This window comes from Amycolatopsis alkalitolerans (assembly GCF_006152065.1).
GTDB lineage: Bacteria > Actinomycetota > Actinomycetes > Mycobacteriales > Pseudonocardiaceae > Amycolatopsis_E > Amycolatopsis_E alkalitolerans.
Window position 1 is genome coordinate 168,698 of record NZ_VDFW01000002.1, and the last position, 54,779, is coordinate 223,476.

The 54,779-nt window shown below is 70.6% G+C and carries 58 protein-coding genes (2 of these 58 running past the window's edge); 33 read left to right on the forward strand and 25 right to left on the reverse strand.

Features of this window, described 5'->3' with window-relative positions; translation table 11 throughout:
• The 5 genes in view from FG385_RS02820 to FG385_RS02840 are tightly spaced (each overlapping or abutting the next) and all read right to left on the reverse strand, a layout consistent with a single transcriptional unit that may run on beyond the window.
• On the reverse strand, nt 1-683 hold the 5' portion of the coding sequence (locus FG385_RS02820) for a xanthine dehydrogenase family protein molybdopterin-binding subunit (protein ID WP_139095001.1). 1,624 nt of this gene lie to the left of the window's left edge; only the first 683 of its 2,307 coding nucleotides appear in the window; the start codon lies at nt 681-683; its stop codon lies off the left edge, out of view.
• The gene (locus tag FG385_RS02825) at nt 680-1,141 is read right to left on the reverse strand and encodes a (2Fe-2S)-binding protein (protein ID WP_139095002.1); all 462 of its coding nucleotides are present in this window, start codon (nt 1,139-1,141) and stop codon (nt 680-682) included. Before FG385_RS02825 ends, FG385_RS02820 begins: the two co-directional genes overlap by 4 nt.
• Nucleotides 1,134-2,009: an FAD binding domain-containing protein gene (locus FG385_RS02830; RefSeq protein WP_139095003.1), complete on the reverse strand. Its 876-nt coding sequence runs from the start codon at nt 2,007-2,009 to the stop codon at nt 1,134-1,136. The genes FG385_RS02825 and FG385_RS02830 overlap by 8 nt, the downstream gene beginning before the upstream one ends.
• Entirely contained in the window at nt 2,006-2,779 is a 774-nt protein-coding gene (locus FG385_RS02835) for an alpha/beta fold hydrolase (RefSeq protein WP_139095004.1), read from the reverse strand. Before FG385_RS02835 ends, FG385_RS02830 begins: the two co-directional genes overlap by 4 nt.
• The gene (locus FG385_RS02840) at nt 2,776-3,732 is read right to left on the reverse strand and encodes an amidohydrolase family protein (RefSeq protein ID WP_139095005.1); all 957 of its coding nucleotides are present in this window, start codon (nt 3,730-3,732) and stop codon (nt 2,776-2,778) included. The genes FG385_RS02835 and FG385_RS02840 overlap by 4 nt, the downstream gene beginning before the upstream one ends.
• A gap of 100 nt (nt 3,733-3,832) precedes the next feature.
• Between FG385_RS02840 and FG385_RS02845 the strand changes: the two genes are divergently transcribed.
• From FG385_RS02845 to FG385_RS02885, 9 genes are all read left to right on the forward strand, one after another.
• Nucleotides 3,833-4,729 (forward strand): LysR family transcriptional regulator, encoded by an 897-nt coding sequence (locus FG385_RS02845; protein ID WP_139095006.1) that lies wholly within the window; start codon nt 3,833-3,835, stop codon nt 4,727-4,729.
• 37 nt (nt 4,730-4,766) lie between these two features.
• Complete coding sequence (locus tag FG385_RS02850) at nt 4,767-5,054, forward strand: DUF6191 domain-containing protein (protein WP_139095007.1); 288 nt, start codon at nt 4,767-4,769, stop codon at nt 5,052-5,054.
• A 110-nt stretch (nt 5,055-5,164) separates the two neighbouring features.
• The gene (locus FG385_RS02855; protein WP_139095008.1) at nt 5,165-6,046 is read left to right on the forward strand and encodes an ABC transporter ATP-binding protein; all 882 of its coding nucleotides are present in this window, start codon (nt 5,165-5,167) and stop codon (nt 6,044-6,046) included.
• A 22-nt stretch (nt 6,047-6,068) separates the two neighbouring features.
• The gene (locus FG385_RS02860; RefSeq protein WP_160148708.1) at nt 6,069-6,788 is read left to right on the forward strand and encodes an ABC transporter permease; all 720 of its coding nucleotides are present in this window, start codon (nt 6,069-6,071) and stop codon (nt 6,786-6,788) included.
• A complete protein-coding gene (locus FG385_RS02865; RefSeq protein ID WP_139095010.1) occupies nt 6,785-7,762 on the forward strand; it encodes an ABC transporter substrate-binding protein in 978 nt (325 codons plus the stop codon). The genes FG385_RS02860 and FG385_RS02865 overlap by 4 nt, the downstream gene beginning before the upstream one ends.
• On the forward strand, nt 7,759-9,189 hold the full coding sequence (locus FG385_RS02870; protein WP_139095011.1) for a UbiD family decarboxylase: 1,431 nt from the start codon (nt 7,759-7,761) through the stop codon (nt 9,187-9,189). The genes FG385_RS02865 and FG385_RS02870 overlap by 4 nt, the downstream gene beginning before the upstream one ends.
• A 45-nt stretch (nt 9,190-9,234) precedes the next feature.
• Complete coding sequence (locus FG385_RS02875) at nt 9,235-9,483, forward strand: type II toxin-antitoxin system Phd/YefM family antitoxin (RefSeq protein ID WP_139095012.1); 249 nt, start codon at nt 9,235-9,237, stop codon at nt 9,481-9,483.
• The gene (locus tag FG385_RS02880; protein ID WP_139095013.1) at nt 9,467-9,853 is read left to right on the forward strand and encodes a type II toxin-antitoxin system VapC family toxin; all 387 of its coding nucleotides are present in this window, start codon (nt 9,467-9,469) and stop codon (nt 9,851-9,853) included. The genes FG385_RS02875 and FG385_RS02880 overlap by 17 nt, the downstream gene beginning before the upstream one ends.
• 85 nt (nt 9,854-9,938) lie before the next feature.
• Nucleotides 9,939-11,645 carry an MFS transporter gene (locus tag FG385_RS02885; protein WP_200834268.1) on the forward strand — a complete coding sequence of 569 codons (1,707 nt, stop codon included), beginning with the start codon at nt 9,939-9,941 and terminating at the stop codon, nt 11,643-11,645.
• Between the two features lie 10 nt (nt 11,646-11,655).
• Here FG385_RS02885 and FG385_RS02890 read toward each other — a convergent pair whose 3' ends face one another.
• From FG385_RS02890 to FG385_RS02905, 4 genes are all read right to left on the reverse strand, one after another.
• Nucleotides 11,656-13,149 (reverse strand): proline-rich domain-containing protein, encoded by a 1,494-nt coding sequence (locus tag FG385_RS02890; RefSeq protein WP_235022373.1) that lies wholly within the window; start codon nt 13,147-13,149, stop codon nt 11,656-11,658.
• Nucleotides 13,150-13,154: 5 nt separating this feature from the next.
• Entirely contained in the window at nt 13,155-13,487 is a 333-nt protein-coding gene (locus tag FG385_RS02895; protein WP_139095014.1) for a hypothetical protein, read from the reverse strand.
• Nucleotides 13,488-13,498: 11 nt separating this feature from the next.
• Nucleotides 13,499-13,981 (reverse strand): YbaB/EbfC family nucleoid-associated protein, encoded by a 483-nt coding sequence (locus FG385_RS02900; RefSeq protein ID WP_139095015.1) that lies wholly within the window; start codon nt 13,979-13,981, stop codon nt 13,499-13,501.
• A gap of 90 nt (nt 13,982-14,071) precedes the next feature.
• Entirely contained in the window at nt 14,072-14,545 is a 474-nt protein-coding gene (locus tag FG385_RS02905) for an Lrp/AsnC family transcriptional regulator (RefSeq protein ID WP_139095016.1), read from the reverse strand.
• Nucleotides 14,546-14,677: 132 nt separating this feature from the next.
• On the opposite strand from FG385_RS02905, the gene FG385_RS02910 reads away from it, so the two are divergent.
• Entirely contained in the window at nt 14,678-17,002 is a 2,325-nt protein-coding gene (locus tag FG385_RS02910; RefSeq protein WP_139095017.1) for a transketolase-like TK C-terminal-containing protein, read from the forward strand.
• A 135-nt stretch (nt 17,003-17,137) separates the two neighbouring features.
• Here FG385_RS02910 and FG385_RS02915 read toward each other — a convergent pair whose 3' ends face one another.
• On the reverse strand, nt 17,138-17,353 hold the full coding sequence (locus FG385_RS02915) for a hypothetical protein (RefSeq protein WP_139095018.1): 216 nt from the start codon (nt 17,351-17,353) through the stop codon (nt 17,138-17,140).
• A 182-nt stretch (nt 17,354-17,535) separates the two neighbouring features.
• Here FG385_RS02915 and FG385_RS02920 point away from each other — a divergent pair, with 182 nt between their 5' ends.
• The 9 genes from FG385_RS02920 (at nt 17,536) to FG385_RS02960 (ending at nt 25,756) form a co-directional block, all read left to right on the forward strand.
• Nucleotides 17,536-18,414: a universal stress protein gene (locus FG385_RS02920; RefSeq protein ID WP_139095019.1), complete on the forward strand. Its 879-nt coding sequence runs from the start codon at nt 17,536-17,538 to the stop codon at nt 18,412-18,414.
• Between the two features lie 106 nt (nt 18,415-18,520).
• The gene (locus FG385_RS02925) at nt 18,521-19,030 is read left to right on the forward strand and encodes a DUF6596 domain-containing protein (RefSeq protein ID WP_200834270.1); all 510 of its coding nucleotides are present in this window, start codon (nt 18,521-18,523) and stop codon (nt 19,028-19,030) included.
• 86 nt (nt 19,031-19,116) lie between these two features.
• Nucleotides 19,117-20,442, forward strand: coding sequence for an MFS transporter (locus tag FG385_RS02930; protein ID WP_139095020.1), 1,326 nt, complete (start codon nt 19,117-19,119; stop codon nt 20,440-20,442).
• Nucleotides 20,443-20,449: 7 nt separating this feature from the next.
• Nucleotides 20,450-21,613, forward strand: a complete 1,164-nt coding sequence (locus FG385_RS02935; protein WP_139095021.1) for a PucR family transcriptional regulator — start codon at nt 20,450-20,452, stop codon at nt 21,611-21,613.
• Between the two features lie 56 nt (nt 21,614-21,669).
• Nucleotides 21,670-22,458 (forward strand): HpcH/HpaI aldolase/citrate lyase family protein, encoded by a 789-nt coding sequence (locus FG385_RS02940; RefSeq protein ID WP_139095022.1) that lies wholly within the window; start codon nt 21,670-21,672, stop codon nt 22,456-22,458.
• An 8-nt stretch (nt 22,459-22,466) separates the two neighbouring features.
• A complete protein-coding gene (locus FG385_RS02945; RefSeq protein WP_139095023.1) occupies nt 22,467-23,612 on the forward strand; it encodes an acyl-CoA dehydrogenase family protein in 1,146 nt (381 codons plus the stop codon).
• Nucleotides 23,609-24,799, forward strand: a complete 1,191-nt coding sequence (locus FG385_RS02950; protein ID WP_139095024.1) for a CaiB/BaiF CoA transferase family protein — start codon at nt 23,609-23,611, stop codon at nt 24,797-24,799. The genes FG385_RS02945 and FG385_RS02950 overlap by 4 nt, the downstream gene beginning before the upstream one ends.
• Nucleotides 24,800-24,851: 52 nt before the next feature.
• Nucleotides 24,852-25,073 (forward strand): helix-turn-helix domain-containing protein, encoded by a 222-nt coding sequence (locus FG385_RS02955; protein ID WP_139095025.1) that lies wholly within the window; start codon nt 24,852-24,854, stop codon nt 25,071-25,073.
• Nucleotides 25,070-25,756, forward strand: coding sequence for a Clp protease N-terminal domain-containing protein (locus tag FG385_RS02960; RefSeq protein WP_139095026.1), 687 nt, complete (start codon nt 25,070-25,072; stop codon nt 25,754-25,756). The genes FG385_RS02955 and FG385_RS02960 overlap by 4 nt, the downstream gene beginning before the upstream one ends.
• Here the strand turns inward: FG385_RS02960 and FG385_RS02965 are convergent, their stop codons facing one another.
• A complete protein-coding gene (locus FG385_RS02965; protein WP_139095027.1) occupies nt 25,757-26,248 on the reverse strand; it encodes a DUF6069 family protein in 492 nt (163 codons plus the stop codon).
• 38 nt (nt 26,249-26,286) lie between these two features.
• On the reverse strand, nt 26,287-27,825 hold the full coding sequence (locus FG385_RS02970; protein ID WP_235022345.1) for a PucR family transcriptional regulator: 1,539 nt from the start codon (nt 27,823-27,825) through the stop codon (nt 26,287-26,289).
• A 96-nt stretch (nt 27,826-27,921) separates the two neighbouring features.
• Here FG385_RS02970 and pruA point away from each other — a divergent pair, with 96 nt between their 5' ends.
• From pruA to FG385_RS02985, 3 genes are all read left to right on the forward strand, one after another.
• Nucleotides 27,922-29,547, forward strand: a complete 1,626-nt coding sequence (gene pruA, locus FG385_RS02975) for an L-glutamate gamma-semialdehyde dehydrogenase (protein WP_139095029.1) — start codon at nt 27,922-27,924, stop codon at nt 29,545-29,547.
• Between the two features lie 14 nt (nt 29,548-29,561).
• Complete coding sequence (locus tag FG385_RS02980) at nt 29,562-30,488, forward strand: proline dehydrogenase family protein (protein ID WP_139095030.1); 927 nt, start codon at nt 29,562-29,564, stop codon at nt 30,486-30,488.
• A 368-nt stretch (nt 30,489-30,856) separates the two neighbouring features.
• A complete protein-coding gene (locus FG385_RS02985) occupies nt 30,857-32,182 on the forward strand; it encodes an OFA family MFS transporter (protein WP_235022346.1) in 1,326 nt (441 codons plus the stop codon).
• A 35-nt stretch (nt 32,183-32,217) separates the two neighbouring features.
• On the opposite strand, the gene FG385_RS02990 is transcribed toward FG385_RS02985, so the two are convergent.
• From FG385_RS02990 to FG385_RS03000, 3 genes are read right to left on the reverse strand one after another with little or no spacing between them, the layout of a single operon-like run.
• Complete coding sequence (locus FG385_RS02990) at nt 32,218-33,354, reverse strand: ABC transporter permease (protein ID WP_139095032.1); 1,137 nt, start codon at nt 33,352-33,354, stop codon at nt 32,218-32,220.
• Entirely contained in the window at nt 33,351-34,508 is a 1,158-nt protein-coding gene (locus FG385_RS02995; RefSeq protein WP_139095033.1) for an ABC transporter permease, read from the reverse strand. Before FG385_RS02995 ends, FG385_RS02990 begins: the two co-directional genes overlap by 4 nt.
• Nucleotides 34,509-34,510: 2 nt before the next feature.
• The gene (locus FG385_RS03000) at nt 34,511-35,452 is read right to left on the reverse strand and encodes an ABC transporter ATP-binding protein (RefSeq protein ID WP_139095034.1); all 942 of its coding nucleotides are present in this window, start codon (nt 35,450-35,452) and stop codon (nt 34,511-34,513) included.
• Between the two features lie 89 nt (nt 35,453-35,541).
• Between FG385_RS03000 and FG385_RS03005 the strand changes: the two genes are divergently transcribed.
• Together FG385_RS03005 and FG385_RS03010 are read left to right on the forward strand one after the other, a co-directional pair.
• Nucleotides 35,542-36,195: a glycoside hydrolase family 16 protein gene (locus tag FG385_RS03005; RefSeq protein WP_139095035.1), complete on the forward strand. Its 654-nt coding sequence runs from the start codon at nt 35,542-35,544 to the stop codon at nt 36,193-36,195.
• 14 nt (nt 36,196-36,209) lie between these two features.
• The gene (locus FG385_RS03010) at nt 36,210-36,446 is read left to right on the forward strand and encodes a KTSC domain-containing protein (RefSeq protein ID WP_235022347.1); all 237 of its coding nucleotides are present in this window, start codon (nt 36,210-36,212) and stop codon (nt 36,444-36,446) included.
• Here the strand turns inward: FG385_RS03010 and FG385_RS03015 are convergent.
• From FG385_RS03015 to FG385_RS03030, 4 genes are all read right to left on the reverse strand, one after another.
• Complete coding sequence (locus FG385_RS03015) at nt 36,422-37,756, reverse strand: acetyl-CoA carboxylase biotin carboxylase subunit (protein ID WP_139095036.1); 1,335 nt, start codon at nt 37,754-37,756, stop codon at nt 36,422-36,424. The two genes, FG385_RS03010 and FG385_RS03015, sit on opposite strands and share 25 nt — an antisense overlap.
• Nucleotides 37,753-37,989 (reverse strand): acetyl-CoA carboxylase, encoded by a 237-nt coding sequence (locus FG385_RS03020; protein WP_139095037.1) that lies wholly within the window; start codon nt 37,987-37,989, stop codon nt 37,753-37,755. The genes FG385_RS03015 and FG385_RS03020 overlap by 4 nt, the downstream gene beginning before the upstream one ends.
• 97 nt (nt 37,990-38,086) lie before the next feature.
• Nucleotides 38,087-39,046 (reverse strand): 5-oxoprolinase subunit C family protein, encoded by a 960-nt coding sequence (locus tag FG385_RS03025; protein ID WP_139095038.1) that lies wholly within the window; start codon nt 39,044-39,046, stop codon nt 38,087-38,089.
• Nucleotides 39,043-39,945, reverse strand: a complete 903-nt coding sequence (locus FG385_RS03030; RefSeq protein ID WP_139095039.1) for a 5-oxoprolinase subunit B family protein — start codon at nt 39,943-39,945, stop codon at nt 39,043-39,045. The genes FG385_RS03025 and FG385_RS03030 overlap by 4 nt, the downstream gene beginning before the upstream one ends.
• A gap of 138 nt (nt 39,946-40,083) precedes the next feature.
• Between FG385_RS03030 and FG385_RS03035 the strand changes: the two genes are divergently transcribed.
• Genes FG385_RS03035 through FG385_RS03050 form a run of 4 tightly spaced genes read left to right on the forward strand, consistent with a single transcriptional unit; the run spans nt 40,084 to nt 42,579 of the window.
• Nucleotides 40,084-40,854 (forward strand): LamB/YcsF family protein, encoded by a 771-nt coding sequence (locus FG385_RS03035; RefSeq protein WP_139095040.1) that lies wholly within the window; start codon nt 40,084-40,086, stop codon nt 40,852-40,854.
• Between the two features lie 46 nt (nt 40,855-40,900).
• The gene (locus tag FG385_RS03040) at nt 40,901-41,269 is read left to right on the forward strand and encodes a hypothetical protein (RefSeq protein WP_235022348.1); all 369 of its coding nucleotides are present in this window, start codon (nt 40,901-40,903) and stop codon (nt 41,267-41,269) included.
• Nucleotides 41,270-41,282: 13 nt separating this feature from the next.
• Nucleotides 41,283-41,627 carry a hypothetical protein gene (locus tag FG385_RS03045; protein ID WP_139095041.1) on the forward strand — a complete coding sequence of 115 codons (345 nt, stop codon included), beginning with the start codon at nt 41,283-41,285 and terminating at the stop codon, nt 41,625-41,627.
• A gap of 10 nt (nt 41,628-41,637) precedes the next feature.
• Nucleotides 41,638-42,579: a hypothetical protein gene (locus tag FG385_RS03050; RefSeq protein ID WP_139095042.1), complete on the forward strand. Its 942-nt coding sequence runs from the start codon at nt 41,638-41,640 to the stop codon at nt 42,577-42,579.
• Here FG385_RS03050 and FG385_RS03055 read toward each other — a convergent pair.
• The 3 genes from FG385_RS03055 to FG385_RS03065 are packed head-to-tail and all read right to left on the reverse strand — an operon-like array spanning nt 42,576 to nt 45,822.
• Complete coding sequence (locus tag FG385_RS03055) at nt 42,576-43,538, reverse strand: 5-oxoprolinase subunit C family protein (protein ID WP_139095043.1); 963 nt, start codon at nt 43,536-43,538, stop codon at nt 42,576-42,578. The two genes, FG385_RS03050 and FG385_RS03055, sit on opposite strands and share 4 nt — an antisense overlap.
• On the reverse strand, nt 43,538-44,374 hold the full coding sequence (locus tag FG385_RS03060; protein ID WP_160148709.1) for a 5-oxoprolinase subunit B family protein: 837 nt from the start codon (nt 44,372-44,374) through the stop codon (nt 43,538-43,540). Before FG385_RS03060 ends, FG385_RS03055 begins: the two co-directional genes overlap by 1 nt.
• Nucleotides 44,371-45,822: a PucR family transcriptional regulator gene (locus tag FG385_RS03065; RefSeq protein WP_139095045.1), complete on the reverse strand. Its 1,452-nt coding sequence runs from the start codon at nt 45,820-45,822 to the stop codon at nt 44,371-44,373. The genes FG385_RS03060 and FG385_RS03065 overlap by 4 nt, the downstream gene beginning before the upstream one ends.
• 74 nt (nt 45,823-45,896) lie before the next feature.
• Here FG385_RS03065 and FG385_RS03070 point away from each other — a divergent pair, with 74 nt between their 5' ends.
• Entirely contained in the window at nt 45,897-47,090 is a 1,194-nt protein-coding gene (locus tag FG385_RS03070) for a CoA transferase (RefSeq protein ID WP_235022349.1), read from the forward strand.
• Here FG385_RS03070 and FG385_RS03075 read toward each other — a convergent pair.
• The gene (locus FG385_RS03075) at nt 47,074-48,582 is read right to left on the reverse strand and encodes an MDR family MFS transporter (protein WP_139095046.1); all 1,509 of its coding nucleotides are present in this window, start codon (nt 48,580-48,582) and stop codon (nt 47,074-47,076) included. The genes FG385_RS03070 and FG385_RS03075 overlap by 17 nt on opposite strands.
• A 57-nt stretch (nt 48,583-48,639) precedes the next feature.
• Entirely contained in the window at nt 48,640-49,533 is an 894-nt protein-coding gene (locus FG385_RS03080) for a LysR family transcriptional regulator (protein ID WP_139095047.1), read from the reverse strand.
• A 104-nt stretch (nt 49,534-49,637) separates the two neighbouring features.
• Here FG385_RS03080 and FG385_RS03085 point away from each other — a divergent pair, with 104 nt between their 5' ends.
• Nucleotides 49,638-50,498, forward strand: coding sequence for an aldo/keto reductase (locus FG385_RS03085; protein WP_139095048.1), 861 nt, complete (start codon nt 49,638-49,640; stop codon nt 50,496-50,498).
• Between the two features lie 51 nt (nt 50,499-50,549).
• Here FG385_RS03085 and FG385_RS03090 read toward each other — a convergent pair whose 3' ends face one another.
• The gene (locus FG385_RS03090; protein WP_235022350.1) at nt 50,550-51,440 is read right to left on the reverse strand and encodes a hypothetical protein; all 891 of its coding nucleotides are present in this window, start codon (nt 51,438-51,440) and stop codon (nt 50,550-50,552) included.
• A 127-nt stretch (nt 51,441-51,567) separates the two neighbouring features.
• Between FG385_RS03090 and FG385_RS03095 the strand changes: the two genes are divergently transcribed.
• The 3 genes in view from FG385_RS03095 to FG385_RS03105 are tightly spaced (at most 14 nt apart) and all read left to right on the forward strand, a layout consistent with a single transcriptional unit that may run on beyond the window.
• Entirely contained in the window at nt 51,568-52,179 is a 612-nt protein-coding gene (locus FG385_RS03095) for a chemotaxis protein CheB (RefSeq protein WP_139095049.1), read from the forward strand.
• On the forward strand, nt 52,179-53,984 hold the full coding sequence (locus FG385_RS03100; protein WP_139095050.1) for a CheR family methyltransferase: 1,806 nt from the start codon (nt 52,179-52,181) through the stop codon (nt 53,982-53,984). Before FG385_RS03095 ends, FG385_RS03100 begins: the two co-directional genes overlap by 1 nt.
• A gap of 14 nt (nt 53,985-53,998) precedes the next feature.
• On the forward strand, nt 53,999-54,779 hold the 5' portion of the coding sequence (locus FG385_RS03105) for a GAF domain-containing protein (RefSeq protein WP_160148710.1). Its footprint extends 83 nt past the window's final position; only the first 781 of its 864 coding nucleotides appear in the window; its start codon is at nt 53,999-54,001; its stop codon lies off the right edge, out of view.

A 54,779-nucleotide genomic window follows, 5' to 3' on the forward strand; every position in this document is an offset into this window, starting at 1 on the left:
GCCATCTCGTAGATCAGCGAAAGCTGTTGCCGCGCATAGTGCGGTGACTGGGTCGTGTCCCAGATCGTGACCTGCCCGGTCGCCGGTTCGAACCGGGCGGCGACCGCGCGTGGCTCCATCGAATGCCCGCCGCCGCGTGTCACGAAGAACTCGCCGGAAAGCGTATGGGGCGCCGACTTCAGCGCTTCGTCGGTGTTGCCCGAACGCTGGACGAGGGTGACGGCGAGGTTGTCCTCGGCCCCGGAATGCGCGAGCGCGTCCTTGGCCAGCGCCGCCGCGGTGGACGCGACCGCGGGCAGGATCTCGTAGTCGACCTCGATCAGTTCCAGCGCGTCCTCGGCGAGGTAGCGGGACTCGGCGACGACGACCGCGACCGGTTCGCCGACGTAGTGCACCTCCTCGGGAGGCATCGGCAGCCGGGGGAGGTCCTTCAGCTTGGGATGCATCACCTTGGGCGCCAAGGGTTTCTGGATCTCGGGGAGATCGGCGCCGCTGAACACGGCCACCACGCCGGGCGCCTGGCGGGCGGCCGAGGCGTCCACGCCGAGGATCCGGGCGTGGGCGTGCGGTGAACGCAGGAACGCCGCGTGCAGGGCACCGGTCAGTTCGAGGTCGTCGAGATAACGGCCCTTGCCGGTGAGCAGCCGATCGTCCTCGCGCCGCGTGACGCCTTCGCCGATCATTTGGCCGCCCCCGCATCAAGCACCGCCTGCACGAGACCCGCGTAACCCGTGCAGCGGCAGATGTTGCCGCTCAACACATCCCGGGCCTGTGCGGCGTCGGTGATCGGGCCCTCGCGCAGCGCGGCGGTGACGCTCATCAGGAAACCGGGCGTGCAGAATCCACATTGGAGCGCGTAGTTCTTCTTGAACGCCTCCTGCAGCGGGTTGAGCGCACCCTCGCTCGCGAGGCTTTCCACGGTTTCGACCTCGGCCCCGTCGGCCTGTGCGGCCAGCATCAGGCACGCCCGCACGGCCGCGCCGTCGACGATCACCGTGCACGCCCCGCACACGCCGTGCTCGCAGCCGAGATGCGTGCCGGTCAGCCGCAGGCGCTCACGCAGGAAGTCGGCCAGCGTCAAGCGGTCGTCGACCTCTTCGGTGTAAGCGGTTCCGTTGACGGTCAGGGAAATCTCAGGCATGCGCGGCCTCCTGCTGGGCTCGGGCGTCGGCGAGGGCGCGGTGCACCAGCACCCCGGTCAGCCGCTTGCGGTAGGCGGAGCCGGCGTGGATGTCGCCGGTGGGTTCGACCGATTCGCGGGCGGCGGTGCGGGCTTCGGCGAGGACGGCGGTGTCGAGGCTTGAACCCGTGACGAGCGCCTCGACGTCGGTAAGCCGCCGCGGCGTCGGCGCGACCCCGGCGGCGGCGATGCGGCATCCGGCCACCCGGTCGCCCTCGAACCGGACGGCGGCGGCGATCGCCGCGAGGGCGAAATCGCCGCGGCGGGTGGCGAACTCGTGGAACACCGTGACGGTGCCCGGCGCCGGGCGGCGGATCCTCACGTCGAGGAGCAGTTCGTCCGGTTCCAGCGCGGTGGTGAGGTGGAACTGGAAGAAGTCCGCGACCTCGACCGTGCGTATCCCGCGTGCCGAGGCGATGGTGAACGTGGTGTCCAAAACGGACATCACGGTGGGCAGTTCGGCCGCCGGATCCGCATGGGCCAGGCTCCCGCACAGCGTGCCGCGGTTGCGGACCTGCGGGTGGGCGACCTGCCGCAGCGCCTGCCCGAGCAGCGGCAGTGCTTCGGCCAGCGCCGCCGAGCGTTCGGCCTGCCGCTGCCGGACGAGCGCGGGCAGCCGGATCGTGTCCCCTTCGCCGATGGTGCCGAACTCCTCGCCGATCCGGTTGATGTCGACGAGGTGCCCGATCTGGGCGAGCCGGAAGTTCAGCAGTGGCATGAGGCTTTGCCCGCCGGCGAGGATCTTCGACTCGTCCCCGTGCTCGGCCAGCAGCGCGAGCGCCTCGTCGAGGCTCCGCGGGGCGTGGTAGGTGAACCGGCCGGGTTTCATACGTTCTCCAGGAAACGACGGATCATGGTGACCAGTCCGGGCCGTTCGACGAGCGACAGGTGCCTCAGGCCGGGCAGGATCTCCAGCGTGGCCCCGGGAATCGCGTTCGCCAGGTCCCCAGCCATCGACGGCGGGGTGGCGTAGTCGTGCTCACCGGCGAGGACGAGGGTGTTCGCGCTGATCGAAGGCAGCAGCGGCCGGGCGTCGAGAGCGCCCATCGCGACCGACGCGGCGGCGTGCACACGGGAGTCGGTGTGGAGGAAGATCTCGCAAACGCGATCCACCTCGTCCGGACCGGATTCGCGGAACCCGGGGGAGAACCACCGGTCGAGCTGGAAGGGCAACTGGTCGGGGCGTGCGGTTTCGGCGGCCTTCCCGGCCCGCTCGGCCCAGGCCGTGGCCGCGTTTTCGCCGTACCAGGCGGTGGTGTCGGCGAGCACGAGCGAACGCACGCGGTCCGGGTACTTTCCCGCGAAGGTCATCGCGACGCTCCCGCCCATGGACATGCCCAGCAGCGAGATCTCGTCCAGGCCCAGCACGTCGAGGGTGCCGGCGAGATCGGCCGCCATGTCCTCGATGGAGAACGGCTCGCCGTCCCACTCGCTTTCGCCGTGGCCGCGCAGGTCCACGGTGAGCACGTCGAACCGGTCGAGCCGCGCGGCCAGCGGCCGCCACAGTTCCCCGGCGAGCGCGAGCGGGTGCAGCAGCACGAACGGCGCGCCGGAGCCGCCGCGCAGCAGGGAAAGGGTTCCGGCGTGGGTGCGGTTCACGAGTTCCTCCAGAACATCGCCGCTGCGTTGTCGTGCAGGATCGGGGCCGGGTCGAGCCCGGTGGTCTCGACCGTGAGGACGGGCTCCGGGTCGCCGAGGGCGAACGGGTAGTCGCTGCCGAGCAGCACGCGCTCGGAACCGGCGAGCCCGGCGAGGAAGGAGATGGCGGGCGCCGACATCGCCACGGTGTCGTAGTAGAAGTCCGGCAGGTAGGCGGACGGGCGGCCGCGTTCGAGTTCGACCGCGAAGCTTTCCCTGGTGCGGTACCCGCCGTCGAGCCGCGAGGCCTGGTACGGCAGGAATCCGCCGCCGTGCACGAGCAGCAGCCGCAGGCGAGGGTGGCGATCGAGGAGGCCGTGCAGGATCAGTTCGGTGACGGCGAGGGTGTTGTCGACGAGGCGGCCGTGCACGTTGCCCATCGAGCCCAGCGTCGGCAGCGCGTTCGACGGCCCGCAGGTCGGCGGGTGCAGCACGACCGGGATCCGCTCGCGTTCCGCGACAGTCCACAGTGGATCGAACGACGGATCGTGCAGCGGGGTGCCGCCGGGGTTGGTGTTCAGGATCAGCCCGGCGAGTTCGGGCTGCGCCCAGGCCTTCTCCAGATCGGCCGCGGCCTGCTCGCCGTCCGCGGTGTCCACGCTGGCCAGCGCGACCGTGTCCAGTTCCGCCGCGGCCGAGCACATGGCGTCATTGAGCCTGCGCACCCAGTCGCGGGTCCCGTCCGTCTGGATGTCCATCCACGGGGACAGCACCTGCCGCGCGATCCCGTGCTCGGCGAGCCACGCGCGGCGCGGCCCCGGTTCGGTCATGCGCGGCCGGATCGGGCGGGTGTCGCCGGTGCCGGGCATCGTGACCACCCAGCCCTGCTCGGTCCGGCGCGCCCCGGGCAGTTCGCGCAGCAACGGCAGGGGCACGATATGGGCGTGCGCGTCGATCACTTCACCGTGGATCACGCCTCGACGCTAGGCAGCGGCTGGCGAGGCGACCAGCGCGCTTTACTGGCGGGCGCGGTTAGCAGGGCTAACAGCGCCCGCCTTGCTCTATTCTCGGCGGATGCTCGAGATACGGCGGCTGCAGATCTTCGCCGCGGTGGCGGAGCGGGGCTCGTTCACCGCCGCGGCCGAGGCGCTGTACATGACGCATTCGGCGGTGTCGCAGCAGATGGCCTTGCTGGAACGGCAGCTCGGGGTGCCGCTGGTGATCCGCGGCCCACGCGGGGTCGAGCTGACCGAGTCCGGAAAGCTGCTCGCCGAGCGCAGCACGGGGCTGCTGGGCACGATCGCGAGCATCGAGCAGGAGCTCATCGACCTCAAGGCCCGGCACGCGAGCGTCCGCCTCGGCGCGTTCCCCACGGCCGCCGCGGATCTGATCCCGCGCGTGCTGCGCGAGTACCAGAGCCGTTACCCCGAGACGAAGGTGACGCTGCACTCGGCGCATGCCGCCGACATACCGTCCGTGCTGCGCGAAGGCGCGATCCATCTCGGGCTGGTGTGGGACTACGACTTCCTGCCGCGCACGGTGCCGCCGGACATCGAATGGCTCCGGCTGGCCGACGACCCGCTGTTCGTGCTCCTGCCGGCGGACCATCCGCTCGCCCGGGAGTCCGAAGTGGACCTGCTGGAGTTCGCGGGGGAGAACTGGGTGATCCGCGGGCACAACCCGCCCTACGACGAGGCCTTCACGACGATGTGCCGGCTGGCCGGGTTCGAACCGCAGATCGGGTTCGTCACCGAGGACTACCTGTCGGCCCAGGGACTCGTCGCGGCCGGGATCGGGGTGAGCGCCGCGCCGCGGCTGGCGCTGGTCGCGCAGCGAGCGGACGTGGTCGCGGTGCCGATCGCGGGCAACGCGCCGTGCCGCCGGATCGCGGCCGTCCGGCTCCGCGCCGCCACCCGGCACGAAGGGGCCGAGCAGATGCTCGAAGTGCTGCGGAAGGTCGCGACGGGGTGACCGGAACCGTGCCGCGCGGCTGACCGTTGGGACAGGCATGGCGACGGTGTTCGAGTGGAGCCTCCCTGGCGGGGTCCTCCTACTGGTGGCTACCGCGGTCTACGAGACGCTGCGCCACCGGCACCGCAGGAAGCGGAAGACCCCGCTGGCCACGACGTACGTCAACGAGTTCACCGCGATGTTCTACGGCACCAAGCGGATGGAACTCGACCACCGCGAGTCGATGTCGATGATGCGCGACGAGGACGCCCAGGGCGCGCCGCCGGACCACGGCGTCGATCTGAACCGCGGCGTCGCCCGGCTGAACCGGCCGGACGGGCCGTAGCGCGCGGCCGGCGCTGTTAGCCCTCCTAACCGGCGCCGACAGTAATGCCCGCTTCCCGGCCCGCCGGGCAGTGCCTAGCGTCGAGGCGCGAGTCACGACGGGAGGCACCGATGCCTGCACCTGACATCTGCCTGGAGGCGCGCCGGCTGCGGCTGGGTCACCAGGCCCGCCGCGGAGGATTCACCCTGGCGTGCGAAAACCTCGACCTCACCGTGGCCGAACACGAGTTCGTCGTCATCGTCGGACCCAGTGGCTGCGGCAAGACCACGTTCCTCGAAGCCGTCGCCGGGCTGGTGCCCGTCGCGGGCGGGGCGCTGGAGCTGCACGGGCGCCCCATCGACGGTCCGGGACCCGAGCGGTCCCTGGTCTTCCAGCACGCGTCGCTGTTCCCCTGGCGCACGGTGCTGGCGAACGTCCAATTCGGTCCGCAGGTCCAGGGCCGGCTCGACGACGCCGCCCGGGCACGCGCGGAGCGGTTGCTCGAGACGGCCGGGCTCGCCCACGCCGCCGGCAAGTACCCGCACGAGCTGTCCGGCGGCATGCGCCAGCGCGTCAACCTGGCCCGCGCGCTCGCCACCGACCCGGCCCTGCTCCTGCTCGACGAGCCGTTCGGCGCGCTGGACGCCCAGACCCGCGAGAACCTGCAGGACGAGCTGCTGCGGATCTGGCAGGCCGACGGCGTGGGCAACGGCAAGACCGCGCTGTTCGTGACACACGACGTCAACGAAGCGGTCCTGCTCGCGGATCGCGTGCTCGTGTTCTCCCCGTCCCCGGCCCATATCGCACTCGAGGTGAGCATCGACGCCCCGCGCCCGCGTGACGCCGCCTGGCGCCGCAGCGCCGAGTTCCTGGCCTACGGCGACAAGATCCTCGACGCCCTCCACCCCACCCGAAACCAAGCGAGGAACGATGACGACGACGTCAGCCCCGCCCCTCACGACGGCTCCGCGAACTCGCTCGGCGCTGCCGGGTTGGGCGCGCCGGCGCAGTAGCCTCCTGCTCGGCATCGCCGGCGTGGTGATCGTGCTCGTCTGCTGGCAGATCGCCGCGAACATCGGCCTCGTCGATGCCAGCTTCTCCAGCGACCCGCTGCGCATCGCCACCGCCGAGGCGAAACTGTTCGGCAGCGGCGAGATCTTCCCGGCGCTCGGCGCCACGGCCTACGAACTGCTGTGGGGCCTGGTGATCACGTTCGCCGCCGGTATCCCGATCGGTCTCGTGCTCGGCCGCAGCCGGATCCTGCACGACATGACCGAGCCGATCATCAACGTGCTCTACTCGGTGCCGTACGTGATGTTCCTGCCGGTCATCATCTTCTGGTTCGGGATCAACAACACCTCGCGCGTGCTGATCATCATCTGGGCCGGCATCCTGCCGCTGGTCATCAACATCACCGCGGGCGTGCGGAACCTCGACCGTGACTACCTGCGTGTGGCGACGGTGTTCTGCACGCCGAGGCTCAAGTTCTTCTACACCGTCGCGCTCCCCGCGACCCTGCCCTACATCCTCGCCGGCATCCGCCTCGCCGTCGGGCGCGCGCTCGTCGGCGCCATCGTCGCCGAACTCTTCCTCGCCAGCCAGGGGCTCGGCTATTTCGTGCAGACCAAGACCTCGAACTTCGACATGGACTCGGCGATGGCCGGGATCGTCCTTCTCGCCGCGTTCGCGCTGCTGCTCAACTGGGTCGTGCGGCTGATCGAGCGGCGCTTCACCCACTGGGCAGGTGCGCGATGAACTGGAAGAAAGCAGCGGCCATGGTGCTGGCGGCGGGAGTTTCCCTGTCGCTCGCGGCTTGTTCGGGCGCCGGCGGCAAGGTGTCCGCCGACTCGAACGGGCTGCTCCCGGTCAAGATCGGCTACACCGCGCCCGGCGCGGGGTACTCGGACCTGTATGTCGCGGCCGACGACGGCATCTTCGCCAAGCACGGGCTCAAAGTCGAGCTGGTGCAGCTTCACGACAGCTCGCAGCTCGTCGCGGGCCTGTCCAGCAACAGCGTGCAGATCGGGGTCGGGGTCGCGGGGGACAGCGCGTCCGCGATCCTGAAGGGCGCGGACCTGAAGTACGTCGCGATGTCCGAGCCGCACTACAACCTGGAAATGTGGGCGAGCCCGGAGAACAAGTCGGTCAAGGATCTCAAGGGCAAGAAGGTCGCGATCACCTCGCCCGGTTCGGAGAGCGACTACGGGCTCACCGACCTGCTGCGGGCCAACGGGCTCCAGCGAAGCGACGTCACCGCGGTGTTCGTCAAGAGCGTGCCCGCTGAGGTCTCGGCGCTGGAAAGCGGTGCGGTGTCGGCGATCCTCACCCAGCCGCCGAACGGGACGCAGAGCCGGGAGAAGGGCGCCGTCCGGCTCGCCGAACTGTCCAATCTCGACTTCCCGCTGGGCGCCTACACGGTGCAGTCGCGTTACCTGCAGAACAACCGCGAGGTGCTCAAACGCTTCTACGCCGCGGAGGCGGATTCCCTGCAGTATCTCCGCTCGCACGAGCGGGAAACCGAGACCGCGATCAAGAAGCACACCGGGGTGGACTCCGACAGCCTGGCCAAGTACGCCTACGACTTCTTCGTCCGGGTGTGGGCGCAGACCCCGGTCGTGGACGCGAACCTGATCAAGCAGGCGTTCACCGAAGCCGCGCAGAAGGCGGGCAGCACACCACCCGCGGACGTCTCGAAGTACATCGACAACACCCTGGCGGCGACTCCGTGACGGATCTGCGGCAGTGGCTGCGGCAGGCGTCGGAAGCCGGTGAGCTGCAGCGGATCGACGGCGCCTCGTGGCATCTCGAGATCGGCGCGCTGTCCCAGGTCAACTACCGGCGCCCGGCCCCGAAGGCGCTGCTGTTCGACGCGATCAAGGACTACGGGCAGGGGCCGCGAGTGCTGTCGGGCAGCGTCAGCAACCCGCGGCTGCTCGGCTCGGTGCTCGGGCTCGGCTGGGACTGCACCGACGATTCGCTGATGGAAGCGCTGGCGGTGAAGCCGGGCGAATGGGCCACGCGAGCCGGCGAGTTCGCCGCGCGGGAGGTGCCCGACGGGCCGCTACTGTCCACTGTGGTCAGCAAGCCGGAGGTGAACCTGCTCGCGTTTCCCGTGCCGCGCTGGCACGAAGGCGACGGCGGGCGTTACATCGGCACCGGTTGCGCGGTCGTCACGCGAGACTACGACACCGGGCGGATCAACCTTGGCGCGTACCGCATGCAGGTCCAGGACGAGGGCGCGTCGGCGAGCGTGAACATCGAAGCGGGCAAGCACGGTGCCCAGCATCTGCGCCGGTGGTTCGAGGCCGAGGGCCGCGCGCCGATCGCGGCCTCGCTCGGGCACCATCCGGCCTTCCTGGTCGCGGCCGGGGTCGAGGTGCCCGCGGATGTGCCCGAGTACGACTACATCGGCGCCATGTTCGGCGAACCGGTCCGGACCGTCGCGGGGCGGGTAACCGGCCTGCCGCTGCCCCATGACGCCGAACTCGCCATCGAAGGCTGGGTACGGCCGGAGGACACGCGGCCTGAAGGCCCGTTCGGGGAGTGGACCGGCTACTACTCGGGTTCACGGGAGCCGATCCTGACGATCGACATCGAACGCGTGTACCACCGCGAGAATCCGATTCTGCTCGGCGCGCCGCCCGGAAAGCCGCCGCACGACTACTCGTATATGCGCACGGTGATGAAGTCCGCGATCATCACCGACGGGCTGCGCAAGGCGGGCCTGCCCGGGCTGCGCGGGGTGTGGGCGCACGAGGCCGGCGGTGGGCGTTCCCTGCTGATCGTCTCGATCGACCAGCGCTATCCGGGGCACGCCCGCCAGGCGGCGTACCTGGCCGCGCAGTTCCCGAACTCCGCGTACATGAACAGGTTCACGGTGGTGGTCGACTCCGACGTCAACCCCCGCGACCTCGACGAGGTCGTCTGGGCGATGTGCGGGCGGTGCGATCCGGGGCAGGACATCGAGATCATGAAACGGACCTGGGGCAGCCGCGTCGACCCGCTGACCCAGCCGGGCGCGCTCGCGTTCAACAGCCGCGCGGTCATCGACGCCTGCCGCCCGTTCGAACTGCTCGGCGACTTCCCGGAGGTGGCCGAGTCCAGCGACGACCTCGTCGCCGCGGTGACCCGGCGCTGGCCCGAGATCCTCGGGTAACCGGCCGGACTGGACTTAGCTTAGTCTAGTTGATAGACTTGCGCGGTGACCGTCAACGTCAACATTCACGAGGCGAAGACCCACTTGTCGCGTCTGCTGGAGCAGGTAGCGGCAGGCGAGCACGTCGTGATTTCGAAGGCGGGCAAACCCGTCGCCGACCTTGTCCCGCACCAGGCGGCCCCGGTGCGGTTCGGCGGTCTCAAAGGTGAACTCGCCTACGACGACGATGCGTTCGCCGGCGTGGACCCGGACATTCAGGAGATGTTCTACGGGCGGGATGATGCTGCTTCTTGACAGTCAGGTCGCGCTCTGGGTCCTTGACGACAACCCCCGGCTCAGTACGCGCGCGAGGGCGCTGATCGCCGATGCCACCCAGGTCCACGTCTCGGCGGCAACCGTCTGGGAGCTCACCGTCAAAGCGATGCTGGGCAAGCTGACCGTGCCGGACAACCTGGCCGACCGGATCACGCGGCAGGGCCTGACCCTGCTGAACATCACCGCCGAACACGCCGAAGCGCTGCGCTCGTTCCGGGAACTGACTCGGCACGACCCGTTCAACCGGTTGATCGTGGCGCAAGCCGAACGGGCCGGCCTGCGCTTACTCACCGCCGACAAGGTCCTGATCGCGCTGGATCGCGGCTTCATCATCGATGCCACGGCATAGCCCTTTGCCCTGCCCACGCGCCTGACGGGCTTGCCCGGCACCTTCCCTGGTCATATTGTTGCTTAGGCTAAGGAACGGAGGCCGTGTGGGCGGGGCGGGCGTGCGTGGTGAGCGGTACAAATGGGTGGCGTTGACCAACACGACGATCGGCGTCCTGCTCGCGACGATCGACTCGTCGATCATGCTGATCGCGATGCCCGATATCTTCCGCGGGATCCAGCTCGATCCACTGCTGCCGGAGAACAGCTTCTACCTGCTCTGGATGATCGTCGGCTACCTCGTGACCAGCAGCGTGCTGGTGGTCAGCGTCGGCAGGCTGGGGGATCTGTACGGCCGCGTGCGCATGTACAACCTCGGGTTCGTCATCTACACGTTCGCCTCGCTCGTGCTGACCATCGACTGGATGACCGGGCATCCCGGTGCGATCTGGCTGGTCGTGTGGCGGATCGTGCAGGGGGTCGGTGGCGCCTTCCTGGTCGGCAACTCGGGCGCCATCCTCACCGACGCGTTCCCCGCGCACCAGCGCGGGCTCGCGCTCGGCATCAACAACGTCGCCGGGATCAGCGGCACGTTCATCGGGCTCGTGCTGGGCGGGCTGCTCGCGCCGATCAGCTGGCGGCTGGTGTTCCTCATCTCCGTGCCCTGCGGGGTTTTCGGCGCGGTGTGGGCGTACCTGCGGCTGCACGATCTGTCCCGCCGCTCGGGCGAACCGATCGACTGGCTCGGCAACGTCACGTTCGCACTCGGGCTGATCCTGGTGATGATCGGGATCACCCACGTCATCCAGCCCTACGGCGCGCACACGATGGGCTGGACCAGCCCGGTCGTCCTCGGCTGCCTGGTGGGCGGGGTCGCGCTGCTGGCCGCGTTCGGCGTCATCGAAACCCGGGTGAAGTTCCCGATGTTCCGGTTGCCGTTGTTCAAGATCCGCGCCTTCACGTTCGGCACGCTGTCGACGTTCCTGTCCGCGCTCGGCCGCGGCGGGCTGATGTTCATCATGATCATCTGGCTGCAGGGGATCTGGTTGCCGCTGCACGGGTACAGCTTCGAGTCGACACCCCTGTGGGCGGGTATCTACATGCTGCCGCTGACGATCGGTTTCCTCGTGGCGGGGCCGGTTTCGGGGTATCTGTCCGACCGCTTCGGGGCGCGGCCGTTCGCGACCGCGGGCATGCTCGCCGCGGCGCTGACGTTCGTGCTGCTGGAACTGCTGCCGATCGACTTCCCGTACCCGGCATTCGCGGCGATCCTGCTGCTGAACGGGCTCGCGATGGGCTGTTTCGCGTCGCCGAACCGGGCGGCGGTGATGAACAGCCTGCCGGCGAACCACCGCGGCGCCGGTGGCGGGATGAACTCGACCTTCCAGAACTCGGCACAGGTGTTCTCGATCGGGATCTTCTTCTCGCTGATGATCGCCGGTCTCGCCGCGACCCTGCCCACGGCGCTCACCCAGGCGCTGACCGCCCACCATGTGCCGCCCGCGGCGACCGCGGCGCTGGCCACCAGCCCGCCGGTCTCGGTGCTGTTCGCGGCGTTCCTCGGCTACAACCCGATGCAGCACCTGCTGGGGAACACCGTGATCGCCCAGCTCCCGCCCGCGGACGCGGCCGCGCTGACCGGGCATTCGTTCTTCCCGCAGCTGATCTCCGGTCCGTTCCAGGCGGGGCTGCACATCGCGTTCGGCTTCGCCATCGCCGCCTGCCTGATCGCCGCGGGAGCGAGCGCCTTCCGCGGCAGCCGGTACGTGGCGGAGCTCGAGACCCCGGTGCTGTCCTCGGGCAAAGCGTCCTGAGCCCCGCCCGTCAGGCCTGCTGCTCGGCGGGCGGTTGCCGGCTCCCGGCGGCGGGATCCGGGTGCCCGGCGCGCCACTGCTCGTCCGACTGCTGCCAGGCGGCTTCGGCCTGCGTCTGGATGTCGGTGAGCTGCCGGTCCACCTGCACGATGTCCTTGCCTGCCCAGCCGGCCCAGTTCTTGCTGCTCTTGAGGTCCGACATGGCCTTCACGAGCGGGTAGCTGTCCGGCGCGTTCTTCTTGACCCAGTCGTCGAAGAACTTGACCTTCTCCAGGTACGGCTTGCCGTTCCTGTCCGTGAACTTCTTCAGCCAGTCCTCGTGCTTCTTCAGCAGCTTGATGTCCTGCGGCCGCAACAGGGACTGCGGGGCCGGGGGCCGCTGCTGCGTGCCGCCGGCGGGCGGGTTCTGCTCGTGCGGGGACGGCGGCGTCTGGTCGTGCGGGGTGTTGCCGCTGGGCGTCGTCTCGTCGTGCGGGGACGGCGGGGGCGTCTCGTCGTGTGGCGTAGGCGGCCTGCTGTCGTGCGGGCCGTTGAAGTGCTGATCGGCCGCCAACCAGGTGTCGAACGGCTCGTTGTCCTCGTGCGGGGTGCTGGGCGTGTCCTCGTGCGACGTGCCTGGCGGTGTCTCGTCGTGCGGCGTGCCAGGCGTGCTGTCGTGCGGTGTGTTGAGCGTGGGCCCGTCGTGCACCGGCGTGCCCGAGCCGGTGTGCGGTGGCACCAGGGTCATCTCGTGCGAGCTGCCCGGCCGCGGCGCGGTGCCCTTGCCCAGTTTCGACAGATCCCCCAGCCGCTTGGCGGTCCGGCTCGCGAACGCGGTCACCTTGGCCACTTTGGCGGCTATCGCGGCGGCCTGCACCGTAGCCGTCACCACGCATTTGGTCACCCCGGCCACGACCGACGCGCCGAACGTGATGGCCGCCATCGCGAGCGCGACCAGCATGGTGGCGATGATGTCACCGAGGACCGTGGTGATGACGTCGCGGATGAGCGAGCGCACCGCGGCGATCAGGGCACCAGTGGTCTTGACCACGTAGCCGGCGATGTCGACCGAGTGGCCCGCCTCGTCGATTTGCCCGCGGTGACCGTCCATCCGGGACTTGAAGCTGTCGTAGCCTTCGCCCCGCCACTGGGTGATCTGCGCCTGCAGCGCGGAATCCATGTCCCTGGCGGCGTTGCGGAGGTCTTCGGCGATCTTGTGCAGCTCCTCGGCGAGCTTGTTGACCTCCGCCGGGTCCCCGGCGAGCTGATCGAGTGGCTCCTTGAGGAACGAGACGTGCTCGATCAGCCAGCCCAGTCCCGCGGCGATCAGCTTGGCGAGGGGATCGAGTGCCAACGCGACGGTGTCAAGCACCGCGCTGGCGACGTTGATGCCGAGCTCGACGCCGATCGCGGCCGCGTCGGCGCCGTGCGCGTTCTTGATCTCGTCGGCCGAGATCGCCACCTGATGCCAGCTGTCGATCGCCCCGGCGCCGGTCGTCGAACTCGACGACGTGATCGGCTCCATTACACTCACTGCCCCAGCTCCTTGGCGAAGTCACCCAGTCCGGACAACGCGGCCTCGTCCTGGTTCCGGTAGGCCTCGGCGGCCTTGACGGTGCTCTCGGCGACCTGCGTGATGTCCTGCGACGCCTTGTCGACGTTGCCCGCGACCGCGGCCAGCGCGATTCGCGCCGGTATCGCGAGGATCTGCGCGAGGATGACGCCGAACGCCTGGTCGTCGAAGCCGTTGGCCGCGTGCACCCCGCTCGCGGACTGCTGTACGGCCGGCGCGGTGGTCCGGGAGAGGTAGTCCCCGAACTTGTGCAGCTCCGCGGGATCGACCTTGAAGCCGTCTCCTGCCACGGTTTTCGCTCCTACCAGGGATTGTTGTCCTCGTCCTCGTCGTCTTCCGCGGGCCGGGACGGCCGGCCGGGCGGTCGCTGCTGCTGGCGGGGCGGGGCCGGCGGGGGAGGGGGCGTGCCTTCCTCGTCTTCGTCCTCAGCACTTACGGGCAGGAACTCCCGCAGCACCTCCATGGCAGGGGAGCCCTCGCCGACGAGATCGCCGAACGCGCCGGAAACCTCGGCGGAGACCTGTTTCCGCGCGGTGGCGACGAGCCCCATCACGAGCTCGGAAAGGGCTTCCGGAGGCCGCCGGTAGGCCGCGGGCGTGAACGTGATTCCTTGCAGGACACCGCTTGCGTTGACGGTGACGGAAACAGCCCCGTCCGGGGCGCGCACGGTCGCCGAAGCGGTGCGGAGTCTTTCCTGGGCTTCTTCGGCCCTGGCCTTGATCTGCTGGAGCCGGGCGTCGAACGCGGCGAGCGGGTCGCCGCCGTTGCCTGCGAACTGAGTCAATTTTTCCCTTGTCACAAGGAGAAGTCAGAGTGTGACAAAGTAGATCAGGCACGCCTGAACTCCCGGGGACACCGAGTTGAACACCAGCTGTCACCGCTCGGCTCTCCGCCGTAGCAGCGGGCTGATCCGGTAGTCGACCAGTTCGCGCATCACGAGCGCCGTGCTGGTCCGCTCCACGCCGTCGATCGCGAGGATCTGCCCCGCGATCCGGTAGAGGTCGTCGGCGTCGGCGGCCACCACGTGCACGAGCAGATCGGTCGGCCCGCTGATGCCCTGGACCTGGAGCACCTCGGGGATGTCCGCGAGCGCGGCGGCGACCTCGTCGAGCAGGCGCTGCCGCACCTGCGTCGTGACGAACGCGGTCAGCGGGTACCCGAGCAGTTTCGGCGGCACCCGCCGCTCGAACGAGTCGAGCCGCTCTTCGAGCCGGGCGAGCCTGCTTTGCACGGTATTGCGGGAAATTCCCGTCCGTTCGGCGAGCGCGATCGTCGTTGCCCGCGGGTCCTCGCTCAGCGCGAGCAGGAGCCGGGCGTCGGTGGCGTCGGTGCGGTCAGGGTTGGGCATGATGCTCGCTTTCGTCCGTCCGAGTCCCGTGGTTTCTGGGCATTTTGCTTAGCTGATTGTCCCCGCATTGTGCAGCACGCCCCAAGGTGCTGTCATGTTTGGAGATTCTGCTCAGACAGGCGAGGTAGTGAGATGACCAGCGTGCTCCCGGCGCGCCCGTGGGAGGGCGAAGCCGGCCGGTTCGACGTGCTGCGGGAGATCGAGCGGCGCGTGCTGTGGCTGTCGACTTCGATCATCCAGCACGCGAACCGGGTCCGGCCCAACCACTCCGGGCTCAAGGTGGGCGGTCACCAGGCGTCGAGCGCGTCGCTGGTGTCGATCATGACCTCACTGTGGTTCCGGCACCTGCGCCCGCAGGACCGGGTTTCGGTCAAACCGCATGCCTCGCCCGTGCTGCACGCGATCAACTACCTGCTCGGCGAGCTGGACGAGCGGTACCTGACCACGCTGCGGGAGTTCGGCGGGCTGCAGAGCTATCCCAGCCGTGCCAAGGATCCCGATCCGGTCGACTATTCGACGGGTTCGGTCGGGATCGGCGCGACGGCGCCGATCTGGGGCGCCGTCGCGCGACGCTACGTCGAGAACGCCGTCGGCGGCGCGGGCACCGGGCGCCAGTACTCGCTGCTCGGTGACGCCGAACTGGACGAGGGCGCGGTGTGGGAGGCGATCCTCGATCCGGGCGTGGCCGAACTGGGCGAGCTGGTCTGGATCGTCGACCTCAACCGCCAGTCGCTGGACCGGGTCGTGCCGGACATCGCCGCGGGGCGCCTGCAGAGCATGTTCGCCGCGGCCGGCTGGCAGGTGCTCACGCTCAAGTACGGGCACCTGCTGGAGGAGCTGTTCGCGCGGCCCGGCGGGGCGGCGCTGCGGGCGCGCATCGACGACATGCCCAACCCCGAGTACCAGCGGCTCCTGCGCTGTGACGCCGCTGAGCTGCGCGACCGGTTACCGGGCGCAGATGCCGGGGTCGGGCGTCTTCTGTCCGATGTGGACGACGAGACGCTGCTGGCCGCGCTCCGCAACCTCGGCGGCCACGATCTCGCCGCGCTCGACGGCGCTCTCGAGTCCATCGAGGACACCAGGCCGACCGTCATCTTCGCCTACACCATCAAGGGCCGCGGCCTGCCGACGCAGGGTCATCCCCAGAATCACTCCTCGCTGCTGACCGGCGAGCAGTGGCGCACGCTCGCGGCTGAACTGGGCGAGGACGCCGAGAGGCCGTGGCGCCGCTTCAGCGAGGGCCCCGCCGCGAGCCTGTGCACCGAAACCGCGATCCGGCTGCGCCGTCCCGGATATCCCGCCACCGAGCCGCCCGCGTTGCCGGTCGACATCGGCCGCACGCCCACCGGCACCACGACCAGCCAGGCCGCCCTCGGCCGCGTCCTGCTGGACCTGACCCGCGAAGCGCCGGAGGCGGCCAGGCGCGTGGTCACCGTGAGCCCCGACGTCAGCTCCACCACGAACCTCGGCGGCTGGGTGAACAAGGTCGGCGTGTGGTCGGTCCGCGAGCGCGTCGACTGGTTCGCCGACGACGCCGAAACCATCCTGCACTGGCGGGAGAAACCGACCGGGCAGCACATCGAACTCGGCATCGCGGAGACGAACCTGGTCGGGCTGCTCGGTGAGCTCGGCGCGACCTGGAGCCGCTGGGGGCAGCCGCTGCTGCCGATCGGCGTGCTCTACGACCCGTTCATCGAGCGGGCGCTGGAACCGTGGTCGTTCGGGATCTACGCCGGTGGTCAGTCCATTGTGGTCGGTACGCCGTCGGGGGTGACGCTCGCCCCGGAAGGCGGTGCGCACCAGTCGATCACGACCCCGTCGCTGGGCCTCGAACAGCCCGGCTGCGTGAGCTATGAACCCGCGTTCGCGATCGACGTCGAGTGGACGTTGCTGGCGAGCCTCGCGCGGCTCGGCAGGCCGGACGGCGGTTCGGCGTACCTGCGGCTGTCCACCCGCCCGGTCGACCAGACCCTGGCCGCCGTCCCGGCCGATCCCGCGGCGAGGCAGCGGCGGCGGGAGCAGGCCGTCGCGGGCGCGTATCCCCTGCGGCGCACGGAAAAGCCGAAGGTGACCATCGCGGCGATGGGCGCGCTGGTGCCGGAGGCGCTGGCCGCGGCCGAGCGGCTGGAGGCGTTGGGAATGCCGGCGGACGTGGTGTGCGTGACGAGCCCGGGGCTGCTGTTCGACGCGATCGCGGCCCGGCACGGCCGGGCGGACGCGCCCAGCTGGATTCTCGACCAGGTGTTCCCGGCGGCCAGGGCGACCCCGCTGGTCACGGTGCTCGACGGCCATCCGCATACGCTCGCGTTCCTGGGGACCGTCAACCGGGTGCCGCAGATCGCGCTCGGGGTGACCCGGTTCGGCCAGTCGGGTTCGATCGAGGACGTCTACCGCTACCACGGCATCGACACGGACAGCATCGTGCGGGCCGCGCTCGACGCGGGGGATCTGCGGTAACGGCCCGGTGCCTGAAGGTCGTCAGCGCATGTCCAAACGCGACGGTCCTACCGGCGCGGGGTCAGCGGCGACGGCCGTAGTTTCCGTGCCGCGCCTCGGCCGCCGGATCGCTGCCTGTCAGGATCACCTGCACCATCACGGGTCCTTCTGGTGTCGGGTGACGTCGGCGAGCATCGCGTATCCGCAGGCGAGCGCGATCACCAGGAAGAACGCCGCCGCGGCCCACGCCCACCACACGGTCGCGGTGACCGCGAGGTAGACCTGGATCCCGGCGGTGACGGCGAAGAGCAGCGCGCACAGCAGCCACCAGCGGCGGTAGCGTGCGCCCGTGGCGCCGGATTCGACGTGCACGACGCATCACCTCGGCCGTTTGGGGGTTGTGCAGGGACTATCGCCATGGGCGCCCGGTCGTTACCTGCCGGTACGGCGGGCAGGGCCGAAAGTCCCCCGCTCCCGGGGCCGAATGCCAGCGGCGCCGGGAGCGGCGCCTCTCCTACCGTCATCGTGGGGGAGGATCCGGAAGGCGGGCGACCATGGCTCAGGCAGCGGCCGGCGGGCCGATCGTGGTGGGCGTGGACGGATCGGGGGCGGCGATGCGGGCGGTGCGCTGGGCCGCGGAGGCGGCCGTGCGGCGCTCGGCCCCGGTGCGGATCGTGCACGCTGTGGCGCCGGTTACCGTGCGCGCGCCCGGGGCCGCGCGAGTGGCGGTGCACGCGCGGGACGCGGCGAAGCGGCTGGTGGAGCAAGTGGCCGCGGAAGCCGCGATGGCGGCGCCCGGGCTTGTCGTGACCACCGTCGTCCCGATGCGCCCGGCGTTCGAGGCGCTGCTCGCGGAGTCCGGGACCGCGTCGATGCTGGTTGTCGGCCCGACCGGGCTGGGCGCGTTGCCCGGGGTCCTGGCCGGTTCGCTGCCCGCGAAGCTCGCGGCACACTCCGGCTGCCCGGTCGCGGTGGTGCGGGGAAGCGGTGAACGGCGACGCGGACCGGTGGTCGCGGGCCTCGACGGCGGCCCGCTGTCGGAGGCGGTGATCGCCGCCGCGTTCGAGGAGGCCGCGAACCGCGAGGTGCCGCTGATCGCGGTGCACGCCTGGAGCGATGCCGATTTCGCCGGCCTGTTGCCCGAGTCGCGGCGCTACCTCGGCTGGGAGCCGATCGAGGAGGCCGAACGCCGCGTGCTGGGCGAGAGCCTCGTGCCGTGGCAGGAGAAGTACCCCGAGGTGGCGCTGAACCGCCTCGCCGTGCGCGACCGGCCGCGGCACGTGCTGCTCGAATGGAGCCGGCGGGCGCAGCTTCTCGTCATCGGCCACCGGGGCCGCGGCGGGTTCGACGGTCTCGCCTTGGGGTCGGTCGGCCACGCGCTCGTGCACCACGCGCAGAGCCCGGTGCTGGTGATCAGGCCGCCGGCTCGCTAGTCCGTTGTGGACAGTGCACGAACGACCGCGCGGCCGCGGCGCCGGTGGTGGTTGAGATCGGTGCGCGCGCCGGTGACGATCGCGGGTTCGGGCAGCGTCACCGCTGATGTTGCTGACCGACGCCCGGCGCCCCGCGCGGACGGGAGAGGGCGGGGAGCTGATCCCGCTGGCCGAGCAGGACCGCGGCCGGTGGGACGCGGCCTCGATCGAGGAGGGCGTCGCGCTCGTTTCGGATTCGCTCGCGCGCTCGGAGCTGGGGCCCTACCAGCTGCAGGCCGCGATCGCCGCGGTGCACGCGGAAGCACCGTCCATGGTGGACACCGACTGGCCGCAGATCCTTGTGCTGTACCAGATCCTGGAGCGTGTCGCGCCGAATCCGATGGTGACCCTCAACCGCGCGGTCGCCGTCGCGATGGTGGACGGGCCGCGTGCGGGGCTCGCCGTGCTGGACACAGTGACCCTGGCACGGCACCACCGGCTGGACGCCACGCGGGCCCATCTGCTGGAGATGGCCGGGGACGTCGAGGAAGCACGCGAGTACTACCGACGCGCCGCGCGGGCGACGGCGAGCATCCCGGAACGCCGCTACCTGGAGGGCAAGATGCGGGCGCGGTGAACCGCCTCTTGACATCGCCGGGGATCGCAAGGCAGTGTTCTGGCCCACTGAGCTAGTGGACTAGTGGATGAGCCAATGGAGGCGAGATGCCGCGAACCTCGGATGCTGCCCGCACGGACCGCCGCAGGGCCGTCGTCGCCAGTACGGTCGGCACGACGATCGAGTGGTACGACTTCTTCCTGTACGGCACGATCGCCGCGCTCGTGTTCCCCAAGCTGTTCTTCCCCACCGGTTCGGCGAGCGCGGGGGTGCTCGAATCGTTCGCGACGCTGTTCGTCGGCTTCGCGGCGCGGCCGGTCGGTGCGGCGATCTTCGGCCACTACGGCGACCGGGTCGGGCGCAAGGCCACGCTCGTCACGACGCTGCTGCTGATGGGTATCGCCACGGTCCTCGTCGGGGTGCTGCCCGGTTACTCGCTCATCGGCCCGGCCGCGCCGATCCTGCTGACCTTGCTGCGAGTCGTGCAGGGTATCGGCGTCGGCGGGGAATGGGGCGGCTCGGTGCTGATGTCCATGGAATGGGGCAGCGCGCGCCGGCGCGGTTTCCTCGCGAGCCTGCCGCAACTCGGTGTACCGCTCGGCCTGCTGCTGTCGACGGCCGTGGTCTCCGCGTGCACCGCGCTCAGCGGCGACGGGTTCGAGACGTGGGGCTGGCGGATTCCGTTCCTGCTCAGCGCGGTGCTGATCGGGATCGGGCTGTGGGTGCGGCTGAAGGTCGCCGAAAGCCCGGACTTCGCCGAGGTGAAACGCACCGCGGGCCTCGAACGGCGGCCCGTGCTCGCGGTGATTCGCCACCACCCCAGGGAGATCCTCACCTCCGCCCTCGTGCGGCTGTCCGAGCAGGCACCGTTCTACCTGTTCATCACGTTCGTGCTCACCTACGGCACGAAGGCACTGTCGCTCCCCCGGACCCAGCTCCTCACCGACACCATGGTCGCCGCCGGGATCGGGCTGATCAGCGTGCCGCTGTTCGGGCACCTGTCCGACCGGTTCGGCCGCCGGCTCGTCTACGGCGTGGGCATCGTGTGCACGGGCCTGTACGCCTTCCCGTACTTCGGCCTCCTCGACACCGGTTCGGCCGGGCTGGTGCTGGTGGCCATCGTCGTCTCGCTGATCGTGCACGACGTGCAGTACGGGCCTCAGGCCGCGATGATCGCCGAAAGCTTCGGCACCAACGTCCGCTACAGCGGCGCGGGGATCGGGTACCAGCTCGCGTCGGTGATCGCCGGTGGTCCCGCCCCGCTGATCGCCGCGGCCATCCTGCAGCACACCGGGTCGAGCACCGGGATCAGCTGGTACATCGTCGGCTGCGCCGTGGTGTCGCTGGCCGCGCTGGTGCTGATGCCACGGCGGGCCGCCGCCGGGTCCGAGGTCACGAAAACGTCCCGAACCGGAATGGTCGGCCAGCCGTGATGGTTTCGTGCTGGAAGAACGAAGACGGCGGCTGGCCGCCCTGCTACGCCCCGAACTGCCCGGGCTCGTCGACGAGGTGACCCGCGAGATCCGCCACGCCGTGCCCGAATACGGCCGGCGGTTCGAGGAGGCGCATCCGGGGCTCCTGCGGGACCGGGTGCGGTACGGGGTCACGCTGTTCGCGGACCTGATCGAGTGCCCGCACCAGGCCTTCCGCGAAGCCGAGCGCCGCTTCCGCGGGATCGGCCGCGCCGAAGCCCATTCGGGCCGCACGCTCGACCAGTTGAACGCGGCGCTGAGGATCGGCGGCCGGGTCGCGTGGCGGCGGGTGGCGAGGGCGGAGCGGCAGCGCACGCTCCCGGCGTCCGACGTGTCCTGGCTCGCGGACCGGCTGTTCGGGTTCCTCGACGAACTGGCCGCGCTCGCGACGCGCGGATACCGCGAGGTACACCAGCATGCCGACGACGGCGGGCTCGGCGTCCGGCGCAGGTTGCTGCAGATGGTGCTCGCCCGGCCCGCCGCCGAACCGGCGGCGATCGCCGACCTCGCCCGCACGATCGGCTGGCCGCTGCCGGAGCAGTGCGCCCTGATCGCCGTCGAGCCCGTGCGCCCGGAGCCCGCGCTGGGCGCCGACGTGCTCGCCGACCTGCGCGAGCCCGAACCGTACCTGCTGGTGCCCGGCCCGGTGACGGGCGAGCGGCTGCAGCGGCTGTCGGCCGCGGTGAGCGGCACGCGCCTGGCCGTGGGCCCGACCGTGCCGCTCGCCGAGGCGCCGTCGTCGCTGCGCTGGGCGCGGCAGGCGTTGCGGCTGGTCTTAGACGGGGTGCTGCCCGATCTGCCGGTCACCGCATGCGCCGAGCACTGGTCCACGCTGTGGCTGCTGGGCGATCCGGCCTTGCTCAACCAGGTCGCGAAACGCCGGCTCGCCCCATTGAGCGCGTTCGCGCCGAAGCAGCGTGCGCGCCTGGCCGGCACGCTGTTCGCGTGGCTGCGGGCACAGGGCAACGTCCAGGAGACGGCGGCGAACCTGCGGGTGCACCCGCGCACGGTGCGGTACCGGATGCGGCAGATCGAGGACGCCTTCGCCGGCGACCTGCACGAACCGACCGCGCGGTTCGAGATCGAGGCCGCGCTGCGCGGGCTCGATCTGCTGGGAATCCCACACTCCTGAGCTGTTGACGGCGATGTCGCCCTCGATCGAGACTCGCTGGAGCCGGGAAACAGGGAGTGGCGTTGGACTTCGAGCGGATGGTGGCGGCGCGTGCTCTGCTGTTCGTGCCCGGGCATCGCGCCGACCGGTTCGACAAGGCGGTCGCCTCCGGCGCCGACGCGGTGATCCTCGATCTCGAGGACGCCGTCGCGGCCGCCGACAAGGACGCCGCGCGTTCGCATGTGGACGAATGGCTTTCCGGCGGCGGCACCGCCCTGGTGCGGATCAACGGCAGTGACACGCCGGAGTTCGAACCGGACCTGGAACTCGTCGCGAAGCACGGGTGCCCGGTCATGCTGCCCAAGGCCGAGGACCCGCGGGTGCTTGCCCGGATCGAGGCGCCGCTGTTGCCGATCATCGAGACCGCGCGGGGGATCGAGGCGGCGACGGCGTTGTGCGCGGTCGAGAACGTGGCGCGGGTCGCGTTCGGCAGTGTCGATCTGGCGACCCAGCTCGGGGTGCGGCACGACGACGAGCTGGCCCTCGGCTACGCGCGCTCGCGCCTGGTTCTCGCGAGCGCCGCGAACGGGATCGCGCCGCCCATCGACGGCGTCACCACCGACCTCACCGGAGAAAGCGCTCTCACCGCGGACGTCCGGCATGCCCGCCGGCTCGGGTTCGGCGGCAAGCTGTGCATCCATCCCAGGCAGGTTCCGCTGGTGCGCGAAGGTTTCGCGCCGACGGAGGAGGAACTGAGCTGGGCGCGGCGGGTGCTGGCGGCCGGCGATTCGGTGTCCGCTGTGGACGGTCAGATGGTGGACCGCCCGGTGCTGGAACGGGCGCGGCGGTTGCTCGCGCGACAGTAGGAGGTGTGGTGGAAGCCGACGAGTTCACCGCGGTGCTCGGTGCGGTCCGGGATCTGGTGCGCAAGGACGTGGTGCCGCGCGAGGAGGAGATCGAGCAGCGGGACGAGATCCCGGCCGATCTCCGCCGCAAGGCCGCGGACATGGGGCTGTTCGGCTGGGCGCTCCCGCCGGAGTACGGCGGGCTCGGCCTGTCGATGAGCGAGGACGTCCGGCTCGCGTTCGAGCTGGGCTGGACCACGCCCGCATTCCGGTCGATGTTCGGCACCAACAACGGGATCGCGGGCCAGGTGCTGGTCGGCTTCGGTACCGAGGAACAGCGGGCGAAGTGGTTGCCGCGCCTGGCTTCCGGGGAGACGGTCGCGTCCTTCGCGCTCACCGAAGCCGAAGCCGGATCCGACCCCGGCGGCATGACTGCCACGGCCCGGCGCGAGGGCGGGGACTACGTCATCAACGGGACGAAACGGTTCATCACGAACGCGCCGATCGCCGAGCTGTTCGTCGTGTTCGCGCGCACCGATCCCACCGCGTCCGGCACCAGCGGGATTTCGGCCCTGCTGGTGGAATCCGGCACTCCCGGGCTCACCGTCGGCCCGCGTGACCACAAGATGGGCCAGGCCGGCGCGTGGACCGCGGAAGTGTTCTTCGACGACGTGCGCGTGGCGGCGTCGGCCCTCGTCGGCGGTAAGGAGGAGGAAGGCTTCCACGCGGCGATGGCCTCGCTCGCACGAGGCCGCCTGCACATCGCGGCGATCTGCGTCGGGCTCGCCGAGCGCGCGCTCGAGGAGATGGTGAGCTACGCCGCGAACGCGCGCCAGGGCGGGCATCCGATCGGCGACCACCAGTTGGTGCAGGCGCATCTGGCCGAGTCGAAGGCCGAATGCGCGGCCGGGCGCGCGCTGGTGCTCGACGCGGCGGCGAAGTACGACTCGGGCGAGGACACCAAGGTCGGCCCCTCCTGCGCGAAGCTGTTCTGCAGCGAGATGGTCGGCCGGGTCACCGATCGCGCGGTGCAGGTGCACGGCGGCGCCGGCTACATCCGCGGGGTCACGGCCGAACGGCTCTACCGCGACGCGCGGCTGTTCCGGATCTACGAGGGCACGAGCGAGGTGCAGAAGCTGGTCATCGCGCGGCAACTGCTCAAGGCGGCGCGATGACGCTGCCGCTGGAGGGGTGCACCGTCGTCAGCCTCGAACAGGCCGTAGCCGCGCCGCTCGCGACGCGGCATCTGGCGGATATGGGCGCCCGCGTGCTCAAGATCGAACGGGTGGACGGCGGGGATTTCGCTCGTGCCTATGACAGTTCGGTGCGCGGGATGGGCTCGCATTTCGTCTGGCTCAACCGGGGCAAGGAATCCGTCGCGCTGGACGTGAAGAGCGAGGACGGCCTCGCGGTGCTGCGCGCGCTGATCGGCCGGGCGGACGTGTTCCTGCAGAACCTGGCGCCCGGGGCAGCGGCGCGGCTCGGGCTGTCGGCACCGGACCTGCGGGCCGGGCATCCCGGGCTGATCGTTGTCGACATGTCGGGATACGGCGCCTCGGGCCCGTACCGGGACAAGCGCGCGTATGACCTGCTCGTGCAGGCCGAGGGCGGGCTGGTGTCGATCACCGGCACGCCGGAGGCACCGGCGAAGACCGGCATCCCGACGGCCGACATCGCCGCCGGTATGTACGCGTATTCCGGGGTGCTCGCGGCGCTCGTGCGGCGCGGGCGGACCGGGGAGGGCGCGCAGATCGAAGTGTCCATGTTGGACGCCGTCGCGGAGTGGATGGGCCATCCGCTCTACCTCGCGGCGCACACCGGCGAGCAGCCGCCGCGGGCCGGGCTCAGCCATCCGGTGATCGCGCCGTACGACGCGTACCCGGCGGCGGACGGCTCCGAGGTCCTGATCGGCATCCAGAACGACCGTGGCTGGGTGCGGCTGGTGACCGAGGTGCTCGGCCGTCCCGAGCTCGCCGACGATCCGGAGTTCGCGACCAACGTGGCCCGCGTCCGCAACCGTGAGCGGGTCGACGCGGCGGTCGCGGAAGGCACGAAAGCACTTTCCGCCGAGGACCTGATCCGCCGCCTGGACGCGGCCGGGATCGCGGCCGCGCGCCTGAACACGGTGCGGCAGCTGATCGAGCACCCCCAACTGTCCGAACGCGACAGATGGCGCACCGTGCCGACCCCGGTCGGCCCCATCGAGGCGATCCTGCCCCCGGCGACCTTCGCGGACGTGGAGTCGCGGATGGGCGCGGTGCCGGCGCACGGCGAACACACCGCCGCCGTCCTCGCGGAACTGGGCTACGGGGAAGCGGATATCGCGGCCCTGGGCAAGCGGGGCGCGATCTTCGCGCCTTGATCCTCGTCAGCATATGTTGACGCGTGCCCGGATGTCAGCATATGCTGACATCATGGAACCGACACTGGCACTCGCGGAAAGCGCCACCAGCGAAGACCCCGATACGGGCCTGCGCGCGGTGGCCGCGTTACGAGCACTCACCGAACGGCTGGAGATCCTCCAGGTCGAGCGGGCACGCAAGCTCGGGTGGTCCTGGCAGGACATCGCGGAGCGGCTCGGCGTCACGAAACAGACCGTGCACCGCAAGTACGGCCGGCGAGTCGGGGGGCGATGATGTTCGAGCGCTTCACCCCGGACGCCCGCGCCGTCGTCGTCGAGGCGCAGGAGCATGCTCGCCGGCTCGGGCACCGCTATCTCGGCTGCGAACATCTGCTGCTCGCCGTGGCCGGCACCGGCGAGCCCGCGAGCGCTGTCCTGCGCGAGTACGGGATCATCCCGGACCACGTCGAGGAGGAAATCGTCCGCCGTACCGGTCTCGGTGGCGGGGCCGGCCTGTTCAGCGACCTCGACGCGAACGCGCTTTCGGCCATCGGGATCGATCTCGACGCCGTGCGCGCCCGTATCGAGGCGTCCTTCGGAGCCGACGCCCTCACCCGGGCCGCCGAAGCCATGGACTCTCGCCCGCGTCGTGTCTTCCGGCGGGGACTGCTCAGCCGTCGGCGCCGCCGTGCCGTCCTCGCCGCGTCGGCGCCCCGCCCGGCGGTGGCCGGCCGCTACCAGAGCGCGGGCCCCGTTCCGCGCGGGCACCTGCCGTTCACCACGCGCGCCAAGAAGAGCCTCGAAAACAGTGTCCACGAGGCGATCGCCGGGCACGATCAGCACATCGGCGTCGAGCACCTCGCGCTCGCCCTGATCGGGATGAGGGCCGGGCTGGTGCCCCCGATCCTGGAGGCGCTCGGCGCGTCGGCCCCGGCGGTGCGCGCGGCGATCCTCGACCGCCACCGGCGAGCCGGCTGATCAGCGGTCGTAGTACTGAGAGCCGTAGGTCCGCGTCTGGCCCCATTCGCGGGTGTTCGCGCGTTTCAGGGCGCTGCCGGCGGTGCTGATCAGCAGCAGCGTGATCACCAGCCCGATCACCAGGTTCAGCACGCCGGTCGCGATCTTGGTCTCGAGCTTCACCGACAGGCTGAGCGGCAGCACGACGCCGATGAGGGTCACCAGGACCATGATCCAGCCGAAGAACGTCGTCGGGGCCGGGGTGGCGACGGTCAGCAGGTGGAGCAGGCCCGTGGCCGCGAGCGCGACGATCGCGGAGACGATGGCGTACGTGGCGGTGTTCGCGTTGCCCCAGAGCCCGGAGCCCTTCGGCGCGAGGATGGCGGCCCCGGCGAGGCCGCGCGCGATCAGGGTGCCCACGATCGCCACCAGCGCCGCGACGAGTGCGGTCGCGGCGCCCCCTGCCCACAGCCGCCCCGGATCGGGCCGGGCCTGCCGACCGTAGTCGCCCATACCGTGCGGTTACCCCACCGCTGTTGCCCCAAACCGGCCTATCGGGTGGCGAGGAGTAACTGCAGGTGACACACCAGCCGTTCCCGTGGGTCGTCCAGGCGCAGCCCGCCGATCGCCTTCGCGCGGCGGAGTCGGTGGCGCAGCGTGTTGGGGTGGATGTGCAGACCGGTCGCGGCGGCGCGGACGTCGCCGAGGGCGTCGAGGTACGCCAGCAGGGAGGTCACCAGCTCGGTCCCGTGCTCGGCGTCGTGTGCGACCAGCGTGCCGACCGCGGGGTCGCGCAGGTCCGGATTCTCCTCCAGCAGCGAGAGTGTCTCGTCGAGCAGGATCTCCGCGCGCAGGTCGGAAATCGTGGCCACGTGCCGGTCCGGCGTGCGCGCCATCGCGTCGAGCACCCGGTCCGCCTCGCCTCGGGAGGTCGACACCTCCCCGAGCGCCGGGACCGCCGACCCTATTCCTGCCTGCACGCGCGTCCCCGCTCGCGCGAGGACCGTCACCACGTGATCGGCCACCGTGGGCAGCGAAGCATCGGCATCCGGCAAAACCGCGTACACCCGCGAGCCGACCGTCGCGACGAGCGCGCCCCGCCGGTACGAGGTCGCGTGCACGGAGACCACGTTGCTGATCTCCAACCGGTGCAACTCGTGTTCCGACCGGTCGCGCTCGACCTCTCGCGCGGTGATGGCCAGTACGGTCGCCGGGGCCGACGGGTCGAGCCCGAGGTGCCCCGCCACGAGGTCGGCGCTGACCCGGCCTTCCAGAAGTCCCTCGACGAGATCCTCTCGCGGGCGGACGCTCGGCGACCGCCGCCGCAGCAACTGCACCGCGGCGAGCCGGGCGGCGCCCAGTAGGGCGCTTTCGGCGCGCTCCGCGAACGGCTGCGCGCCTTCTTGTACCCAGATCGTGCCGAGATGCTGCGTGCCGGCCCGGATGCCGACCGCAAGCCGCCGCCGGATGCCCAGTTCCGGCCGCTCCTCGACGCGCACGACCTCCTCGCCGGAGCGCAGCCGCTGGTACACACCCCATTCGCGCAGCAGCGCCAGGTACTGCTCGGGTCCTTCCCAGCCGAGGATCGACAGCCGGCGCAGCTCGTCGATCTCGTCGTCCGACCGCGAATAGGCGAGTACCCGGTTGCCCGCGTCCTCGATCGTGACACTGCCCGCGGTCAGTACCGCGACCGTTTGCGCGAGGGCGAACAGGTCGCCACTGTCGGCCGTGGAGGCCGCAGCGAGGCTCGCCGCCTCCAGCACCTCGCGCAACAGCGTCTGCAGCTGGTCCCACCGCATCCGCGGCCCGACGGTCAGCAGCGCCGTCCCGCTGTCCTCCGCGGCGGCGCGCAGGTCGTCGAGCCCGCCGCCGTGCTTGACCACGACGGCCACCGCGCCCGCCCTCGCCGCCGCCCGCACCGACCGGACCGCGCCGCGCCCGCGGACGCCGACCAGCAGCACCAGTTCGCCGGCGAAGCTGCCCGTCTCGTCGTCGGGGTCGAAGATGCCGACACCCTGCACGAGTGCGTCGAGGCTGCCTGCCGCCGGTTCCAGGAGCGGCTCTCCGACGGCCAGGAGCAGCTGCCGCAACGGTAGGCCGCTCGTTGTTCGATCGGACAAGCTCACCTTTTCAAGATTAGCCGATCAGCCAGTCCGGCGAGCCGGTCCGCTGCCTAGCCTTGGCGCATGGACGCGCTCACCCACCCGCCCGCGCCGCGCAACGAAGCGGCCCGCGACTACGCCCCCGGTTCGCCGGAACGCGCGAGCCTGACCGCGAAACTCGCCGAGTTCACCGGGCAGCGGTTCGAGTTGACGGCCACCATCGACGGCGAGCAGCGGATGGGCGGCGGCGCGCCGATCGACGTCGTGCAGCCGCACGACCACGCGCGTGTGCTCGGCACGATGCGCAACTCGACGCACGAGGACGCGAAGGCCGCGGTCGCCGCGGCCGTGCGCGCCGCCCCGGCCTGGCGCGCGCTCCCCTTCGACGAGCGGGCGGCCGTCCTGCTCCGTGCCGCCGACCTGCTGTCCGGACCGTGGCGCGACACGCTGAACGCCGCGACGATGCTCGGTCAGTCGAAAACGGTTGTGCAGGCGGAAATCGACTCCGCCTGCGAGCTGGCCGACTTCTGGCGGTTCAACGTGCACTTCGCGCGGCAGATCCACGCCGGGCAGCCGCAGAGCAGCCCGGGTGTGTGGAACCGCACCGACTACCGGCCGCTGGAGGGGTTCGTCTACGCGATCACCCCGTTCAACTTCACCGCGATCGCCGGGAACCTGCCGACGGCGCCCGCGCTGATGGGCAACACGGTGATCTGGAAGCCTTCGCCGACCCAGAGCCTGGCCGCGCACCTGACGATGCGGCTGCTCGAAGAGGCCGGCCTGCCGCCGGGCGTGATCAACCTGCTGCCGGGTGACGGGCTGGCCGTGTCCGACGTCGTGCTCGCCGACCCCGCACTCGCCGGGATCCACTTCACCGGGTCCACGAAGACCTTCCAGCACCTGTGGTCGACGGTCGGGGCGAACCTCGCGAACTACCGCACGTACCCGAGGCTGGTGGGGGAGACCGGCGGCAAGGACTTCGTGGTGGCACACGCTTCCGCGGACGTCGACGTGCTGCGGACCGCGCTCGTGCGGGGCGCTTTCGAATACCAGGGCCAGAAGTGCTCGGCAGCGTCGCGGGCGTTCGTGCCGCGTTCGGTGTGGGCCCGGCTCAAGGATGATCTGGTGTCCGAAGTGGACTCTTTGCCGATGGGCGAGGTCACCGACTTCGGTAACTTCCTGGGCGCGGTGATCGACCGTCGCGCGTTCGCCCGGCTCGACGGTGTGCTGAAGAAGGCGCACGCGGCGCCCGATCTGGACGTCGTCGCCGGCGGGACGGCGGATGATTCGGCGGGCTTCTTCGTGCGCCCCACGGTGATCGTGGGCGAGGACCCGGCGAACGAGGTCTTCCGCACCGAGTTCTTCGGCCCGGTCCTCGCCGTGCACGTCTATGAGGACGGCGACTACGAGCGCGTGCTGCGGACCGTCGACGAGGGGGCGCCGTACGGGCTGACCGGTTCGGTGATCGCGACCGACCGTGCCGCCGTGCGGCAGGCGAGCGAGGCGCTGCGCTTCGCCGCCGGCAACTTCTACGTCAACGACAAGCCGACCGGCGCCGTCGTGGGGCAGCAGCCGTTCGGCGGTGCGCGGGCCTCGGGCACGAACGACAAGGCGGGTTCGGTCTACAACCTGCAGCGCTGGGTGAGCCCGCGGTCGATCAAGGAGAACCTGCTTCCGCCGAAGACCAGCGGGTATCCGCACCAGGGCTGAAAAGGAGGCAGGACATGCTCCGCTCCGCGTTGCTCGCCGCGTCCCGGTCGCCCAGGTGCCGGTCGGTCGTCGAGCGCACGTCGACGATGCGCCCGATCGTCGACCGGTTCGTCGCCGGATCCACTGTGGACGATGCCGTCCGGGTGGCGCACGAGCTTGCCGGCGACCGGCTGGTCTCGCTCGACCGGCTGGGCGAGGACACCCTGGACCGCGCGCAGGCGGAGCAGACCGCCGAGGCCTATCGCGCCCTGCTGGCACGACTGGATGCCGAAGGGCTCGGTGCCGCGGCCGAGGTGTCGGTCAAGCTGTCCGCGCTGGGGCAGGCGCTGCCCGTGGACGGGGAGAAGATCGCGCTGGAGAGCACACGGCGCATCTGCGAGGCGGCGGCCGCGGCCGGCACGACCGTCACGGTGGACATGGAAGATCACACGACCACCGACTCGACGCTGGAGATCGTGCGGGCGCTGCGGGCGGATTTCCCCGATACGGGCACCGTTCTGCAGGCCTATCTCAAGCGGACCGCGGCCGACTGCGCGGATTTCGCCGGTCCGGGTTCACGGATCCGGCTGTGCAAGGGCGCCTACGACGAGCCGGCGTCGGTCGCGTATCGCGGAAAGTCCGAAGTGGACGGTTCCTACGTCCGGTGCCTCGAAGTGCTGATGAACGGGCAGGGCTACCCGATGGTCGCGACGCACGACCCGCGGCTGACCGGGATCGCGGAGCGGCTCGCCGCGCGGGCGGGCCGGGCGCGGGACCGGTACGAGTTCCAGATGCTCTACGGCGTGCGGCCGCAGGCGCAGCGGGAGATCGCGGGGCGCGGGCTGCGGATGCGCGTCTATGTCCCGTACGGCGCCGAGTGGTACCCGTATTTCATGCGCCGCCTCGGCGAGCGCCCGGCAAACCTGGCCTTCTTCCTCCGCGCCCTGACCCACCGCCGCTAACCGCACCGGCCCCCCGCCGGGTCACGTTGGTGCGGAGGTTAGCTACGGCGGGGACTGAGACTAGCCGCGCAAAACAGACATTGTTCGCAAAGGGACCGGCAGAGGCCGCGGTTTCTCTTTGCCTGCCGCCGGAAGTCTAGACAGCGCCGCCCGAGAAGCGTATTCATGATAGGCAGCCACATACGGTATACAGCCTACAGTGTCCACATTCGCAGTGCCGGTCGGCGCGCGGGGCGCACTGCTGCTGCCGGGTGGACGGAAGGAACCAGTGGCCAGGGAAGCCGGCTTCAGCGTCGAAAGAGGCTCTCATGGAAAAAAGCCCCGCAGGCTATTCCGAAATAACGGATGAAAACGGACGAACCTACCGCGTGGGTGAATCGCCGCACGAACTTCTCGGCAGGTCCCGGGTCTGGATGATGTGGCTGCCGTGGGTGGCCATGTTCGCGGTGAGCTCCTTCGAATACGGCTGGGGGGCCGTCGAGAAGACACTGGAAAAGCAGTACGGCTGGACGCTGACCGAGGCGTTCTGGCTGGCCAGCGTCTGGGCCGTCTTTCAGGCCGGGGTGGCGTTCCCGGCCGGCCGGTTGCGAGAGAAAGGCGCCTTCTCCGCGCGCACCGCCATGCTGATCGGCGCGATCTTCTGCGGGATCGGGTATTTCACGCTCGCGCACGTGGGAAACCTGGTGATCGCATTCCTCGGGTACTCGGTGCTCGGCGGTATCGGCGCCGGATTGGTCTATGCCACAGCGATCAACATGGTCAGCAAATGGTACCCGGAGAAGCGCGGGGCGCGCGTGGGCTTCGTCAACGGTGCCTTCGCCTACGGCAGCGTGCCGCTGATCTACGTGTTCTCGTACGCGATGACCCCGCACAACTTCGGGCTGCTGCTCGACATCGTCGGTGCCTACATGCTGGTCGCGCTGCTCATCTGCGGCCTGATGTTCCGTGACCCGCCGAAGAACTGGTGGCCCGCGCACGTCGACCCGCTGCGCTGGTCGGCAGGCGGCCGCAGCGCCGCGGTGCGCAGCCTCGTGAAGAACCCGCCCGCGGTAAGGCAGTTCTCGCCGATGGAGGCGATGCGCAGCGGGATGCTGCCGCTGATGTGGTGCTGCATGGTCGTCATCGGTGCGGTGTCGCTGTTCGGGATCAACTTCGAGGTGCCGTTCGCGAAGGAGAGCGGGTTCGGCCCGTTCGTCGTCGCGTCCTCGGCGGGTGTGCTCTCGATCGTCAACGGCACCGGGCGCGCGCTCGTGGGCTGGGCGTCGGACCTGATCGGCCGGCGGCAGACACTCACGATCGTGCTGGTGATCGCCGCGATCGCGCAGTTCGGCGTGATGTACGCGGGGAACACGCGCAACCTCTGGTTGTTCATGATCGCCGCCTTCCTGACCGGGTTCGGCAGCGGCGCGTTCTACCCGCTGTTCGCCACCCTCGTGCCGGACTACTTCGGGGAGAACCACAACGCCACGAACTACGGCATCGTCTACAGCTCCAAGCTCGTCGGCGGCATCGGCGGAGGCGGCCTCGCCGCTGGCGTCGTCGTGGCCTGGGGCTACACCGGGGCGTATCTGCTCGCGGGTGGGTGTGCGCTGCTCGCCGCGCTGCTCAGCCTTTTCCTCCGTCAGCCGGGCAGGCGGAGCGGGCACACCGCATCGGTCGCCGAGGAGATCGGCGGCACGGCGGTCGCCGGCTAGCGGATCCGTCCCCGAACCGGGCGCTGCGCATCCCGTCAGGTGCGCAGCGCCCGGTTCAGCATGAACGTCGCCGAGACCAGCAGCACCACCGCAAACCCGGCGAGCACGGCCAGTTGCATCCCGATGCCGGCGATGCCTTCGCCGCGCGCGAGCAGCCTGGTCCAGGCGTCCACGGCCCACGCGTGCGGCGCGATGTGCCCGATCTCGCGCACCACGGGCGGCACGATCTCCAGCGGCCACATGCACCCCCCGAGCATGCCCAGCCCGATGCCGATCGCCGGACCGATCGCGGAAGCCTGCTCAGGGGTGCGGAACAGGCTGCCGCTGAGCATGCCCGCTCCGGCGCCGACCAGCGCCCAGACGGCGATCAGCACGGCCGCGGCGAGCGGATCTCCCCAGCGGACACCGAAGAACCCCGCGCCGATCCCGACGATGAACAGCGACTGGGCGAGCGCGAGCCCGAAGTAGCACGCGGTCTCACCGAGCACGATGTCCCGGGCACGCACCGGACTGGCCAGCGCGCGGGTGTAGATCCCGAGCTTGCGGGTCTGCGCCAGCGCGGCGCCGCCGGCGACGGCGTTGATGAACACGAACAGCACGAGCATCGTCGGTGCGCTGTAGGAGAATCCGGGCGGTAACGTCGTGTCGGCGGTGCCCACCGCCTCGGTGCGCACGCTGACCCGTGGCATCTCGGCCGCGAGGGAACGGGCGAGTGGTAACCGCGTGTCGGTGGTGCCGCCGGCTTCGGCCGCGGCGAACCGCGCGGCCTGCACGGTCGCGGCATGCTGGGCGACGACGGCCGACACGGCGGACCAGACTCCCTGCGCAGCGCTGGTTGATCCCGTGGTCAGCAACGGGATCTCGACATGTGCGCTGTCCATATCGGACGGTATGAGCACGGCGGCGTCGATCTCGGCGCGCCGCAGCGCGGCCCTGGCCGAATCCTCGTCCGGATAGGACCTGGTGTCCAATGTGGATGCCGAGCCGAGGTCGGTGCTCAGCTGTTCGGCGGCCGGTCCGGCGCCGGTTACGACGCCCACCCGGAAGTCCGGCTGCCCGCGCACGGCCGCGCCGATGATCAGGATCACCACCACCGGCAGGAGCACCATGAAGAACAGGGAGATCCGGTCGCGGGCGAGACGTCGCATCCAGGCGAGGGCGATGGCGGTCATCGGGTCACCGTCCGGTGTGCCAGTACGGCCGTGATCGCCGAGACGACGGCGCAGAAGGCGAGGATCGCCAGCACCGGCACCACCACGCTGGTCCAGCCCGCGCCGCCGGCCAGATCCGTGAACGCCCGCAGCGCCCAGCCGTTCGGCGTGCCGAGCGCGAGCGTCCGCAGGAACTGCGGGGCGGCGCCGAGGAAGATGAAGTTCCCGCCGAGCAGGACGAGCGAGAACGTGACGATCGCGGCGACGCCGTCGGCCTGCCGTTCGTTGCGCGACAAGGCGATTACGAGCGCGGTCAGGCAGACCAGGACGAGCGCCATCGCGAGGACCACCAGGATCACCGGTAGCGGCGGGCCCCAGTCGACCCCGAAGGCCAGGGCCGTCACGCCGACGACGGTGCCGAGACTGGCCGCCCCGTAGACGAAGGTCGCCAGCGCCTTCCCCATCAGGGCGGCGCCGGGCCGGACCGGTGCGGCCGCGATGCGGTCGAGCATCCCGTCCTGCCGTTCCAGGAAGTAGCTCCGCGCGACGAAACCGATCGAGAACAGCATGAAGAAGATGCCCATCGCGGGCGCGTAGTAGCCGATGCCGCCCACCGCACGCGTGCCGGCCGCGCGCTGGACGACCTCCTCCGGCAGGCGCAGTGCCGCGGCCCGATCGGCGAGCCCGGCCTCGGGCGCACCGGCCGCGAGCGCGGTCGCCACGGACAGCCGGTTCGCGTTCAGCTGTGCGACGAAGGATTCGGCGATGGACCGGCCGACCTGTGCCGCGAGCGGCGAGTCCACCGAGGACAGAACGGTGACGGGTGGGACCGCTCTGCCGTGTGCCGCGGCGGAGAAGCCCGGCGGTATCACGAAAGCGGCACCGACCTGGCCCGCTGCCACCTGATCGCGTGCCTCGATCTCACTGGCCACCGGACGGACCGTGAGCAGGTCCCGCAGTTCCGGCCCGGACACGAAACCGGTGAACGCGGTCGCGAGCGCGCCGTGGTCGGAGTCGACGAGAGCGACGTCGGCGTGGAACGTGTCGGTGCCACGGAAGGCGAAGCTCATGAGCGTCGCGACCGCCAGCGGTGCCAGCAGGCCGAGCACCCACGCGGACCGGTCGCGCAGTCGCTGCCGCAGGTCCTTTCCGGCGATGAGCAGGGCGGCAGTCACGGCTACTCCCGCAGCGCGGTGCCGGTCAGGTGGAGGAAGACCGCCTCCAGGTCGGGCTCGGTGACCTCCGCCGAGCGGACCCCGACGCCCGCGTGATCCGCGGCGTCGAGGACTCTCGGCAGCAGTTGCCGCCCCTCGTCCACGATCAGGTGCACCTCGCCGTCGGCGGTGTCGGCGCCCTCGACACCGGGCAGGGCACGGCATTTCGCGGTGAACGCGGCGAGATCTCCTTGCGCGGAAAGGGTTATCCGGTCACGCTGGCCCAGGCGCGCGACCAGTTCGCGGCGGGTGCCTTCGGCGACGAGCCTGCCGTGGTCGATGATCCCGACCCGGTCGCACAGCCGCTCCGCCTCCTCCATGTAGTGCGTGGTGTAGAGCACGGCCATCCCGGCGGCACCGAAGGACTGCACGCTTTCCAGGATCGCGTGCCGGCTCTGCGGATCGACGCCGACGGTCGGCTCGTCGAGCACGAGCAGCGTCGGCCGGTGCAGCAGCCCGGCGCCGATGTTGAGGCGCCTTTTCATCCCGCCGGAGAAGGACTCGACCTTGTCCTTGGCGCGGTCGCTGAGCCCGATGAGTTCGAGAATCTCGCCGGTGCGCTGTTCGAGCAGCCGCCCGCGCAGGTGATACAGGCGGCCGAAGAAGTACAGGTTCTCCCGCGCGGTGAGATCGGGGTAAAGCGCGACCTCCTGCGGCACATACCCGATGAGCGCCTTGCCCCGGACGGCCGAACGTGTCATCCGCCGGCCCGCGACGAAGATCTCCCCGGCATCCGGGGTCAGCAGCCCGCATACGAGCCGGATGGTCGTCGTCTTTCCGGCGCCGTTGGGCCCGAGCAGGCCGTAGGTTTCCCCGGCCCGCACGCCGAAGCTCACGTCCTCGACGGCGACCCGGTCGCCGAAGCGTTTGCCCAGCCCCCTCGCGGTCAGCACTTCCTGGCTCATGCCGACCACCCTCCGCAGGCGGCGCCACCCGCCGACAGGGGCGAAGGTCCCGCGTTTCGTGATCTACTCGAAGGGTGAAGGTGTGGGCGATGCTCATCCTGGTCCTGGTGCTGGCAGGTTGTTCGGGCGGGCCGGGCGCGGGGGAGACCGAGGATTTCGACGGTTCGTCGCTGGATCCGGCGCGCTGGGTCGCCTACGACGGCTTCAACCGGGCCTCGGCGGAGACGTGGCGGGCGTCGCAGTGCACAGTGTCCGGCGGTGTGCTGCGCCTGCGGGCGGATGCTTCCGGCATCTGCGGCGTCGCGTCCCGGATCCAGACGACGTACGCGAAGGCGGAGGTCCGTGCCCGGTTCTCGGCTCCCGCCGGGCAGGGGCTGGCACCGGTTTTCCTGTTCTGGCCACAAAACGACAATGATTGGCCGCAGGCGGGGGAAATCGACTGGCTGGAATGCTACGACACGAGCCGCCGCTCGTTCGGTTCGTGGATCCACTACGCCGGGCGCGGCGGCAACGACGAATCCGACTACGGGGGCGATTTCCGCGTCGACATGAGCCAATGGCACACCTACGGCGTCGAATGGACCTCGTCGCAGGTGCGGGTATCGGTCGACGGGCAGGTCTGGCACACCTACACACGGCACATCCCGAGCGGGCCGATGCACCTGGCCTTCCAGATCAACCGGATCGGGCCGGTCACCGGCGTGGCCGAGGTGGAGATCGACTGGGTGCACGTCGACGGTTGAGCGACACTGGAGGTATGGCGCACCGACGGAAGCCGCGGATCGCCCGGTGGCCGGTGTCCTCGTCGGTGATCAAGGCGGTCGGCTACGACCCCGGGCGCCGCATCCTCGACGTCGAGTTCGTGGGCGGGCGGGTGTATCGCTACACCGGCGTGGACGGCGCCGTGTACAAGGACTTCATGGCCGCCGAGAGCAAGGGCCGGTTCTTCAACCAGCACATCCAGTACGGCTACGAGTTCGAACAGTTGACCTGACGCTCCTCCAGCCACCGCGTGTGCACCGGGCCGTCGGCGAGTTCTCCCAGTAGCTCCGCGTGCAACCCGGCCGTGGACGCCACGCCCTCGATGCGCAGTTCCGCGAGCGCCTGCCGCGCCCGGGACAGCGCCTCCGCCCGGGTGGCGCCCCAGCAGATCAGCTTCGCGATCATCGAGTCATAGAACGGACTGATCTGATCGCCCGCCGCGAAACCCGTGTCCACCCGGACGCCGGGGCCGCCGGGCAGGTCGAACCGCGTCAGCTCGCCGGGCGCCGGGCGGAAGTCCAGCGCGGGGTCCTCGGCGTTGATCCGCAGCTCGACGGCGGCGCCGGTCAGCTCGGCCTCGGTGACCGAAAGCGGTGCGCCGCATGCGATCCGCAGCTGTTCGGCCACCAGGTCCAGCCCGGTCACGCATTCGCTGACCGGATGCTCGACCTGGATCCGCGTGTTCATCTCGATGAAGAAGAACTCGTCGCCGGCCACCAGGAATTCCACCGTGCCCGCGTTGCGGTAGCCGACGTGCCGGGAAAGCCGGACCGCCGCCTCGGTGATCGCCTCGCGCAGTCCGGGGGCGAGCCCCGGCGCGGGGGCTTCCTCGATGAGCTTCTGGCGGCGCCGCTGCACGGAACAGTCCCGTTCGAAGGCGTGCGTCACGTTCCCGTGGTCGTCCGCGAGCACCTGCACCTCGATATGGCGCGCCCGCTCGATGAGCCGCTCGAGGTACACCGTGCCGTCCCCGAACGTGGCGGCCGCCTCGGCACGCGCGGTCGCCACGACCTCGGCGAGTTCGGCGGCGGACGCCACCGGCCGGATACCACGACCGCCGCCGCCCGCGGAAGCCTTGACCAGCAACGGAAAGCCGACCTCACGGGCGGCGGCTTCGGCGGCGCCCGCGCCGCTGAGCGGGTCGCTGCCCGGGACGACCGGCACTCCGGCTTCCGCGGCCATCCGCCGTGCGGTCGCCTTGTCACCCATCTTCTCGATGACCTCGGCGGGCGGCCCGATGAAGGTCAGCCCGGCTTCGGCCACGCGCCGCGCGAACGCCGCGTTCTCCGCCAGGAACCCGTAGCCGGGATGGATCGCGTCCGCGCCCGAGTGCTTGGCCGCGTCGAGCACGGCGTCGGCGTTCAGGTACGACTTGGCGGCGGGCGAACCGCCGAGGTACACCGCGTCGTCGGCGAGTTCGACCCAGCGGGACTCCTTGTCCGCGTTGGAGTACGCCGCGACGGCTTCGAATCCGGCCTGGTGGCAGGCGCGGATGAGCCGCAGCGCGATCTCGCCCCGGTTCGCGACGAGCACTCGCCTCATCCGTCGACCTCGGCGATGTCCTGCCCCATCGAAACCTCGTCGCCGTCGTCGATGAGGAACCGCGTGATCCGGCCCGCGTCTTCCGCCTTGAGCTCGTTGAACGTCTTCATCACCTCGATGAGCGCGATGGTCTGCCCCGGGGTGAAGCTGCCGCCCTCCTCGACGTACGGGTCGGCGTCGGGCGAAGGACGGCGGTAGAACACGCCGGGCATGGTCGCCTTGATCGTTGCCACTTGTCTCCTCCTCGGTGTCTGTTGGCCTACGCGCTACCTTCGGATGGCGCGTGTGCGACGTGCCTTGGTCACCAGGCACACCCGATCATTTGCAGGCTCAGCGGATGCGGTCCAGCCGCGACCGGCGGTCGCGCCGCGCGGCCAGCGCCGCGTCGAGATCGACGGGGACGAACGACACCAGATCGCCGGTCTTGGCCTGCGCGAGCCGGTCCCGGTCGGCCGACACCACGGTGCCGATCGTGGCGTACCCGCCGCCGGTGACCGCGTCGTTGAGCAGCACGATCGGCTCGTCGCCGCCGGGCACCTGGATCGACCCGACGGGGTAGCCGAGATCGACGACGTTCGCCGGGTCGCTGCCCGCGCCGAACGGCTGCTCGCGCTCGACGAAGTCCAGCTTCCCGCCGCGCAGGCGGTAGCCGACCCGGTCCGCGTCCTTGGTGATCTTCCATTCCGTGCCGAGGAACGAGGCCAGCCCGCCCTCGGTGAGCCGGTACGAGCACAGCCCGACGACCGTCCTAAGTGGAGTGACGGCGGGGAATTCCGGCCGCAGCCCCTCGGGCACGCGTACCCCGGCCCGGGCACCATTCGGCTCGCCGAGCGGAAGCCGGTCGCCGTCGGCGAGCTTCCGGCCGTCGAGACCACCAAGCCCGGTGAGCGTGTACGTCGAACGCGAGCCGAGGTACTCGGGCACCGCGATCCCGCCGCTCACCGCGACATACGGCCGCGCACCCGCGGTGATCATCGCGAACGACAGGACGTCTCCGGCCTTGACGGGGAAGGACTCCCACATCGGCACCGGCTCGCCGTTGAGGCTCAGCGGCGCCTCCGCACCGGTTACGGCGACCACGCGCGAGTCGGTGAACTCCAGCTTCGGCCCGATGTAGGTGGCTTCTAGCGTCGCCGCGCCCTCGGGGTTGCCGACCAGGATGTTGGCCGCACGATGGGAAAACTGGTCCATCGCGCCGGACGGCGGCATGCCGATCTCGTAGAACCCGTCCCGCCCGGCGTCCTGCACGGTGGTGGACAGGCCAGGGGAGTGCACGATCAGTTCGCTCACCGGTACAGCACCTCCAGCAGCTCACTGTTGACCGAGTCGGGATCGGCGAGGAACTCCGCCGGGCTGAAGGCGAACTCGCGGATGCGGTAGCCGAACGTGCCGGCCTCGACCTCGGCCCGCACCTGGTCGAACTCGGCCTGGTCGATCGCGCGGTAGCGGAAGATGTCGCCCGCGCGCGGGAACACGCTGCGCTCGCGGAAGTCCGGCAGTGTCTGGGAAACGTCGAGCACGGGCGCCGGCGCGATCCCGAACAGCTGGTAGCCGCCCGCGCCGCGCACGGGGTAGACCACGCCGAACGCGCCGCCGTAGCCGAACGCGCGTTCCGGGGTGTCGGTGCGCGGGCGGACGTACTTGGGCACCTCGATCTGCCGTTCGCGCGGCACCATCTGGTAGCAGAACGGCAGGCCGGGCACGAACCCCAGCATGGTCACGAGGTACGGCGCGCCGGAGAGCGCGTCGATCAGCTGGGGGACGCCCGCGTAGCCGTTGATACGGGCCGCGTATTCGAGATCGGTCGCTTCGGGATCCTGATGACGGTCGCGGAAGCGCAGGAGCGTCTCGCGCGTCCACGGATCGTCGTAGAGCACCGGCACGTCCACGACGCGGGCCGGCAGCACCTGGTCGGCGGTCAGCTCGGTCGCCGACTCCTCCAGCGCGCGCAGCTGTTTCACCAGTTCGGCGGGATGCAGCAGGTCCGGGTCGAGGCGGATGAGGTAGGAGGCGTTGGACGGGCAGATGTCGAGCACGCCGGGCACGTCCCGCTCGCGCAGGGCGGTGGTGATGGTCATGGCCTTCAGGTTCGCCTCCAGGCTCATGGCCTGGTCGATCTCGACGAACACGAACTCGTCGCCGCCGTACTCGTAGCGCGCCGGCGGCAGCCGAAGGTCGGTCGTGGTCACGGCATCCTCCTCTCGGGTTCCGCCCACCTTCGCCGCCCGGCGCCCGCGGCGCTATTGGACATCCGGGACAGGTACTAGCGCGGGCATTGGCCAACCTGGCGAATTGCCGCCGCGAGGCGCGGCTTCCACGCTGGGGACATGAAGACGCTGATCGACCTCAACGCCGACGCCGGGGAGAGCTTCGGGAGGTGGCGCCTCGGCGACGACGAGCGGCTGCTCCCGCTGGTCAGCTCGGTCAACGTGGCCTGCGGCTGGCACGCCGGAGACCCGGCGACGATGCGGCGTTCGGTCGAGCTGGCGCGCGCGTCGGGCACCGCGCTGGGCGCGCATCCCGGCTTGGCGGACCTGGCGGGTTTCGGCCGGCGATCGATGGCGCTGTCCCCGGCGGACGCCGCCGACGCATGCCTGTACCAGTACGGTGCCCTGCGCGGGTTCGCCGACGCGCTGGGCGTGCCGGTCGTGCACGTCAAGCCACACGGCGCCTTCTACGGGCTGACGATGCGGGATCCGGCGATAACCGGTGCGATCGCCGAAGCATGCGCTTCGGTGTCGCCGGAGCTGATCGTCGTGCTGCTGGCGGGGGAACCGGCCACGCAAGCGGAAGCGGCCGGGGCGCGGGTGGCCCGGGAGGCGTTCGCCGATCTGGACTACGACGACGACGGGCACATCATCATCGAGCCGCGGCCGGCCGCGAAGGACCCCGCGGCGTGCGCCGGCCGTGTCATGTCTATTTTGGACGGATACGTGACCACCGTGAGCGGGAAGCGGGTCGAGGTGGACGCGGACACCGTTTGCCTGCACGGGGACCGCCCGAACGCGGTCGACATCGCGGCCGCGATCCGGGAACGGCTGGACGACGCGGGCGTGCGCGTGGCGCCTATCGCGGAGGTGCTCGCGGTGCGAAGCTGAGCTGGACGTTGACAACGCTGGTGTTCGAGGCACTAAAGTCGGCGTGATGACGGGGTCTGGGGGCGTTCGGCAGCCGAGGATGCCTTTGTCGGCCGAGGTTCTTCGCGAGGCCGCCAATCGTCCGTATGCGCCGCCGCGGCTGTTGCGCGCCGCCGACGCGGTGCTGGAAGGGAAGTTCACCTGGGAGGACGTGGCCAAAGGGCAGTGCGATCATCCGTTCGCCCGGTCCTTGTTCACGCCGAAGGCGGAGCGGACGCTGTGGCCGTTTCTCCAGCAGGTCGCCGACGAGCCCCGGCAGCAGCCCGAACGGCATCCCGTCCGGGCCGGCGGCCCGGACGAGGAAGAGGAGGACTTCAGCCTCCGCACGTACGGGGAAGACGTGTCCGTTCCGCCCGAATCGGGCGGCGGCAACTAAAGGGTGGACCGCCATGAATGAACCGGGGCCCGGCTACCAGGTGAATCCGGACGCCGTGCACAGGATCGCGAACGATCTCACCGATGCCGCGGCCCAGATGCACCGGATCACCAACGAGATGCACACCGCGATGTTCCCGAGCACGACAAGGCTTGACAGCCCGACGACGGTGTTCGGCAACCAGACGCCGGGCGGGCCCTACCTCGGGCAGAGACTCAACGACCTGGTCTGGGCGCTGGCGAACTACGGCTATTCGCTCGGTACCACGATGAGCGACGCGGCCGGGCAGCTGCACAAGGCGGGCGACATCTACGCGCGAACGGACAACGAGGTGGCCCAGAAAGGCATTCCTCACTAAAGAGGTCATCATGACGGATTTCCCCGAACCTCCTCACCTGGCGAAGGACCTGGATTCCACCTTCTTCGGACGGTGCTACGACGTGCTGGCGAAGAAGGTCGACGACGAGACGCCGATGCCGTACAAGCCCAACCCCGGTAAGGAGAGCTGGTCCCAACCCATCCCTCAACCGGAAGTGCGGCAGCAGGAGGTCGCCGCGGCGATGGTGGATCTGTCCCATTGGCGAAGCTACGCGCTCGATGGCGATGTGAGCACGATTCCGGCCCAGCCGGACGGTCCATGGTCCGTGCTGCAGGACAAGGCAGCGGACCTGGGGGATGCCAAGGACCTCATGGACGGTGCCGTTCGCGACATGCCGCGGCAATGGGACGGCCGGGGAAGCGATCACGCTCAGGGCTACCTGACGGCGACGAGAGACCTCGTCGACACGTACTGCCGCGGCGGGCAGCCCGCGAGCTGCGGCAACGTCTACCAGGTGGCCTATCTGGTGCAGGCGGCCTACGCGGCGGCGGTCGCGTTCAAGCACGATCTGTACAACCTGGCCAGGCAGGCGTCGGACGAACTCGACAAGCTGGAGCAGGGTGGATCACTCGATCCCACCTCCATCGGGCTGGTCATCGTCGCGGTGGCCTCGGCGGCAGGCTCGATCGCCGGGCCGGCGGGCGCCCTCGTCGCGGCCGAGAGCGCGAGCTTGGCGACCTCCGCGGCCTTCGCGGGTGGCGTGCTCTCGGCGCTCGGAACGCTGACGAGCGCCGCGATCAACAAACCGGCCTCGAACTCGCATCCCGTCGGTGGCAGGGATCCTCGAGAGATCATGCGATCCCTGGCGGCCGCGACCGACCAGGCGGCCAGCAAGTATTCGGAGGCGGCCAGCCGGCTGGGCCAGCACATGTCGCGCGTCTGGGACGATCTCGAAACGCAGGTCCATCACCGGATGAAGCGTCCGCGCTAGATCCGCTCCAGCTGCGCCGGTTCGAGCACGAACTCGGTGTGCGCCGCCAGCGAATCGGCCTCCTCGGGGCTCACTTCCCGGAACCGCACCGTGTCCTGCCCCGGCCGTAGCTGCCCGACCTTCCACAACGCGGCGTGCACGACGGTCGCGATCACGGTGAACCCGCCCGAACTCGGACCGTCCGGGCCGAGGATCGTGGGCACGTCGCCGTTGACGATGACGCCGCCGAGCGGGTAGCTCGCGTCCAGCACGTTGGACGGATGGTCCCCGGCCAGGCCGCCGTCCTCGCGTGCCCAGCCGAAATCGTGCGGGTTCAGCAGTACGCCGAGCCGGTCCGAGTTGAGGTTGACCCGCCAGCGGGCCGACGTGAACTCCCGCCAGTCCGCCGCGGTGAGGAACTCCGGATCCGCCTGCGGCCCGCGCACGACTTCGATCTCCCAATCGTGGTGGTACACCGGGCGCAACGACTGCGGCACCCGCAGCCTGCGCTCCCGCGCCGGGCCGACCGGCAGCAGATCGCCGCGGATGAGTGCCCGGCCGTCGAGACCGCCGATGCCGCCCATCGTGTGCAGGGACCGCGAGCCGAGCACCGGCGGCACGTCGATCCCGCCGGAAACCGCCAGATAGAGCCGGAAACCGGGACCGGCGGCCGTCGAGGCCAGCACGTCTCCCGGTGAAACCTCGACCGCCTCCCACCGCGGCACCGCGGCGCCGTTCACCGCGGGGCTTCCGGCGCCGCAGAACGCCACCACCCCCGCGAACCGGGCCCGCGCCGCGAACCGGCCCATCGCGATCTCCAGCCCCGCCGCCCCGGGTTCGTTCCCCACCAGCACATTCGCCAGCCGGAACGCGAGATGGTCGACCGGGCCCGCCGGGAACAGCCCGCGCCACTGCAGTCCGGCGCGCCCTGGGTAGTCCTGGATCGTCGTCTGCGGTCCTGGCTCGATGATCTCCAGCATCACAGGTAGCCCGCCACGGCGAAGGGTTCCTCGACGACGTCGTAGCGGTACCGGTTTTCCAGCACCTGCCGGCGGATCTCGGTCAGCTCGTGCTCGCTGACCCGGAAGAACCGCAACCGGTCACCGGCCCGGACGAGGAACGGCGACTCGGCGAACACGTCATTGCGCGCCAGGGCATCGAAGATCGGGACGGTGCGGCCGACAAGCTGGTAGCTGCCCAGAGAGTCCACCGGGAACACGGCGAGGCACGGCCCGCCCATACCCACCGCGCCTTCGGGCGTCCAGGCGCGCGTCGGGTTGTACTTCGGCACCGACAGTTCCGTCGGCGCCCGCAGCGAGAACGTGAACGGCAGCCCGGGGGCGAACCCGGTGAACGCGGTCCACCACTCGGTGCCGAGAAGCTTGGCGTACAGGGATTCCCGGTCCGGCAGCCCGTTCTGCGCGACGATGTAGTCGATGTTGCTGCCGCCTTCGGTGTACGGCGCCGCGCGGATCGTCGCCGCGTACAGCTTCACCGCGCGCCGGGTCGCGGAGTCGTCGAACGCGATCGGCAGCGAGATCCGCCGGCTCGGCAGCACGAGCGACGAGACCTCCGGCTGCCTCTCGTGCACCGCGGCGAGGTGGTCCAGCAGGGCGGCGCGGCTCGTGCGCGCCGGGTCGAAGTGCACGAGGATGGAGCGGAAACCCGGTGCCGCCTCGACGAATCCGGGCGGCGGGTCGGCGGTCAGCCCGGTGAACGCCCGCACGACGAAGAAGTTCAGGCGCAGGTCCAGTTCGGCCTCGCCGTATTCGACGAGGACGTACCGGTCACCGGCGGGGCGGTAGGAGACCTTCAACGCTCGGCCTCCCGCAACCGCAGGGCGAGCCACAGTTCGGCGCGCGCGGTCGGATCGTCGAGGTCGCTGCCGAGCAGTTCGACGATCCGCCCGAGCCGGTAGCGCAGGGTGTGCCGGTGGATGCCGAGTGCGGCGGCCGAAGCGTCGACGTGCCCGTTGTGCGCCAGGAACACCCGCAGGGTCGAGATGAGGTCCAGTTTGGAGCGGGTGGCGTGGCGTTCGAGCGGTTCGAGCAGCGCGTCCGCCCAGCCGAGCGCACCCGGGCCGGTCAGCTGGGCCAGCAGCCCCGCCGTCGCGACATCCTTCGCCAGCATCAGCCGCTCTCCCTTGGGCGTGCCGAAGAAGACCGAACGCGCGCGCCGGAGCGCGTCGGGCAGGTCGGCGAACCCGACGCCTTCGGTCACTACGCCCCGCGATCCCGGTACACGATGGAGCACCTCCTCCAGCGCCTGGAGATCGCCTTCGGCGACCGGCAGCACGACGACCACCGTGTGCTGCTCATGCGGTACGACGAGCCCGTTGACCTGGGCGAGCGCCTGGTGTTCCTCGGCCGCGCGAAGCACCCCGGCGCTGTCGGTGCCCGCGCCGAGCACGGCGACCCGGATCGGCGGGGCCGGCAACGGGACTTCGAGGGTGTCCGCGATCGACCGGGCCAGCGACGGGTGCTCGCCGGTCGCGATCCGCAGGACGGCGCGGCGGGCGGCGCGGTGCGCGCCCGCGAGTTCGCGCTGCGCGGCGAGGTCGAGCGAAAGCACCCCGGCCGCGCTGGTGAGCAGGGCATGTTCGGCGGCGCTGAGCGGTTCGTCCCGCCCGGCGGCGAGGAATCCGCCGCCGGGCGAGATCGGGAGCAGGGCGACCTTGTCCAGCGAAGCGGCTCCCACAGGCGAACCCAGGCGGGCGAGATCCAGGCTCAGCAGTTCGGCATGCCGCCGCGCTCCGGCGGGCGAGGCATGCCGGGCGGAGCCGCGCTCGTCGAGGATGAGGCACCAGCAGTTCAGGGCCTTCGCGAGCGCGTCGAGCACCGCGCGTGGCCCGTGGAGCGCCGCGCCGAGGAGCGAGCGCATCGCGTCCGTGCGCTCGGCGGTGCCGGAGATGGCTGCCGCGACGAGCTCGCTGATCGCGATGAAGGGCGTGGCCTGCGGCACCTCCAGCACCGGCAGATCGTGCTTGCGCGCGGCGGCGAGCAGTTCCCCGGGCACCTCGTCGTGCCCGAACCCGAGTCCGAAGCCCAGACCCGCGAGCCCGAGCTTCGCCAGCCGCCGTACGTAGGAGGTCCATCCGCCGGCGAGCCCGACGGTCAGCAGCAGCTCACCACCGGACAGGAACGGGGCCGGATCGGCGAGCTCGCTCACGTGCACCCAGCGGATCGGCCGGTCGAGGTCGGTGTCCACGAGCGACCGCAGGCCCAGCTCCCGCCGGCCGAGCAGCCAAGCCGTGGTCGGCCTCATCACTCGCCTCCTCGGTCACGGGTGATCAACGATAACCGGGCGGGCGGCCCGAAGGTGGCGCAGAATCCTCAATTATGACCGGCTGGAGACCGGAGTCGGGCGGCCCGCTGGACGGGATGCGGGTCGCGGTGTACGGCGCTGGCGCGGCGGTGCGGCAGGCCGCGCGGCTGCTCGCTTCGCTCGGCGCGGCCGCCGATTTCGGTGAGGACGACACGTGGCATGAGGCCGACGGAGTCATCGATGCCGCCGGCATGCTGCCCTCGACCGCCGACGTGCCCGCGGTCCGCACAGTGGACACCACGGCACTGGAGGACTGGGCCTCCTCAGGTGCGATGATGCTCACCGGCCGGTGCGAAGGGCCGCCGCTGCGCTGCCCCGGGCAGCCCGCGAGCGCCGCCTGGGGCGCGTTGCTCGCGACGGAACTGCTGGCACGGATCGGTGGCCGGGACGCGGTACTGCCCGGGCCGCGGGTGCTCGGCGAACGCGCGGCGACCTCCGGTTTCCACCGCAGGGCCCCGTGGTCCGCGAACGGCCGCTTCCGGGCCGGCTCAGTGCGGCGGACCGCGGACGAACCCGGCTGGCCGTTCGTCCTCAACGGAGTGACCCACCGCGCCGTCGCGAGCGACCGGCCGGTCCGTACCGCGCGGAAACGCTGGCGGCTACCGGAAATCCTGGTCGCGGATCTGTCCTCCGGCTGGGCCGGGCCGCTGTGCGGGCACCTGCTGACCCTGCTCGGGGCGCGTGTGGTCAAGATCGAGGATCCGGCCAGACCGGACCCCGCGCGCTCGGGCCCGCGCGAGTTCTTCGATCTGCTCCACAGTGGCCAGGAGTCGGTCGCGCTCGCTCCCGCCGACGCCACGCGGCTGATCGGGCTGGCCGACGTGGTGATCGACGAGGGCCTGGTCGAACGGGTCGAGGCGAAGGACCAATGCTGGGTGCGCATCAGGGGCGGCCCGGGTGACGCGGAGGCGTTCGCCGCAGGCCTGGTCGCCTATGACGCGGACGCGGGCGTGCCTGCGCCGTGTGGCGACGCCATCGCCGAGCCGCTGGCCGGGGTCAACGCCGCGCTGGCCGCGCTCGCCTGCTGCCTGTCCGGTGGTCATTGGCGCGCAGACCTGACGTTGCGCGCCCAGGCGGCCGCCGCCCTCACCGGTTCCCTCGGCCAGGGCCCCACGCCGGAACCGGCGCCTCCCGTGGCGCGCGAACCGGCCGGGCGGGCGCCCGCGCTGGGCGCGGACACCGAACGCGTGCTCAGCCGGCTGTCCTGACCAGTTCGACCCGCCGTGGCATCAGCAACAGCGCGGCGGCGCCGACGACACCCAGCACGATCAGCCCCAGGAACACGTGATGGGTCGCCACCTGCAGCGACGAGCGGACGTACTCCGCGACGTCCGGGCGCTCGGACGGCCCGCCGAGCACCAGGCTCGTCGCGTCGGCGTCCCGTGGCAGCCCACCCGAAACCGACGCGGGCGGATGGGCGAACCGCGCCGCGAGGGTCGCGTTGGCGACCGCGCCGAACACCGCCGCGCCGACCGCACTGCCCAGTGACCGGCTGAACATGTTCGTCCCGGTCACGACCCCGCGCTGGGCCCAGCCGACCACCGACTGCGAGGCCACGAGCGTCGGGCTCGCGGACAGGCCCAGCCCGATCCCGAGCACGAAGGCCACCCCGGCGGCCGTCCACACCGACGTGTGCTCGCGCAGCAGCGTGGCCGCCAGCACCGAGCCCGCGATCACGAACAGGGCGCCCAGCAGCGCCGTGTCCCGGAACCCGATCCGCAGGTAGAGGCGGCCGGACAGGCCCGCGGCGAGCGGCCAGCCGACCGTCAGCGCCGCCACCGCGAACCCGGCCACCACCGGTCCGGTGCCCAGCACCCCTTGCGCGTAGGTGGGCAGGAAGGAACTGAGCCCGATCAGCACCGCGCCGGCGACCAGCGCGATGACGCTGCCGCTCACGAGGACCCGGTGCCTGAGCACCCACAGCGGCAGCACCGGTTCCGCGGCGCGGCGTTCGATCGGCACGAACGCGACGAGCAGCGCCACCCCGAGCGCGAAGATCACCAGCGTCGGTGCCGACAGCCACGGCCAGGCCACGCCGCCCTCCAGCAGCCCAAGGATGATCAGGGTGAACCCGCCGGTCAGCGTCGCGGCGCCGGCGAAGTCGATGCGGTGCGAGCGGCGCTCGACGGACTCGGCGAAATGCCGCACGAGCATCCAGATCGCGACCGCGCCCAGCGGCAGGTTGACGAAGAAGATCAGCCGCCACGACAGGTACTCGGCGAACAGCCCGCCCAGCGTCGGCCCCAGCACCGAGGCGATGCCCCAGACACTCGCCACGTAACCCTGGACGCGGGCGCGTTCCTCGACCGTGTACAGATCGCCGACGACGGTCATGCTGATCGGCTGCACCGCGCCCGCGCCGATGCCCTGCACGGCCCGCGCGATGATCAGCGCCGGCATGCTCCACGCCGCCCCGCACAGCACCGAGCCGAGCAGGAACACGCCGATCCCGAAGAACAGCACCGGTTTCCGGCCGAGCGAGTCGGCGAACTTGCCGTAGAGCGGCACGGTCACCGCCTGCGCCAGCAGATACACCGAGAACAGCCAGGGAAACTGCGAGAACCCACCGAGATCGCGCACGACGGAGGGCACCGCGGTGGCGATGATCGTCGAGTCGAGCGCGACCAGACCGGTGCTGACCATCACCGCCACCAGAACCGGTCCCCGCTCCGACCGCAGCCCGACACCGCTCAGCGCCATCCCACACCCCTTTCAGCCGGAACGGGACAACAGGCCGGGCAACCACGGCATTCCCGATCAGGGCGAAACGGGCACACTTTCGCGTTTCACCGCCGCCACTTCCTTGAGCAGCGCGGCCGCCGCCGCGCTCGCCGGTGCCCGGCTGACGCTGACGGTCTGCCACCGCGGCGGGCGCCCATCGAGCGCGATGAACCGCGCCTGGTCGGTCTTGGCGGAGAACGACCGCGGCACCAGCGCGATCCCGAGCCCGCAGGCGACGAGGTCGAGCAACGAGTGCACGTCGGTGACTTCGAGTGCGACCCGTCGGTGCACTCCCGCGCCGGCCAGCACCTCGTCGGCGTGGTCCCGCGCGCCCCAGCCGGCCGGGAAGTCGACGAATCTTTCCTTTGCCAGGCACGACAAGGCAACCGGGGACTCACCGGCCAGCGGGTGTTCGGGGGCGCACGCGAGGACGAGGGGCTCCGTCGCGAGCGGATCGGCGACGAGCCCTTCGGGCACCCGGGCCGTGCCGGACACGAACGCGACATCGAGTTGCCCGCCGCGCACCTGCTCGACCAGTTCGCTCGAACCGCCGTGCCGCAGCTGGAGATCGAGTCCCGGATGGCCCTGCAGGAACCCGGCGAGAAGCTGCGGCAGATGCAGCACGTGCAGGCACTGCAGCGAGCCGACGGCGAGGCTGCCGCGCAACAGGCCCTGGACGGCGGACACGGCTTCACGCGCGGCGTCGGTCGCCGAAAGCGCGCGGCGCGCTTCGCCGAGGAAGGCCTGCCCGGCGGCGGTCAGCTCGACCTGCCGCGTGTTGCGCAGGAACAGCGAAGCACCCAGCTCACGCTCCAAAGCCCGGATCGAGGCGGACAACCCCGACTGCGCGACGCGCATCCGCTGGGCGGCCCTGGTGAAATGGCTCTCCTCCGCCACGGCGACGAAGTATTCGAGCTGCCGAAGTTCCACTATTCATCACCCAGACTGCTCAACCCGATCAGAATCTGCTGTTGGACAGCTTAATCGGGGCGGGTAAGAGTGGATGGCGTAGTCAGGAGAAAGGGAACCACATCATGCGCACTCGCCGTCTCGGCGATGTCGAGGTCAGTGCGATCGGGCTCGGCGGTATGCCGATGTCCATCGAGGGCAGGCCCGACGAGGAGCGTTCCATCGCGACCATCCATGCCGCGCTGGACGCCGGCATCACCTTCATCGACACGGCCGACGCCTACCACCGTGACGCGGGTGAGGTCGGCCACAACGAGTCGCTGATCGCCCGCGCGCTCGCGAGCTACGGCGGCGACACGTCGGGCGTGCTCGTCGCGACCAAGGGCGGTCACCTGCGCCCGGGCGACGGTTCGTGGACGCTCGACGGTTCGCCCGAGTATCTGAAGAGGGCGTGCGATGCGTCACTCAAGCGGCTCGGGGTCGACGCGATCGGTCTCTACCAGTTCCACCGGCCCGATCCCAAGGTGCCCTATGCGGAGTCGGTCGGGGCGATCCGCGACCTGCTCGACGCCGGGAAGATCCGGTTCGCCGGGATCTCGAACGCGACGGTCTCCCAGATCCGCGACGCCAACGGCATCCTCGGCGGCCGGCTGGTGAGCGTGCAGAACCAGTTCTCGCCCGCGTTCCGCTCCAGCGAGTCCGAATTGGACTTCTGCGCCGAGCGCGAGTTCGCGTTCCTGCCGTGGAGCCCGCTCGGCGGGATCGCCAAGGCCGGTGAGCTGGGCTCCCGGTTCGCCGCGTTCGCCGAGGTCGGGCGCGCGCACGGGGTCAGCCCGCAGCAGGTCTGCCTCGCCTGGGAGCTGGCGAAGGCACCGGTGGTCATCCCGATTCCCGGCGCCAGCCGGCCCGAGACGATCCGCGACTCCGCGGCGGCGGCCGAGCTGACCTTGTCGCCGGAGGAACTGACCCGCCTGGACGCGGTCTGATGTCCTAAGTGGACTGCTGGCCTGGCCTGGAGCGCGACCTCGCCGGCTGTGTCACAGCGTGCCGGGAGGTGGCGGGAACGCGTAGAACCGCACCGCCACCTCACGTTCCCCGGGCACCGGATGGCGGTGCGCCTGGCAGTGCCGGGTGAGCAGGTCGCGATAGTCGTCCGCGAACCTGCGCAGTTCGGGCTCGGTGAGCCGGGCGGCGGCCCGGTGCGCCCGGCCCCAGGGCCCGAACTCCGCACGGTGTCCCGCCGCCCAGGCCAGCAGGCGCAGTTCCCGGTCGTACTTCTCGTCGAGATACCGCGCCACGCGGGCACGGTCGGGCTCGTCGATCTCGTCGAGCTTCGGTTCCCGGAAGTACTGCGGGAGCGCGCTCCACTTCCCGTCTCGGCCCTTGCGGGCGTACCCGTCCGCCGCCAGTGCGCCGAGGCGCGTCGCGATTTCGCTCCCGGCCTGGCCGGTGAGCCGAGCCAGATCGTCCACTGTGGAGGGAAGCGCGGCGAGCAACCGCCCTGCCAGCGGGTCGGTGTGCACCTCGATGTCCCGGACCGTGAACGTCCGCTCTCGGGGCCGGTCGACGAGCAGCCGGTTCGCCGCGACCAGCAGCACCGCGGCGATCGGCACCTCGGCACACGCCGCGAGCGCGACGCTGGTCCACCGGTCCGGCGAGGTCCAGTCCAGCAGCACGTCGAACCACGCGTCGCAGCACAGCAGCGTGGCCGTGGCCACGAGCAGCGGCACCGCGGCCCGGCGCCGGCGCAACCCGAGCCAGGCCGCGCCCGCGAAACAGCACAGCAACGCGACGTCGAACCCGACCCAGGCGGTGCGCCACTGGCCGGTGTCGAACCGTTGCGGCAGCGTATGCGCGAGGTACACGATCCACGGCGCCAGGCACACCGCCGCCCCGCCGAGGAACACGATCAGCATCTTCCGGATCACGGCCTCGACGCTAGAGAGAGCCGGGCGGGGCGGCATCCGGGATTTTCCCCCGGTTTCCCGGCGCCGGCGTCTCGCCGGTGGGCGGGTCGCTGGATCCTGGCACGTCACCCCGCATAGTCTTTGTCCCATGGGTTCACCGCAGCTCGGTCCCGCAGGCGGAACCGAGCCGTACGAAATCGTCGCGGTCGCGTCTTCGGCCGGCGGCATCGTTGCGCTCGGGCGCGTGCTAGGCGGGCTGCCGGAGGGGTTCGCGGTTCCCGTCGTGGTCGTCCAGCACCTCGATCCCCGGCATGAAACCGTGATCGCCGAGGTGCTCGGTCGCCGGTGCAAGCTGACCGTGAAACTGGCCGAGAACGAGGAGCGGGTCGAACCGGGCCGGATCTACGTCGCCCCGCCGAACCATCACCTGCTGGCGGGCCATGGGGGCGTGCTGACCCTGTCCAGCAGCGAGCTCGTGCACTTTCTGCGCCCTTCCGCCGATCTGCTCTTCGAGTCGGTCGCCGGCGCCTACGGCCCCAGGGCCATCGCGTGCGTGCTCACGGGCACCGGCAGCGATGGCGCGATGGGCGTCCGCGCGGTGAAGGACCGAGGCGGGACCGTGATCGTCGAGGATCCCGAGTCGGCCGAGTTCAGGGGAATGCCGGACGCGGCGGTCGCCACCGGTGCGGTCGATTTCGTGCTGCCCCTCGGCGAGATCAGCACGGTGATCAGCGGCCTGGTCGAGGCGAGGAGCGCATGATGGCGACCGATCCCGACGGAAAAGTCGACAGTGACCTGGAAACGTTGCTCGGCTTCATCCGTGACGCGCGGGGCTTCGACTTCACCGGGTACAAGAGGTCTTCACTCGCGCGCCGGATCCGCAAGCGCATGCAGGACGTCGCCGCCACCGAGTACTCCGACTACCGCGATCTGCTCGAGACCAGCGCCGAGGAGTTCGATTTCCTCTTCAACTCGATCCTGATCAACGTCACCAGCTTCTTCCGGGACACCGAAGCGTGGTCCTACCTGCAACGCGACATCCTGCCCGAGCTGCTGACGCGGACGGGCAAGGAGATCCGCGTCTGGAGCGCGGGCTGTTCGAGCGGGGAGGAGGCATACTCGCTGGCGATCGCCTTCTCCGAGGCGCTCGGCGTCGAGGAGTGCATCGAACGGGTGAAGATCTACGGCACCGACGTCGACGAGGAAGCCCTCCAGGAGGCGAGGAGCGGGGTCTACCCGGCGAAGTCGCTGGAGCCGCTCACGACGGAGCTGCGGGATCGGTACTTCGAGCCGTCCGGCACCAGGTTCGTCTTCCGTCCCGACCTCCGTCGCCGGGTGATCTTCGGGCGGCACGACATCACCAGGGACGCGCCGATCTCCCGCCTCGACCTGCTGGTGTGCCGCAACACGCTGATGTACTTCAACGTCGAGACCCAGAACCAGATCATCGACCGTTTCCACTTCGCCCTGCGCGAGGGCGGCTACCTGTTCCTCGGCAAGGCGGAGATGCTGCTGTCTGACAGCGGGCGGTTCGACGTCGTCAGCATGCGCCGGCGCATCTTCAGGCGCCGGGGTGGCCGGGCCATGACGACCAATCCGGCACCGGTCAAGCTCGACATCAGCGCGGGGACGGAGGTACGGGAGGCATCCCGCCGCCGCTTGCTGCGTGACCTCGTGCTGGACGCCGCCCCGAATGCCCAGATCGTGCTCGACGACTCCGAGTCCGTCTTCCTGATCAACAGCCAGGCGCGGGGACAGTTCGGCCTCACCTCCCAGGACGTCGGCCGCCCGTTCCGGGACCTCGAGGTGTCCTACCGGCCCACGGAGCTGCGTTCCCTGGTCGAGCAGGCCAGGACCGAGCGGCGGACGATCCGCCTGACCTCGGTGGAGCGCGGGCGCGGCGACGACGTCCAGTACTTCGAGGTGCTGATCCAGCCACTGTGGAACACGAACAGCCTGTGGATCGGCACGAGCATCACCTTCGTCGAGACCACCTTCGTGACCCGGCTGCAACAGGACCTCAAACGCCACCGGGAAGATCTCGAGACCGCGTATGAGGAGCTCCAGTCGACCAACGAGGAGCTGGAGACCACCAACGAAGAGCTCCAGTCCAGCATCGAGGAACTGGAGACCACCAACGAAGAACTCCAGTCCGGTAACGAGGAACTGGAGACGATGAACGAGGAGATGCGGGTCCGCAGCTCCGAACTGGAGGAGACGCGGACCTTCCTGGAGGGCGTGCTGGCCAGCGTCGCCGCCGGCGTGGTGGTGCTCGACGGGGACCTGCGGATCCGCAGCTGGAACCGGGAAGCGCAGGAACTCTGGGGGCTGCGCGCGGACGAGGTGTACCAGCAGGGGTTCTTCGCCCTCGACATCGGCCTGCCGACCGAGCAGCTTCGTGGTTCCATCGAACGGTGCGTCACGACGAAGGAACCGAGCGGGTCCATACATGTCGACGCGGTGAACCGTAGAGGGCGGGCCATCACCTGCTTGGTGAGCTGCTCGCCGCTCGACGGGCAGACCAACGGCGTGGTTCTGCTCATGGAGGAGGTTCAGCGGGATTGAGTATGCTCGACGCCGTGGAACCGCCCGGAGGAACCGGGGACAGTGTCGCGGCGGCGTGGAAGCGCGCGGACGACGAGCGGCAGCGGGCCGCCCGGGCGGCCGCCGTCGCCGCACGTCATGAAGAGCAGATCACCCGTGGTCCGGCTGCGATGCGCTCGTTTCACGAGAACATGGTGCGGCTCCACCGGGTGATGGAGAACCGTCACCGTGCCGCGTTCGAGATCCACGCGGCGTACGCCCGGCGCCTGGAGAAGTGGCGGGACAACTGGTCCGGCGACGGACCGCCCCCGTTCATGACGACCGTGGCGGAGATCAGCGGTTCACCCAGCGCGCTGGTCACCCTGGTGGGCGACCACCGGTCAGAGGCGCTGGTGGCCGCCTCGGACCAGGTGGCCAGGACCGCGCACGACCTCGAGTCCACTTTGGGTGAGGGCCCGGCGCGCGACGCCACGGCAGGGCGCAGCCCGGTCGCGGTCATGGACGCGGCGCTCGACGAGCGGTGGCCGCTCTACGGACCCGCGATGCGGCGGCTCGGCATACGGTCGGTCGCCGCCGCCCCGCTGCGCACGGAAAACCACTGCTTCGGTGCTCTGGCCGTGTTCCGTCGCCGTCCGTTCACCCGGCACGAGGGGGTCCCGGAGCTCGGCGCCGTCGCGGACGCGCTGACGCGCAGCGTGTTGCTCGCCGACGAACTGCCGTTGCTCGCGGACACCGACCGCCAGCCCGTCGTGAACCAGGCGACCGGGTCGGTCTCGGTCCAGTGCGCCTGTTCCCTCACCGACGCGTTGGCGCTCA

What these genes read in the sequence shown, in the direction of transcription:
- FG385_RS02825 (WP_139095002.1), bottom strand. Translation starts at nt 1,141, where the DNA reads ATGCCTGAGATTTCCCTGACCGTCAACGGAACCGCTTACACCGAAGAG.
- FG385_RS02830 (WP_139095003.1), bottom strand. Translation starts at nt 2,009, where the DNA reads ATGAAACCCGGCCGGTTCACCTACCACGCCCCGCGGAGCCTCGACGAG.
- FG385_RS02845 (WP_139095006.1), top strand. Translation starts at nt 3,833, where the DNA reads ATGCTCGAGATACGGCGGCTGCAGATCTTCGCCGCGGTGGCGGAGCGG.
- FG385_RS02850 (WP_139095007.1), top strand. Translation starts at nt 4,767, where the DNA reads ATGGCGACGGTGTTCGAGTGGAGCCTCCCTGGCGGGGTCCTCCTACTG.
- FG385_RS02855 (WP_139095008.1), top strand. Translation starts at nt 5,165, where the DNA reads ATGCCTGCACCTGACATCTGCCTGGAGGCGCGCCGGCTGCGGCTGGGT.
- FG385_RS02865 (WP_139095010.1), top strand. Translation starts at nt 6,785, where the DNA reads ATGAACTGGAAGAAAGCAGCGGCCATGGTGCTGGCGGCGGGAGTTTCC.
- FG385_RS02880 (WP_139095013.1), top strand. Translation starts at nt 9,467, where the DNA reads ATGATGCTGCTTCTTGACAGTCAGGTCGCGCTCTGGGTCCTTGACGAC.
- FG385_RS02890 (WP_235022373.1), bottom strand. Translation starts at nt 13,149, where the DNA reads ATGGAGCCGATCACGTCGTCGAGTTCGACGACCGGCGCCGGGGCGATC.
- FG385_RS02905 (WP_139095016.1), bottom strand. Translation starts at nt 14,545, where the DNA reads ATGCCCAACCCTGACCGCACCGACGCCACCGACGCCCGGCTCCTGCTC.
- FG385_RS02910 (WP_139095017.1), top strand. Translation starts at nt 14,678, where the DNA reads ATGACCAGCGTGCTCCCGGCGCGCCCGTGGGAGGGCGAAGCCGGCCGG.
- FG385_RS02920 (WP_139095019.1), top strand. Translation starts at nt 17,536, where the DNA reads ATGGCTCAGGCAGCGGCCGGCGGGCCGATCGTGGTGGGCGTGGACGGA.
- FG385_RS02925 (WP_200834270.1), top strand. Translation starts at nt 18,521, where the DNA reads ATGTTGCTGACCGACGCCCGGCGCCCCGCGCGGACGGGAGAGGGCGGG.
- FG385_RS02930 (WP_139095020.1), top strand. Translation starts at nt 19,117, where the DNA reads ATGCCGCGAACCTCGGATGCTGCCCGCACGGACCGCCGCAGGGCCGTC.
- FG385_RS02950 (WP_139095024.1), top strand. Translation starts at nt 23,609, where the DNA reads ATGACGCTGCCGCTGGAGGGGTGCACCGTCGTCAGCCTCGAACAGGCC.
- FG385_RS02955 (WP_139095025.1), top strand. Translation starts at nt 24,852, where the DNA reads ATGGAACCGACACTGGCACTCGCGGAAAGCGCCACCAGCGAAGACCCC.
- FG385_RS02960 (WP_139095026.1), top strand. Translation starts at nt 25,070, where the DNA reads ATGATGTTCGAGCGCTTCACCCCGGACGCCCGCGCCGTCGTCGTCGAG.
- FG385_RS02965 (WP_139095027.1), bottom strand. Translation starts at nt 26,248, where the DNA reads ATGGGCGACTACGGTCGGCAGGCCCGGCCCGATCCGGGGCGGCTGTGG.
- pruA (WP_139095029.1), top strand. Translation starts at nt 27,922, where the DNA reads ATGGACGCGCTCACCCACCCGCCCGCGCCGCGCAACGAAGCGGCCCGC.
- FG385_RS02980 (WP_139095030.1), top strand. Translation starts at nt 29,562, where the DNA reads ATGCTCCGCTCCGCGTTGCTCGCCGCGTCCCGGTCGCCCAGGTGCCGG.
- FG385_RS02990 (WP_139095032.1), bottom strand. Translation starts at nt 33,354, where the DNA reads ATGACCGCCATCGCCCTCGCCTGGATGCGACGTCTCGCCCGCGACCGG.
- FG385_RS03000 (WP_139095034.1), bottom strand. Translation starts at nt 35,452, where the DNA reads ATGAGCCAGGAAGTGCTGACCGCGAGGGGGCTGGGCAAACGCTTCGGC.
- FG385_RS03005 (WP_139095035.1), top strand. Translation starts at nt 35,542, where the DNA reads ATGCTCATCCTGGTCCTGGTGCTGGCAGGTTGTTCGGGCGGGCCGGGC.
- FG385_RS03010 (WP_235022347.1), top strand. Translation starts at nt 36,210, where the DNA reads ATGGCGCACCGACGGAAGCCGCGGATCGCCCGGTGGCCGGTGTCCTCG.
- FG385_RS03015 (WP_139095036.1), bottom strand. Translation starts at nt 37,756, where the DNA reads ATGAGGCGAGTGCTCGTCGCGAACCGGGGCGAGATCGCGCTGCGGCTC.
- FG385_RS03035 (WP_139095040.1), top strand. Translation starts at nt 40,084, where the DNA reads ATGAAGACGCTGATCGACCTCAACGCCGACGCCGGGGAGAGCTTCGGG.
- FG385_RS03040 (WP_235022348.1), top strand. Translation starts at nt 40,901, where the DNA reads ATGACGGGGTCTGGGGGCGTTCGGCAGCCGAGGATGCCTTTGTCGGCC.
- FG385_RS03045 (WP_139095041.1), top strand. Translation starts at nt 41,283, where the DNA reads ATGAATGAACCGGGGCCCGGCTACCAGGTGAATCCGGACGCCGTGCAC.
- FG385_RS03050 (WP_139095042.1), top strand. Translation starts at nt 41,638, where the DNA reads ATGACGGATTTCCCCGAACCTCCTCACCTGGCGAAGGACCTGGATTCC.
- FG385_RS03055 (WP_139095043.1), bottom strand. Translation starts at nt 43,538, where the DNA reads ATGCTGGAGATCATCGAGCCAGGACCGCAGACGACGATCCAGGACTAC.
- FG385_RS03065 (WP_139095045.1), bottom strand. Translation starts at nt 45,822, where the DNA reads ATGAGGCCGACCACGGCTTGGCTGCTCGGCCGGCGGGAGCTGGGCCTG.
- FG385_RS03070 (WP_235022349.1), top strand. Translation starts at nt 45,897, where the DNA reads ATGACCGGCTGGAGACCGGAGTCGGGCGGCCCGCTGGACGGGATGCGG.
- FG385_RS03075 (WP_139095046.1), bottom strand. Translation starts at nt 48,582, where the DNA reads ATGGCGCTGAGCGGTGTCGGGCTGCGGTCGGAGCGGGGACCGGTTCTG.
- FG385_RS03085 (WP_139095048.1), top strand. Translation starts at nt 49,638, where the DNA reads ATGCGCACTCGCCGTCTCGGCGATGTCGAGGTCAGTGCGATCGGGCTC.
- FG385_RS03095 (WP_139095049.1), top strand. Translation starts at nt 51,568, where the DNA reads ATGGGTTCACCGCAGCTCGGTCCCGCAGGCGGAACCGAGCCGTACGAA.
- FG385_RS03100 (WP_139095050.1), top strand. Translation starts at nt 52,179, where the DNA reads ATGGCGACCGATCCCGACGGAAAAGTCGACAGTGACCTGGAAACGTTG.